A 54,929-nucleotide genomic window follows, 5' to 3' on the forward strand; every position below is an offset into this window, starting at 1 on the left:
AGCGCTGACACGCCTCGATTGTAGGCCTGCCGTCCACCCAGGTAACCAGAACCTCGGTGTCCTTCTCAGGAACCAGGATGAACCCCAGGTCCTTGTCGCCCTCCCTGTTGAGAACCCGCAACGGCATGGGAACGTGCTGCAAGAGCGTCTCGGACTCCTTCTCAGGCTGCACGTCACACCAGAACCCGTGTATGCGATCGGGCAACGCCCAGCCTGCAGGTGTCGTCTGCTGGCACGCCTCCACAGTGCCTATGATTGCATCGTCAATGCCCTTATCTGAAAGCTCGGCAAAAAGTTTCCTTACGTCATTCATTATTACTCCTTAGGTAGAAGTTCATCCGGCGGCTTGCGAACCTCAACCGTCGTCCGGAAGCCCCCTTGGGGCGAGTAGTTAAAGGTCACCGCCTTGGCTTCGTAGTAACCGTTACGGCTAGGATGCTCGGCCGACTCAAGCCAGAATCTGTGGGAGTGTGAAAGCTTGGGATTACCGAACGTAGTGAAGCTGCCCTCATACTGGGCGGCGTTGAGTTCGTGGAACTTTCTCTTCGCCAATTCCTTGGCTCGATCCTCGGCCTCCTTCTTGCCCTGATCAAATGAATAGATCCGCGTGAAGCTGAACTCCTGTCCCTCCTTCACCTTCTCGGTTTTATACTCTTTTTCTGTCTCCGGATACTCCCCCTTCACGGATTTATTCTGCTGCTCGCGGTCCACCAGATTGCAGATGGCCTTGCTGTAAGGTTTGTCGGTGCGGTATTTGAGACTGCCAGCCGAGATAATGTTACCCCATGAGGGTGAGAATTTACTGCCCGCCTCGTAGTTTGAGCGCTCACGGCCGGAGCCTATGCGATAAAGAAGCACTTTAGAGATGGGAGGGCCTGAGATAGGAAGGTAGCGGCGCAGGTAGGGCCAATCAGGGCCGAAGTATACCCTCTCGGTACCCGGTATGCAGAAGTGAACCCACTGAATCTCCTCCGAAAGCTTGGCCATGGCCTGGGCAACGGTCTGGTTCTTGAACTCCATGGAACGAGGCCTGGCGTCAAGGTCGGTCTCGGCAGCAGGCATACAATAATCCGTAAGCCCGGCCCGGGACAGCACATCCTGAGCTATCTCGCTGTAGTAGAGACGCTTGCCTCCCTTACAGTAGGTCTCGGTGAAGTATTTGCGTTTCGCCTTCGTAAAGGCGTCCTCAGCCTTGATCACAAGCGGCAGGTCAGGTGAGATCCAATCGATAACCCCCACAAAAACCGTCGCCTTCTCCGCATTCTCACCGATATAGCCAAAGCCTATCTCTATCTGAGATCCTTCTTTGCCGGGTTTAAGAAATTCAAGATCCTCGATCTTCTTGGTGGCAGGTACGTGTACCTCCGCACTGTCGCAGGGCTTCTCGGACGAAAGATTGACGGTAATCTGGGATATAGCTTGAACATAGCGCACCTCGTCCGATGAAGAGATGATCTTTACTTCAAACGTTGGAAGCAGCACCGCCATCACTACCCCCGATAGAAGATTGAGCGCCAGCGTTCAGCCATACGCATCTCGGGCTTACGTGCACGCGCAAAGTAGAGGATCCTGTCCCCGGCCTGTGCTGCGTGATCCGCATCCCAGCGGTTGTAGGCATAAAGATCAAAGCAAAGCGTTGGGTCGCCGTAGCGATCGGCAGCCAAAAGAACCATGGGATCGTAGGAGGGGTTGAGGGCAACCTGGGCCAGGAACCCCGGAACCTTCCCTTGCTGCTCGGAGACCTCAAGGTAAGGTATAAAGACCTCAAGCCCGGGTGCCGTATACTCTGGATCGTCGCCGAAGCGATCAAGGTTAGCATGATAGATCACCCACCAAAGCGAGGCATCCCCGTAGTAAAGCTCGGCAAGAAGCCAGATATCCTCACCCTGATTGAGGGGGTGGAAGAAACCTCTTTCAGAATTATGCTCCACTACTCTCCTCCTGCGTTTCATAGTCCTTCTTGAGGGGGAAGAGATTGACATCTCGGTCCATCTCGGCCACAGCGCTGAGCGTAACCTGATAGCGGTGATTCCTTGTAGGCTTTATGTCTATTGACTGCAGCACCACGTACTGAATCTCCAGCGCCCATAGAAGGGATTGTTGAGGGTCCATCTGGCCTTGCTCATTGCGATACACCGTGGCACTTTCGATGAGCGTGACCTCCCCCTTGTGTGTGTGAACAAGATTGGCCAGTTCATCGATAACCTGGTGGGCACTTACGAAATCGCCCTCTATGGGAGGCAGTGCGTAGTCCCCTGCCTCGAACGAGATCGAAAGGTTGTAACCTGAGAACCCCATGTCCTCCTTGACCGTATCCACAAGGCCGTCGACCTCGGTCACCACCACCTTGCAACGCCCGTTGACCGTTATCTGGCAGGGGAATGGGATGGTTACCCTATTCCCTGCTTTGGGCGCCTCAAGTACCAGGTAATCCGTGCGGGTGTAGAACATCCCGGAGCGGAAGCTGTTGAATCGAACCGCCGTAGCCGAACCCTGGCTTTCTGGACTATCCTTAGGCATTCATACCTCCTAAACCTTACTTGCTTCGCGGGAAAGTTGTCCAAGAAAAGTTGTCAATAACTTTTCGCATTCCTTTTCACTCAACTCTTCCTCTATAATCTCGACCGCCTCAGCATCCACATCAAATCTAGGCTCCGAAGAAGCGTACCACTCCCTGCCATAACTGTCGGGGCCAACTCGGCTTGCTCCTCTCTCTGGATAACCTGCTTGTACTTCTGGCCGCTGATAAGGCTCTTCTGAGGGTTGAATCTCCTCCATGGCATAAAGCAGAACCTTATCCTGGAGCACCTTGACAGGCGCATCCTCTTTGTTTGAGGGTCCATTATTTACATATGAAAGGATATATTCAACCGGTGGCATCTTCTCTTCTGGCGAAAGCTCAGCTTTCTGCCACTCGTAACCTGTTCCCAAGCCTTTCTTTATCTTAAGATTCTCTTCAGCCTGCGCGATATCTAAATCTTTAGGGATCTGCAGTTCCTTAGGGAAATCGAGTTCCGTGCTTAATTTCTTATCCTTACCTTTCAGCATCCCTGGCATAACCTTAGCCAGAGCCTCAAACAGAACATCCTGTTCCTTGCTGTAGTTGGCTAAAAGAGCGGTGTGATCCGTCGTCTGCGTGGAAGCGGTATTGGTATTCTGAGCATAACCCATAAACTCACCTACTGTGCCTGGGAATACTGACGGAGGAAATCAATAAATACATTTCCCAGTCTTTCCGGACTTATCTTCTGGGTATGAATCTGCACCGAGCCCTGCTCAAACCGGTACACAACCTGCGGTTGGGGTTGAGGTTCTGAAAGCCCACCCAAAAGATTGCCTGCAGTCCCTCCTGCGGCGAAGAGAGACCCTAATGGTGAAGCAGTTAGCATCATCTGAGGAACTTGAAAAAGTCGTTCCGCAAGTTTACCAACCCTACTTCCTGGAGCTGATGGTCTTTGGGATGGTAAGAGATTCTTGAACGGAGCCAACAGGAACGCCCCGAGGTCCAACGCCGGACTGAAGCCTCCCCTACCATTTCCCTGACCAGCTACCAGCTGTTTGAGCCCGCCCAAGAAATACCCTCCAGATGCCATCGCACCGTCCCCACCCGCAGGGGTCATATTAGCGAGTTCCGCTTGGGCTTTCTCTTCCTGAGGGAATGCCCCGTACATGGCCAAAGATAACATACCCGCTACCATTGATGACTTAGTTCCTCCAGGTCCGACTGGGGAAGGCAACGCAGAAGGCCACCCACCCAAACTGGGTAAACTCACCGAAGGAAACGAGGGCAAGCTGAGGCTTGAAGATGTGGTTGTGTCACCACCACCCGATGGCATTCCAAGAAAACCCGCACCATAGCCAGTTGTAGGGATGAATGGAGCGCTAGAAACCTCGCCTCCACCTCTAGTATAATCGGCTCCTCTCGTATATGAGGCTGCCGCGACTCCCTGGGTTACACCGTAACCAGATGCAGCTAAAACACCTGCGTCAACAGGTTCCTCTGGAAGAGCTCCTCCTAATCCCAATTCTTCACTTTCTGAAAGCATCTTCTGGTAATACATATTTAACCACTCATTCCCAGGATCCCCCCCGGTGAAAAAATTAATCCATTCCTTTAATCCTGCAATCAAAGGATGGTAAGTAACCTTTTTCAACCGAATGAAATCCTCATCAGGTGCGATTAATTTAAACTGGCCGGGTGTTAAATTCAGCACCTTTGCCCAGGCGTAAATGGCTCTGTCGTCAGGGACAAGTCGCCAATGTGACTGATCAACATATTCACTAAGTACACTTTTAAGCTCCCTATGCTTTTTTTCATCAGTAAATATGTCCGGGAAAACATATTTTTTTGCCAACTCGTATGCCATTATGAGGGGGTTAGGTTGGTCAAATAAAATCGCCATCAGCCCACTTATGTATCCTTTTATTTTCCCACCCGTAGCCCACCAATCCATTGTGTCGAAAGCTAAGTCACCTGTTCCCCCAGCGCGATGGTCAGCATCTCCCAATCCTTTTGATCTATTTTCATTTGCTAACTCCGAATAGGAAAGCTCTGCCAAATCTTTAATGAACGGTAAAAATCTCTCAATCTGGTAATTTCTTATTTCAAGGGCTGAAGGGTCAAGCACGAGCCCTCTAAATACCTTTTGTGCCTCTGCATAACTTTCGTATCCGCCATAAAAACTTCTTACTGACTCGTCTCCCTCAAGATCATACCAAGATAGAGTACCTTCCAACTCCTTCTCAACGGCTTTTATTTCTCTATCTGCCCATTCATTCATCGCTGAACAAGTTACGGCAATTCCTGCACCAGCAAGAGCAACGCTTATCAGGGTTGCAGTCAAACTCACTGGTATTGCCAAAGATGTCACTATAGAAGCTATCGATAAGGAAATCGACATGATTTTCTTTGCTTGTTCATCATCCTTAACCCCTTTCTTTAAAATGGCATATACTTCTGCATCTTTTTTGATAACTTCCCACCATTTACCCGTATAAATGCTTGCCTGGGGTTGGGGGACTTGTTCTTTAATCGCCTCTATTCGTCTATCTTCGATTTCCCTCAGTCCGTCGCGATAAATCTTCCCAAGCTGATACAGGTACTCCACTTCTTCAATAATCAAATCTGTTAGCTCTTTAATTATTCCATCTCGTCTAAGCTTGTCTAATGCCTCTTGGTATTCTGCTTCAGTTTCACGGGGAACGTTGTAATATTCGAAATATACCCACTCAGGAGCCACAACATGCATACGTGACTCTTCTTTTGTGCCGTATCCGATCAAGTTACCCTGCGAATCCTCGGTAATCCAAATGTCGTTGAAGTAATCTGAAACCAACATAGCGTTTTGAATAACGGACCGAGCACTAACTGGATCACTCATGGGGGCGGCAAAGCATACTGCGTATAAGTATTGTTGCTCATCCAACGTAACCAAAAAAGCACGGTGGAATCTTCGCTCTCTTGAACTCAACAGCTTCTTTATTTTTCTCAATTCCTCGTTCAGTTTTCTTGCTCTCTTCAGAAGTTCATTTATTTCATCACTTGGATTCTTACCCACGTTAACCTCCAAACAGGTTAGCGATAGCGGCGGCGAGGCGCCTGGAGGAGCGTTCCTCGAGCCACAGCGCCTCACCGTATCGAAGCCAGAATTCGCGCTCGTTCTCAGGGACCGAGCCGAAGTAGTGTCTAATCATTGCCTCCGCATGCAGCACCACGTTACGGTCTAGTTGCCTGCGGCGGGCTTGGGAAAATTTTCAAGCTTCACCTCCAGGCCGGTGCCGGCCACCCGCATCAGGTTTACCGCGATCTGAGGCACCAGCGCAGGCTTGGCGTCAATGAGTTTCTTGATCGCTTGCTTTTCCAGTGCGCACGTCATAACCAGGTTGCGCGACGCCTCGTATAAAGACTCCGAACCGGTATCGTAGTAGAACTTTATCTCTGCATGCCCCGGCACCCTGAAGCCGTAGGTCTCTTCACCGATACGGATGGTGATTGGTGCTTCTTCCTGCTTGGCCATTTTTCTCTCCTTTTGCGTTTTAGGGGGCGGCCGCGAGGGCCGCCCCAAAGTTTTTACTTTGCTATCACCTTACCGGCAACTGCCGTGTACTTGCGCACGATCTTCTTCGTGCCCTCGTCTAATGATTCGCTGATGTCGGTTACGTCCACGTCGTGGATCTCGATGCTCTTTATCACGTTCCACACCTGGGTGATGAGTCCGGCTGCGTCCGCCTTCTTGTCGGCGTAGGCGACGGTGATGAGGAAGGGCGCGTATTCAAGGGCGTCCTTGCTCTCATCATGGGCCGTGGCCTCGAAGCGGGCGGCACTCTCAAGGGTCATGGTGAAGTCAACCGTGTAGGAACGGTGGCCGTAGCCGATCCCGTGAGGGGCCGAACCAGCAGCGTACTGAAGCTCCTTTTCCTTCTTGGATGACCAGTTGATCGAGGTGATCCCGGTATAGGGCTCACCGCCCAGCTGGATGGCCACGTCGGTCCAGTCGTGGATCTTACCGTTGATAAGGATGCTATCTGCCATCTCTCACCTCCTTAGCCTTGCTCGACTTTTGTTCTAAGCTGGAAGGTGGCCTCGAGCTTCTTCTTGGTAGGCGTGGGTACTATCTCCACCTTACAGTGCATGATACCGTTGGACCAGATGTTTGCATCAGGACGCAGGGTCAGCACATAGTCCATGATGGGTTTGTCGGTGTCTTCCTCGGTGATCTTCATCGCCTCCAGGGGACGGGAAAGGTCGGCCTTGTAAGCGGCCATATCCTTCTCGGTGATGCCTGGCGAGTTAACGTAGGGCATGTTCGCCACGCCTACCATACGCACGGACTCGTCCATTATTCTGCGGTTGCGAATGCAGTAGTAATCCGAGGTGGGAGAAGCCCTTGTCCAGTCGTCGGTAAATCGGATGCCGTAGCCGATGAAGTGGCGGAAGCTCAGATACCGCGCGTCGTTGAGCCGGGCAACGTTCGAGGGTCCCATCTCGGCGTTGGTGATATACTCATAGTCTGCGGTGGGGACGGTCGGTGCGACGAGGAAGTAATAATGCCCGGTTGCGTATTCGATAGTGCCAGTCGCAGTCCCGGTAGCCTGATCATAGAGTACACCGTCTCCCCCGTCTACGTGAATAACCACCGGTTCGTCAGTGGTAGTTATCTTCACCGACCAGGGCACGACAGGAGCCTTGGCAAGGAATCCATCCTGAAGGATAGAGTCTTCGCCGGTTATCGCAAAGATCGGCTTCGAAGGATAGATAGCGAGCGAGTTGGCGATGCTCATGTAGCGCACCCAGCCGATGGAGTGGTGGAGGTCCGCCTTGGAGACGAGCCCTGCGGCAGAACCGCCGGCCATACGGAGTTGCAGGCTGCCGCGCACGTCGGTCAGCGACGCCTGAGCCGCGTTCACGACGAGCCGGGCCGAGTTCTTGGCTCCGGCGCAGGCAACGAGTAGATCGATCCAATCGTCAACCTCTTCGAGCGCGTCGGCATCCTTCAAAGGCAGCATGGACGGGGCGTTGCAGATGAAGAAGATGGGGCGCTGTTCGTCCGTCCACAGGTTCTCGGCGATGGTAATGAGCGCTGTCCAGAAGCTGGTGATGTTCGTCTGGTCGCGGGTATTCCATATCTGGGCGGACAGGTTGGAGACGTAGACATATTCGAACCCCATTCCCGACGTAGGATCCTTCCATGCGGCGGCCTTTTCGCACGCGGTGATTATCTCGTTCTCCGTAGCGCGCGGCTCGTAGCACCACCAGCGGTACTCGTCGCCGGCAACGAAGCTATCGGCAGGGATAGTGTCTTCGGTAAACTCGATGTACGTGCCATTGTCCATCTCGATCATGGACTTTTTCGTCGGTTCTGCGGTAGTGATGGCAAAGGCTTTTTCCGCGCTCCAGGTAAGGCCGTTGTTTGCCGAGACCTGATAGGTGGCGGTAGTAAGGGAGCCGCCCTTGACGATGCGGAGCCGATACCGGCGGTTGTAGCCGACCTGCGTGTGCGGAGAAGCGTAGCCGGTAGCCACTACGGCCTTGCCCCCGCCGCCGCCTTCGCCGGTCGGCTTGCCGTAAATCTTGTGCTCCGGCACGGTGATATCGGTTTCAACTTTGGCCGCGGTCGCGCGAACGATGCCTATCTGGCTTGCACCGGCGCAGAACGCATCGTAGGCGTGTTCGGTAAGCGTGCCGTAGCCGTACTCATCCAGAACGTCGCCTGCATCGCCCGTGAACTTAGTGTCCGTTGTGCCTTGCTCTGACGTTCCTATGAGGCAGAACAGTCCGGCCAGCGAGGGGGGCAAAACGCCAAGCCCGCCTTCCTTGATCGTAGGATAGTAGCCGGGTAAATCTTTTATAGGCATCTGTTACTCCTTGTTGAGAAGGTGTTTGTTGATTGCGGCCTGAAGTTCAGCCTCGGTGATCTTCGTCTGCTCGTCCCAGCCCATGGCGTTTTTGAGCACCGCTACGCGCGGGCGCGTCAGCTTTCGCTCCTGCGCCCACCGGCTGAGAGGCTGTTTCTTTTCTTTAGCCACTTCTTCCTCCTTGGCCTCTCTCTGAGGCTCTTGGGTTGGTTGTGGGGGTTCCTCAACGCCCCCGGAGGATTCAAAACGTGCAAGCATGCCTTTGAACTCCTCCCGGGTAAGAACGGTGTCTTGGCTCACCCCAAACAGCTCGCAAAACGCCGGCAGCTCTTTTTCCGAAAGCTTGTAGCGCCTTGCGAATTCCGCCACGCTGTAGCGATCTTCTTCTGCCATAGCTTTTCCTCCTTTCGTTGTTCTATTCATCCTCTCCCCTCGTTCTTAAGGGATGTCCGGTTCATCGTATTCCATCCTCGTGATCAAGGGCGAGACCTCGGCCATGAACACCTTGCCCGAGTAATGAACCACCAGATCGATCCGATAAAGGGTCTGTTCGTTCTCGATGTAGGAGGTAACGCTCATTCCGTTCATCTCCTCGGTGACCTCCTCGTAGTGGCCGTCGTAGAGCTCGGCTGCAAGCTTCTTGCGGGCAAACATGAGCATAAGCTGATCGAGGTACCCGCCCGAACCGATAATCTCCTCTTCGTTGACTGTCTCGATCTCGGCGGTTATGGGTACAGTGGCGTTGCGAATCTGCTGGTTGGTCACCCTGTAGGCCTCGGTCTCCCATGAGTAGGTGTCGCCCTGGACAACGTTTTCGTTGAGCTGGAAGACAAATGTCGAGTCGTTGCCCACCTCTATCTTACCGTCGGAAGGGATTGAACCGGAGGAGACTACCTCCTCTTCACCCCACTCCGAGCCTGTCCACGGGGTCTTGCTAAGCTCATATTTGCCGCCGGAGCCAACCTCGCCTGACTCGGTGATCTCTATCACGTAGGAGTTGTTTCCGGAGTGGTTGCCGTCGATGCTCACCTTATCTTTTCCCATGCCCGTTCCGGTATGGACGATACCGTCTGCTCCGTTCCTGTAGATCACCTCAGGCCCGCCGTAGCCTTGAGCGTTGTAGAGCGCGACCTGTCCCACGTGCAGGACCGCGGTTGGTCCCTGGCTGAGGGTGGCGACCCTTGGATCAAGGCGCTCGCGACCCACGACCCGGGAGCCCTGTGCAAAGACCATCGCCTGATAAGGATTCTGGAGTGCGGTCAGGCCTTCTTCAACTCGATCATAGCACCAGGAGACTGCAAGCCCGCGCATAATCGGGCCATAAGGAAGACTCATAAGACACCCCACAAGGTCGCTCCGCGCTCTTGCGGGGACCCCGGATGCGATCCGGCTATCTGACCCGAGCGGAAGATGTTCCCTGGATGTATCATCCTGGCAGCCTTACTCGTTGCTTTAGCCGTCCAGCCACCTCCCCCTTGATGGGGGAGGGTAGGGTGGGGGTGATCCCCCTCCCCTTTATCCCCTCCCACCAGGGGAGGGGAACTCAGACCTGCCAGATGCAAACCTTTCGTCTCTGGGAGACGGCCGGGCATCCTCAAAAAGCCATAGCGATTTTGACTCTCGTGGCGTTCCATAAGGTCAATCCTCTTTATTCACGGAAAACCGCGGCTTTGGCGCCTTATAGCGGATGCGTTCGCGGGCGCGCTCCTCGGCTCCTGCAAGCTCTATCTTGCCCGAGGCAAGGTCGGTAAGGGTGCGGTCGGCAAGCTCGCGCTTGTCCTTGGCGATTCCTTCCTGTTCAACGCGGGCGTAGAGCCGGTAGACGGTCATCTGAAGTGAGGCCTCCTTCACCAGATTTCGGGCACCCTCGGATTGAATTGCGGTAAAATCCAAGGGCACGATGTAGCGCTTTGCAAGCTGTGCATCAACGTAGGCCTCGGCCCAGAGTATCGCGGTCTCGATCTTTGTATCGTCTATGACCTTCTCGGTGATCGAGTGTGAGACATCATCGTCGGTGAGTCTAGCCAGAACGTCTGTGGGAACAGCGGCTTTTACTTCGTCTACTGTGAGATATCTCATTTTATCCCCCACGAGAATCTTTCAGCTTCTCGACGAGCCCGCGCTTGACGAACTCCCGCGCGATCTTAGCCGAGAGCAAAGCCTCTTCGCCTGGAAGATACCAGCGTCCCCCCATCTTCACCGGTCGCAGGAACTGAACCTTATAGGTACGTACAGCGCGGGACGTTCGAGAAGTCTTGGCAGTCATTATTCAGGTGCGATTACTGACTCGCAGTAAACGATACACTCGGGCCAGTGGGGAACGGGCAGGGGACGGGACTCGGCAAGAAGCCAGAGCATTGATGGATCGGCCTCGGTCCAGCTCTTGGCGAAGAAGGGCTGGGCCACGGCAACTGCGTTGTCCAGGTCGTAGACCAACGCGTAGTGCATGCGGAACGGACCCTCTGAGGCCACCATGATGAAGGATTTCGGATCGATGAAGTTCTGGCTTGCGCCCGCAGAGTCGGTGTAGGTGGCGTCGTACTCGTAGATGTCCACACCCACCAAACGACCGATGTAGTTGGAGCGCCCCACCGATATCTCGCCCACGTTGAAGTGGCGGTAGTTGAGAATCTCGCGCACCTTGGAGTGACCCAACAGGGCGTCAATCGCGTCGGTGCCGGCGATGGCCACGTCAGCCGAGTAGCCGGTGTCGGATGAGATGAGCCGCTTCCAGGTGAGGATGTCCTGCACAGGATCGGAGGTGGTCTCGTCCCAGTAGTTGCCCGTGGTAAGGGCAGGCTTGTGGCTCTCCGGCAACAGGTAGTCTATCTTGAACTCGATGTTCTCCTGGGAAACGATCAACTCGCCCTGAAGGGCCTGGGAGGCCATCCACTCGGTGGTGCGGACGATCATGTTCTTAAGGTCTGAAAGTTCAACACCGATGCGCTGGTTCTTGTATTCGTCGATCCCGCCCTCTCCGAGGTAGAGTGCTGCTCCGGGTGAGCGAACCGAGAGTAGATCGTTTGCGGCCAGCACCTTCTTGGGGCGAAGGCGCGGCGCTCTCACAGACTGCATCTTGCGTGCGAGTTCTGCTACGACGATGCCGCCCTCAACCGGTGAGACGAACGGAGCCAGGCGTTTCCCGCCGATCACCACGTCAACGTCTATCTCCTCGGCCAAAGCCTGAACCTTGGTCTTGAACACCTTGTCAGTAAGGAACGATGGTGCAGCAGGGATCTCGTTGATGGCGGTGGTTAAAGCACGCCAGTGAAATAGATCAGCCATTTCCTACCTCCTAGAGACTGAATTTGAAGTAGATGCCGCGCTCTTGACAGTCGCGGGCAATCTCTTGCTTCTGGGTATCTGATGTGCCTGTGGGCCAGACGACACCTTCGGGGTTGAAAACGCCGTGTACGTAGGTTATGGTATTGACATCTTCAGATGTGGCGTCTATGTCGCGTGCAAGGATGGCGCGGCAGATGTGGGTCCCGTCGGTGGAGCAGTAGTCGGCATCGATGGTAGAGTGGAGTTCGGGTGCATCGTCGAACTCGATTTCGATCTCGCCAGTCTCATAGTTGATAGAACCGCGGCCGTCCGTGCCTACCAAGTTACCGTGCCCATCGTCGCGCAGAACCTTGGCGGGGTCTTCATTAGTGTAGATGCGAACAGTCCTTTCGATGACCTTGGTGTAGGAAAGGAACTTCCTCCACTCCTTCTGGCTGCCATCGGCGTCGGTCTCGATATCCTCGCCGGTGTGCGCGGTAAGAGAGCCGATGTAGGTTGCAAGGATATCTTTCTCACTCTTCGGTGCAGTCTTGAACGTCACGCTATACTCTCCCGATGCATATTTGATGGTGCCGGCGCCGGGAGTAGGAGTGGCGTCGGATTTGAGCGTGCCGTCGCCCTGATCGGTAAACGTCTCGTATTCGGTGTCGGAGATCAAGGCCCTGATTACCAGCGATCCAGGTTTGACACCAGGGTTGGGAAGCGTACCGCTGAAGGTGTATTGCGAACCGGTGCCGTCACCGATGTCCTGATCCTCGTAGGTGGTTCCAGGGGTTATGGGCGCGTATTTGCCGTTGGAGAGCCTGCGACCTAGGAGCGTTCCGCGGGAAAGCTCCCCGCAGCCGCTTGCAATCGTCACCGGCAGCTCAACACGGGGATGGTCGCCCGACAGGAGCTTGTCCTGGGACAAAGGTGTTTCTGTTACTCCGTAGCTTTCAGGCATCTAGAACCTCCTTTAACACCCCACGAGAAAACTTTGTTTTCTCGCGGGGACCCCGGGATAGAATCCGGGGGTTGTGTTTTTATAACGATGCTTCTTCCTCATCATCACACCTCGCCTTACTTGAGGGCCTTGGCTATCTTATGCCCCAACGCCTCAAAGGAGTTATCCACACGAGCCTGGGGAGAAGCAAACTCGGAGAGCGGAACAAGCGCGGGCAAGGACTCGATGAGACCGATGAAGAAATCCAGCGGAGAGATCGGCTCAAAGCCTTCTTGCGAAAGACTCTTCTCCTGTGATAGCCCGGCTATGAAGCCCACCAGCGCCTTGTGTCCCCATGCAGGCAGCAGCCGCCCCTGGTGCGCCAGGCGATCCACCAGCCGCTGGGCTTCAGCAAGCCGTTCGTCTTTTACCCCACTCGAATACTTCGTATCCGAGCGGGGACCCCGATCGACCTGGCTTTCGCTTTGAGGTTCCGCTTCACTCTTTGCATCTTCTGCCTCTTCAGTACCCGCATCGGTAGTCGCGGTCTGTGATTCCTGGCTGGCCTTCTCTATTTGAGCCAGGCGTTTCTTTAGAGCGCCCAGGCGATCCTCAACCGCGCTCCGCGTCTCCTCGTCTAGATCGGTCAGGGCTTCGCTGGCAGCCTTGAGTGCTGCAGGGACCACGCACGGCTCGCCATCCACAAGATCGACCACAAGCATCGGGTAGGCCTCGAAGGACTCCGAATCGGCTGAGGTGTCGATCCAGAGGGAGTAAGCCGCAAGCGCTGCCCAACCGAAAGCCTCCTCGAGACGCTTCGCTGCCACCTGCGCGTCCCAGGGATAATCCGTGGGGGCAAAGCTAAGCTCCTCAAGCGGCGTTAGTTGTGTTTTTTTAGGAGTCATCCACTGACCTCCTTCCTCTTTAACATGATCATATTGTGATGGGGTTTGTGAAGAACACAATAGAAACCTGACGAATTAATACCCCATTCGAACGGAACCGTTCGAATGGGGGCCCCAAATAAAAGCTCCTTTTCGCTCGAAGCGAAAAGATCGCAGAAGAACCTATCGGTTGCCTCGTTCTTATCTTTATTGCGATCTTTTGCCCGAAGGGCAAAAGGAGCATAAATTTTCGGGGTCCCCAAGCAAACGTGAAGCGTTTGCTTGGGGTGCATATGCTTGACTTCCGGCAAAGTTCGCATATCTTAACAAGAGCGTTAGGAGAAACCGATGAAGAGGAATATTTGGCTGCTGCTTGCAGGAATTGTGGCTTTGGGACTCGCAACCTGTAGCGAAGACCCAGAGCCTGTGCTTAAGGAACTGACCCAGAAATACTGGCAGGCGGTGCTTGAAGGCCACATACAAGAAGCATACGGGATGCTTTCTGATAGCTCACGGGTCAGCGTTACTCTCCAGGAGTTCAGCGAGGCGATGAGGTTCGTAGCGCTTGACGGCGAAGGAGTTGACGAGTTCAGAGAGGCCTTTGCCTCAAAAGCAAAACTAACCATCCTCGGGATAGAGGCAAAGCGCAAGGAAGCCACGGTCCACGTCATACTACTCGTGCCGGCTTTAGCAACGTTCCAGACAGACCTACAGGCGCAGTTGGCCTCCGGCGAGATTGAAGTTGATGATGAAGAAGCCTGGATTCTAGCACAGATGACAACAGCGCTTGAGGAGAACCGCCTCCCTACCCAGGAGTTACGGCTCAAGATGAGGTGGGTTCTTGTAGATAACCGGTGGCGATTAGTATTCGGAGAGGGTTGACGAACGAGCACCTGGCTGTATCCTTCGGGTCATGAAGCATATCCCCCGTGTAGTTGGTGCGCTTTTGATTCTTGGAACGCTGCTTGTCTCGGGTTGCGCCAAGAAGGACAAGCAAAGCGCTGAGGTTATGGTCACCGACTACTGGCAGGCTGTATTCTCAGGGAAGGCAAAAAGGGCCTACTCTATGCTTGCCCGAGAGAGCCGCCGCAGGATAAGTTTGGGGGAGTATGCGGCGGGGATCGCCTTTGGGATCGACCACTCACCGGTCAAGGACAGCTTCTGGGAAGCCTACACCACTCTCTGCGATGTAAGCGTGGGAACGGTTAAAATCACCGCTGACACGGCCTGGGTTGACGTTCTGCTCACCCTGCCTGGGTTGCCGATGCTTGTTGAAAAGCTTACGCCCAAAGCCGACTCCCTATTTGAGCCTTCCGACTCGCTTGCCCGAAAACACTGGCTGCTGCGAAAACTCGCATCCGCCCTGAAAGATCATCGCTACATGACGCTTCTGATGCATCTTTCCCTGAAACTTCAATATGAGTGCGGCGGGTGGCGTCTTGTATATGAATACAAACCGGAGGAGAAATGAAGCGTAATTTATTGTTGCTTGTGGGCGCGGCACTTATTGCGGTTGTGCTTGCCGGATGTCCGCGGGAGGACGAGGCCCCAATCGTGCGCCAACGGGCAGAGCGATACTGGTATTACCTATTCAAAGGCCAGATCCGCTCCGCATACAACATGCTGGATAAAAAAAGTCGGGGGACGCTTACTTACGGGGAGTACGCACGAAAGGTAGGGTTCGGCCCATCCAACCTCCTCGAGGTTCAGGAGTACTGGAAGGCTTACTACCCCAACACCCGGATAGAGGCAGGCAACGTCTCTGTTAAGCGCAAGAAAGCGATCGTCTCCCTTATCCTTACGCTCCCGGACCCGTCGTGGTTCCAGGACGAGGCATACGCCGAGGCCAAGCGCCTGGGGCTTGAAGGGCACGAATACGCCATCTTCATGATCCGCGCCCAAACCGAGGCCCTGAAAAAGGCTGAGATTTCTGTTGTGAAGATACAGGAAAACACCCAGCTTGTGAAGGAAGACGCCGAGTGGCACATTGTCTTCCGTGAGGAAGATTAATCAATTGGTGTTATCCTTTTAGATAATTCTCTCGCCTTCTTTCAGAAACGCTCCTAATAGATCTTACGCAATATAGCGGCTTATCTTTTGATCCGGTTTGGCATGAAAATTGCTTAAATAAAATTGAATAACAAGGAGGAATCATGACAAAACAACGTGCTAATGCATCCTTTGCAGGGATAGCGTTGTTCCTTTTTGCAACCACCCTTGCGGCCCAGGTCACCGAAGAATGGGTAGCCCGTTACGATGGTCCGGCAAGCGGCCGGGATGAAGCCCGTGCCATGGTAATAGACGATTCAGGCAACGTCTACGTTACAGGCTACAGCGACGGTTCAGGAACCTTAGATGACTATGCGACCGTCAAGTACAACTCATCTGGTACAGTGCAATGGGTAGCACGGTATGACGGTCCGGCAAGCTATGGGGATGATGCCAAGGCCATAGCAATAGACGCTGCAGGCAACGTCTACGTTACAGGCGACAGCTGGGGTTCAAGAACCACCTATGCGACCGTCAAGTATAATTCCTCAGGTGTAGAAGAATGGGCAGCCCGGTACGACGAACCGGAAAGCTATGGAGATTATGCCACTGCCATAGCGGTTGACGATGCAGGTAACGTATACGTTACAGGCTACAGCTACGGTTTAGACTTCTTTGGCTATGACTATGTGACCGTAAAGTATAGCCCTAATGGAGAAGAGCAGTGGGTTGCCCGGTACGACGGTCCGGTAAGCGGCCGGAATATAGCCAATGCAATAGCAGTAGACGGTGCAGGCAACGTCTACGTTACAGGTTGGAGCGACGGTTCAGGAACCCACCCGGACTATGCTACCATAAAGTACAGCCCCTCAGGCGCCGAGCTGTGGGTTGCCCGGTACGACGGACCCGCAAGCGACGTGGATGCCGCCTGGGCCATGGCAATAGACGATAAAGGCAATATCTACGTTACAGGTGAGAGCGACGGTTCAGGAACCGGTAAAGACTATACGACCGTAAAGTACGACTCATCAGGGGTCGAGCAATGGGTTGCACGGTACGATGGTCTGGTAAGCAGCATAGATGAAGCCTATGCCATAGCCCTGAACGGCTCAGGCAACGTATACGTTACAGGTTATAGCTACGGTTCAGGAACCGACTTTGACTATGCGACCGTAAAGTACGACTCATCAGGGGTCGAGCAATGGGTTGCACGCTACAGTGTATCTGCAGACTTCGCTGATGAACTCAGACCCACCATCGCAGTGGGCGGTTCAGGCAACGTGTATATAACAGCCACGAGCCAGTTTGAAGACACCGAGTATGACTATGTGACAATCAAGTATAATTCAGCTGGCGAGGAACAGTGGATTGTTCGATACAATGGTCCGGGGAACGACGATGATGCGGCCGTTGCAATAGCGGTAGACAATTCAGACAATGTCTATGTCACAGGCTATAGCATGGGTGAAGGTACTAGCTACGACTACGCGACTATCAAGTACAGCCAGGGGCCGGGTGTGGCTGAGGCTTCTCCTGACGTGCCCGGCCATCGACTGGAAGTTGCCCAACTTACACCCGAGCCTGTAATCACCTACACCTTGCCTTCTTCCAGTTCAATCTCCCTAAAGGTCTACGACGTTACCGGCAAGCTGGTAAGGACGCTGGTCTCAGGAAATCAAGAGGCAGGCACTCATACCGCTTGCTGGGATGCGAGGAATGACTCAAACCAGCAGGTGTCCGCAGGGCTTTACTTTGTCTTGCTTGAGACTGCAGACTACCGCGCAACCGGAAAATTGGTGGTGGTGAGGTAGGGATACAAATCTATAACAATAAGGAGGAGACATGATCAAACAACGTGCTAACACATCCCTTGCAGGGTTAGCGATGCTCCTTTTTGCAATCACCCTTGCGGCCCAAGTCACCGAAGAATGGGTTGCCCGGTACGACGGTCCGGAAAGTCGCATGGATAGAGCCAATGCCATAGCAGTAGACGATGCAGGCAACGTCTACGTTACAGGCCGGAGCGGCGGTGACTATGCGACTGTAAAGTACAGCTCCGCAGGGGTCCAGCAATGGGTAGCCAGGTACGACGATCCGGCAAGCGGATGGGATGAAGCCTATGCCATAGCGGTTGACGGTGCAGGCAACGTCTACGTTACAGGAACCGACTGGGACTATGCGACCTTCAAGTATAATTCCTCCGGTTTAGAAGAATGGGTAGCCCGGTACGACGGTCCGGGAAGCGGTATTGATCTTGCCTATGCCCTAACGGTTGACGATGCAGGCAACGTCTACGTTACAGGCCACAGCGACGGTTCAGGAACCGCCATAGACTATGCGACCGTCAAGTATAATTCCTCCGGTGTAGAAGAATGGGTAGCCCGGTACGACGGTCCGCCAAGCAGCATAGATGAAGCCTGTGCCATAGCCCTGGACGGCTCAGGCAACGTCTACGTTACAGGCCACAGCTACGGTTCAGGAACCGACGATGACTATGCGACCGTAAAGTACAGCTCCTCAGGCGTCCAGCAATGGGCAGCCCGGTACAACGGACCGGCAAGCGACGTGGATAGAGCCAATGCCATAGGAATAGACGATGCAGGCAACGTCTATGTTACAGGCTCGAGCTACGCTTCAGGAAACTTGGTTGACTATGCGACCGTAAAGTACAGCCAGGGGCCAGGCGTGGCTGAGGCTTCTCCTGATGTGCCCGGCCATCGACTGGAAGTTGCTCAACTTACACCCGAACCTGTAATCACCTACACCTTGCCTTCTTCCAGTCCAATTTCCCTAAAGGTCTACGACGTCACCGGCCAGCTGGTAAGGACGCTGGTCTCCGACAGTCAAGATGCAGGCACCCATACTGTAACCTGGGACGGCACCGACGACGCAGGCCGCAAGCTTTCGGCAGGGCTTTACTTCATACGTATAACTACCCCCCGGTTCAGCCGCTTCGCAAAGGTCGTTATGATACGATGAAATGCTCCTTTTCGCTAAAAGCGAAAAGATCGCAACGGATCCTGTTCTTCTCGAAAGGTAGTCCGTAAAATGGGATCAAGAGGCACTCGGTTCCACATTGACAACGACAACTAACGTGTAGGGTGCTTGATTTTTTCGCCAATCCGATTATAGTATCGGCAAGCAAATCAGAGGAGGATTGAATGAAACGGATCCTTTTGTGGGCTAGTGCCGTGTTTTTGCTTACGGTTGCCTGTTTTAACGAGAAGGAAGCAATCCGTGAGGCAACGACCCGGTTCTGGCAGGCCGTAATCGACGGTAAAACCGAATCCGCCTACCGGATGCTTTCCAAAAGAAGCCACTTTAACATTCCGAAGGCTGTTTTCGAGGAAAGCGCAAGCTTCGGCATGAAACCCACGTTAAGAACCCGGGAACTGCGAAAGGCCTGGAGCGCGGAGTCTAGCTTCCGCATCGAGGAGCTGGAACAACGCGGCGCCGAAGCTTTGACGCTTGTAAGCTTTCGAGTACCTGACCTGAATGAACTGGACGAGCGTCTCTCCAAGGAAGCCAGACGCAAAAACATATACAGAAAATACAAAGGTAACGAAGATAAACTCGACGCATGGTTCGCAAAACGGATGGCACAGGAGATCCGCGCGCATCGCTTCTCCCGTGTCAGCATAGAAAACCGCACCTGGCTGGTTCGGGAGGAAGGCCAGTGGAAGATCAACTTCGGGTATGAATATTGATGCAGGATCGCTCAAGACCCTCTTCTTGCTCGCTGTTTTAGCTGGTGTAAGCTGTGGGAGGGCTGACTCGGTCGGTGATTATCCACCGCCCGATGAAACCAATCTGGTTGCGCTTGGCTCGTGGGCGCAAAGCGGCCCGCTGCAATTCAGGGTGATGAAGGTCGCGGAAGCAAAGGTGCTCGAGACCCAAACAAAGAGAGAAAAGGCGCCGAGAGGCACCCGCTTCGTTCTCATCACACTCGAGGTGATGCCTGCAGAAAAAGGCAAGGGAAGCGTTGACTATCCGGCAAGTATAAGGTTACTGGATGCCAAAGGCCAGGGCTACCGACCGAACAGCAACCGCTTCCTTGAGGCGAACGGGCAACCACTGCCGGTGGAGATCGAGATAGATGCCGGGACGTTTGTGGAACGGGTAGTGCCGTTCCTTGTAAACGAGAAGTTTACTCCCCTGGCCCTTCGCTGCACCGGCTCAGAGGACGCCGAGTCCTGCTACTTCGCGCTGAGAAAAGAAGAGTAGACACAAAGTTTCCTTACCAGCGGAAACATAAAAAGCCCCGCAAGGGGCTTGAAGGTTTAATTCTTGATTACCGGAAGACTTGAAATACAGGAAGTACCAAGGGCGGAAGACCCATCCGTACTGTTGAGTTCTGAACAAACTCTCGGAAGTAAGGCCAGGTATTGAGGGGAAGATTGACCTTCTCGAATATCTCAAACAGTTCGTCGGTCATTGGTTTCTCAGAGCGGTACTCCACTATAAAAGAACACTCTATTCGGGCGTAGTGTTTTCCTGACTCCCCCTTCACTACACCAAGCTTATACGTATGCCTGACCGTAAACCCCTTCTCGGTGGGTTTGTATTCTGCCGATCTTTCAAGGGAGAGGGGCAAATCCTCCCCAGGTGACGGGGGGAATTTGGCAACGAAGGCAGCTTTCCCAGTATGAAGACGGACAGTTTCCAGTTGCAAGGTTTTAATGAGTTCGTTGTAAGCCTTGCGGATTTTTGCCTCGGAATCCTTTCCCGCTTGAGTATTGCTCATTTATGCCGCCATCGCGTAGGATGGCACTAGCTCTTTTCCGCGGATTGGTTGTATTTCAAGCCGATATTGGACTTCGCAAGCCCGCGTTCTTTCTCCAGGCTCGGGAATGCGTATCCCCCTTTGGAAGGCTGTCTTAATCCATCCACGACGAGCGTCATCGATTAATTCTAACGCTTCTTCTCGAGTATCTCCTTGTGTCATACATCCAGGCAGGTCTTCTATTTCTGCAAACCAACAATCTTCTTCCTCTATGAGTGTGACGGTATACCTATGCTTAAGATAATCCTCTAGGGTTTTGCTTCTCATCTTTGACCTCCACGTAGTTCAGGACAAAAGCGCATAACGTTTCTTCGAACTTTATTAAAATAGTTCTTCCCCACTTTTCGCCCTTTCTCCGTGGGAATTGCTTTTATTTCATTCGGGGCCTTATCTATCATATAATGGAAATGACCTCCGACGACATTCACTTTTTTGTAACCGCAATCCTCTAAAATGTGTATTATGGTCTCAAAACGCATATCCGCAGGTTCAGGCTTGCGGAAAAGCAATTGGACCCTTTTTTGCTTACGAGTCATGCTTATATAGTTAAGTAGAACCGTGGATATTAAAGGGATTGCACGGGATCTCATGATAGCCCCACGATTCACCACTCATCAGGCGAAATTATAGGACAATCCGCCGCGGTGTCAAGCCCCTCTCTTTTGTATGATATCATTTTTCTCCTTTCGGTATGTCCCATTATCCCTTGAATCATGACGATGTCCATAGAAACCTGAAGGATTCATTGCACCTAGCCCCTTGAATCGAAAAAGAAGAGCAAAGACTATGGATAGCTAGGGGCAGGGCTATGTACCGAGTGCCGAGCGGTTCATCGAACTGAACGGCGGCAGCCTGCCCACAGAAATCGCCGCCGGCTGGTTCGTGGAGCGGCTCGTCCCCTTCCTTGTGCCTAAGGATTTTGTCCCCCTGGCCCTTCGCTGCACCGGCTCAGAGGACGCCGACCCCTGCTTCATCGCGCTGAGAAGGAAGTAAAGTTTAATCTGATCCAAATTGCTTCTCTGCTTGCCAGGAAACGAAGTCTAGGTTAGTCTCACGAGGAAAAGATTCCATTTCAGTCGAGAGAAACTCATCTAATTTATTCGACTGATAAATATCCAAGTCAGTTTCTTCATGGATGCCTCTCCGAACAAGTAACTTCATAAGAACTAACCGGAAGATGTAAATTGCAATTTCCATATGGCGACCAGCATACGGATTTGTCGTCCAATCAAGGTCCTCCGGATGAATTTCCTTGCCATGAGCTACTTTGTTTCGCAGTCTATAGAATTGCCTCATCCAATATACCTTCCACGACTTACCAGTGTCAGGTTCTTGGATTTGTTGATTTTTGGCAAAGAGCTCCTCAATTTTTTGGCTGAGTTCTTCAGTTTTATTGCGCTTTCGGATATCTAGGAGAATTTCGAAAGCCGTCGCCAAAATAACGACTTCAGCAAGTATGGAACCCAAAGGATAATCGGTGTAGGCACTGTTAAACTGCGCTAATGCTCTGAAAATACGACGGGTGAAGGTGTTGAGTGGGGATTTCAGAAGTTTACCTAAGGAAGAAAGAAGTGAGTCATCTCCTTTTACTTCATCATCCGTACATTCTCTCGGTTTTATAACCGGAATAGGTGGAAATTCTCCAATCAATCGACTCCCATACCTTGTTCTCAGCTGCCGAGCTGTAACCTCGGTTCCTAATTGAATCCCGTGCCAATTAAAATCGGTATAGTTATTATAAGATCGGATATAACTAATAGTGGGCTTTTGGGATTCGATGGAAGTCCGAACTATATCCGTCTGGAAAAGCGTAGATAAACATAATGAGTCCACCGCCATTCTGAAGCACTCGAAATCTTCTTCCTTAAACCAGAGGCCTCTCTTTAAATATCTCTTACGATGACTAGCGATGCAAAGCGACTTGCAGGGATCAAGTGACCACTTCTTACTTTTGAAGCTATATCCAGTCTCTCTAAAATGAGCATGAAGAGTATCCTCTATCTTCCCAATCAGGGGTTTATTCACATATTTGTTTCTATCCTTTGGCCAGCGCCAGAAGGTAAACGGCCCGACTTCGATCTCTTCTGCCAATCTAAGCCAAGGCAAAACTGCAAGGAATTTAGGTTGATCTTTCGCCATTTTCTCCTCCTGGTTTTAATCACCCTCCCCTTAATCCCCTCCCGTCAAGGGAGGGGTAATACTAGGCCCTAGACACACCTCCCCCTTGACGGGGGAGGGTAGGGTGGGGGTGAAGATTCATTCCAACATTTTTTGCACCGCCACCACGCGGCCGATGATGCGGTCGTCCTCGCCCAGAACGTGAGGCGGGTAGTCATGATTAGCAGGAACAAGGATGTGAACGATCTTTTCTCCATGCTGAGTGATCTTGAGCTCCTTGATGGTCGTCTCGCCATCTACAAGAACTACCACAATAGCGCGGTTAGGAGGCGATGGGTCCGGGCATACGATAACCCTGTCGCCGTCTGCAAGCCGCGGCTGCATCGAGTCGCCGTGAACTATAAGCGCGAAGGTCTGAGGGTGCCTTGCGGTAGGCGCAGGCACTGGCAGATACTCAAGGATCACCTCAGCCGTGTAGTGAGGGAACCCGGCAGGCACCTGACCAAGCACCGGAATCCAGCGAACAGGTAAACGGTCGGATTCGGGTACCTCAGGGACTTGCTCCATCTCACCCTCACCGGTCACAAGCCAGTGAAGCGAAACCTCAAGCTCTCGTGCGATCCTCACCAGGAGTTCCACGTCAATCCCGCGCTCGCCGCGCTCATACCGCACAAGCGAGTTGCGGTGGATCCCCAAACGAGCGCTCAGCTCCTCCTGGTTAAGCTCCCTCGCTCGCCGTGCAGCACGGATGCGCTGACCTACCATCTTGTCCGAGGTTTGTTCTCCAAGCATCTTATCCCCAATCGGCTGTGGAAAGGCTCATAAGACACCCAATTGGTTACAATTTAGCCCTAAACACCTTGACATGTCACCCGTTTGGGTTATAATTAGACCGATGACTGAAACCATTTGGGTGATTTTACTCATAAAACTCCCTATGTCAAGGGGGTAATGGGGTAATAATGAAGAAAGAAGCGATCAAGAACCTCTGTTGCTGGCGGGACGCGGACCGGGTGCTGGCCCGGATCGCCAGGCTCCAGGGGCGTCTGAGGCGGATGAGAGCAAGGGCTGATGAACGAATCTCGGCGATCGAAGAGAGGGTGGGGGAAGAAAGCGTTGAGCTCCTGTCCGAGATTGCCGACATCAGGCAGGAGCTAGAGTGTTTCTTCAGAGAGAACGCAGATGGTTTAAGGTCGCGTACCCTGCCTAGAGGCCGGATAGGGCTGAGGTTCATGACGAGGCTTGAGATCTCAAGGCCCAAGACAACACTGCGAAGGCTTGCACAAAGGGGGCTTGGCGACTGCATCCGTGTAAGGCAGGAGATCGATCGTCAGGCATTGCGAAGGCTGGATGCCGAGACGCTAAGGAGCGTAGGGGTCAAGCGAGTCTCGCGCGAGACCTTCTACGCCGTTCCAAAGGAGAATGGAGGATGAAGGAACGCAGCGTGGCAGAGGTAGCGGCTCAAATCGAGGCCAAACGACGCGAGCGCGATCGGATCATCTCCCGGCAGAGCTTCTACTGCACGAGGCGCAAGCGGCTGATGTCCCCGGCTCGCTGCCATGACTGCTTTGCCGTCCTTCCATATCTGGAGCGCCTCACACGCTGGAACGAAAACAGGATGCGCTGCGTAAAGGCTCATCGCGCCTCCCACCTGCAGAAGGAGAAGGGCGAGAGAGATGTATCCTCCCCCTTGATGGGGGAGGATAAAGGAGGGGGTGAAAAGCCCTTTCCGCCTGTATTAGAAAGCTATTCTATCGACGAGTATATGAGCCGTGGTCTGCTTGAGTTCCTGCTTGACCTGGACGTGCTGGCCCAGCGATTCGAGATATGGTGGGTAAACCTCGCCGACGCGGCGCGCGAGCGGGTGCACCGAAGTGCAGAGACGCATGAGATGATCCTGTGGCTTGCGGAAAGACTGCAGGGGTTCCAAAGGACGGTGCTCCTTATGGGGCGGCGGCCTGAGGAACAGAGTAAAGATCAAAAAAAGGAGGAACAATGTGGGGTGAAGAACTAACAGTTAACCTGTTTGGAGTGACGCTTTTGGGCAGCGTGATCGTTGCCGCTATCGTTGCCAAGCTAAAGGTTTGGCTTAAGACCCAGGGCTGGGTAAACACCGCTTTAGCCCTTGGGGTTGGCGTGGCCCTCGGAGCGCTTCTGTATCTTATCCAACTTTTACTTGCCCAGGCGGGTATGGTTGAACAGGTTATTCCCCTGATTGCGGCGCTCGTGCAAGGGCTTTTCTCAGGCGGGATAGCCGCAGGCCTGTGGAAAGCAGCACGCACCCTGGGACGAAAGAGATAACCATGCCAAAGGGACAGACGCCGATCACGGTAAAGATATCAACCATCGCCTCTGTGGTGCTTCTGCTTGGGGCCACAGGGGCGGCGGCCTTCATTGCAGGATACAGCCTTGCCTTCTCTAAAGTCGCCGATGTTTATGCCGAGACGAGCGTTCTTTCGGCGCAAGCCGCAGAGCTTGAGGCCCAGATCCTGCATCTAAAAAACTACGCCGTGCTCATAGACGCGATCGCCATACAGGGCAAGGCCGCGTCCGAACTCCAGGATCTACCTTACCCCTCATCGAGGCAAGAACCACAAGATTCAAAGGAAAGCGAGGCCTCATCCCAAGAGGGAGCCTCGCTTGAGTAGTCATGCATCTTTTGGGTATCCGAGAGGCGGCTGCGATCCTGCACTGCCACCCCTATTCGATATACGCGGCGATCTACGAGGGACGCCTGAAAGCCGTCAAGCTGCGCGGCACTGTCCGCATCAGCGCCGAGGAGGTTGAAAGAATGCTTATCCGGAAGGAAAAGCTTGAGCGCAAGCTCTCGATCTCAGAAGCGGCGAAGATACTGGCATGCTCGCAGTCCACCGTGCTGCGCTTGATACACGAGCGTAAACTGAAGGCGGAGCTCATAAGGGGCCGCTACCGCATAAACCCGGAAGACCTGGAGACCTATGTACTTTCGCTACCGAACATATGACACCCCACGCGAAAACTCCGTTTTCCCGCGGGGACCCCTAAATCCTCACTTTCTCCTGTGGAGAAAGGATCGGAAACAAAATTGGAGGTGAAGATGAAAAGTCTTAAACCGATCGAGAAGGAATTCAGCGCGGCAGGCGGTTCCATGTTATGGCTTACCAACGTCCTGAACCGTATGCCGGTATCAACACCCTCCTTTCTCGAACGCCACGAGGGACGCGGATTGTGGGACGTGTTTGAAGAGATGATGGCGGATCCACATATCCAGAGCTCCTTCCGCTCGCGCCGTGCAGGCGTGGCCGGACGAAGCTGGGAGGTGGTGGCGGCGGACGACTCACGAAAGGCACAAAAGATCGCTGAGTTCGTTCGCAAAACCCTGGCCGCCATCCCCAACTTCGAGCACGCGCTCGCGCATCTTCTCAAGGCCATACCCTACGGGCACAGCGTTGCCGAGATCATGTGGCGCATAGATGCCGACGCTGTAAGGGTGGACGCACTCAGAACCCGTCGCCCTGAACGGTTCCTGCTTGAGAAAAACGCAGAGCTCAAGCTGCTCGATTCCCAGACCGGCCAGACCAAGGATCTGCCAGACCGAAAGTTCATCTGCCATCGAAACGAGCCTCAGGACGACGTGCCCTACGCAAACCCGCTGCTCTTATCCCTTTACTGGCCGTGGTACTTCAAGAAGCACGCCTCCGCGTTCTGGATGGTTCTGGCAGAGAAGTTCGGTATCCCGAGTGTTATCGGTCGCTATCCCGCGCACTTCACCGACGCAGACGTGCGAAACCTGGTCACCGCGCTTGTGAACCTTCAGCAGGACTCAGTCGCGGCCGTCCCCCAGGAGACGAAGGTGGAGCTGGAAAGCATCCAGGTGGGCGAGAAGGGTTCCTTCTTCCGCGAGCTCCTAGACTTCATGAACGCGGAGATTTCAAAAACCGTGCTGGGTGGGACGTTGACTCAGGAAGTTGGCAAGGTGGGGTCTTATGCAGCAGCAAAGACCCATCAGGAGGTTCGCCAGGAGATAATCGCAGCGGACGCAAGGTTACTCCACACGACCCTGAACTCGACACTCATCCGCTGGCTTACCGATTTCAACTACGGCCCGAACGTTGCAGCGCCGCATTTCGTTGTCGACTACCTGCCGCCGCGCGGCACAGCGGAGTTCGCACAGACATTAAAGACATTATCGGAGATGGGCTATCGGGTCCCCGAGCGCTTCATCGCCGAGACCTTCGGCCTGCCCGAGGAGGAGGCATCAACAGAGAAGCAAGGGGAGTAAAGTTAGGTAAGTACCCTGTCAGCCTCAAAGGCAGGGTACTTACACTGTCCATGGTCAATACATCGTTACCAGGTAGAAGGGGGTTGAGGTCGTCGAGGAGTAGTACCGGGAAGAGAATAAAGTTGTCATTAAGTTGATTGTAACCGAGGGAACGGAGTTTATCAAGAGGAGAGAGACTTCCCATACCCTTACCGAAGTGCGGTCGTTTTACGTTGTAGATATACTGCCACGCCTGAGCTGATCTTAACATGTCATCAGCATTGTTCCAACTGAGTATGCAAGGTAGATAAAACTCCTCATCATCGGTAAGGTGACTTCTTTCTACACGACCGTTATACCCCTTACGTCCCAGGGGTATCCTTGCCAGCACAGCGTTCCAGGGGCTGTAGAGGGTTTCTTGGAGTCTCTCCAGCGTCCTTTGGCTCTTTCCACCGAACTCTTTCTCCCTCCTTTTCTCCTTCGGAGAAAAGATCGGGGTCCCCAAGCGGTTGCAAAGCAACCGCTTGGGGTGATAGGGCGTCTTGCGAGGCGAGATATGAGGACGACGGGAACGATCCATGAGTCCTTTTTCTCCCTCTGCTTCGTAACGCCTGATCCACTTACGCACCACCTGACGTGAAGTTCCCATCTGGTGAGCTGTTGCCGAAATGCTTGCACATCGCGGGTAAGTCTCTATAATCATACGTCTTGCCTGGATGGGGTTCATATTGTGTAACCTCTGGTAAGATACTTGCATAGGCGGTGGATCTCCTTGGTTAATTCCTTTTTTGTAAGTCTACAGGAGATCCCCGCTTTTTCTAATACCCTCTTCACCCTCTCACCCACCTGGTAACTATCTATTGGCGCACAGACTAAACGAGCTTGACAAACATCCTACAAGCCGTAATATAACACGTAATGGTTCGCACGAAACGAACCTGGGTATTGGTTTTTCCGGTAAGGAGGAAAGTCTATGCCGACGGGCAAAGTTAAATGGTTCGACAACAAGAAGGGCTACGGCTTTATTGAGCTGGATGACGGGGCGGGTGACATCTTTGTTCACTACTCCGACATCCTGGAGGAAGGGTTCAAGTCGCTCTCCGAAGGAGATGCAGTTGAGTTCGAGATCTCCGAGTCCGACCAGGCCCGCAAAGCGATTAAAGTCAAGAAGATTTAGTTCCAGCAGCGATCCGGGCCGGGCTCCTGTCCATGTCTACATAGCCCTGGGAAGTAACTGGGGCAGGAGAGAGGGGTTTTTAACCAAGGCCCGCATGCTTCTCGAAGCGCAAGGAGTAAGAATCCTTAACGCGTCATCTATCTATCGCACCTTCCCTGAGGGCTTTCGCTTCCAGCCCTCATTCCTTAATCAGGTATTGGCAGCCGAAACTTCCCTTTCTCCCCTTGAGTTACTTGAAGCCAGCAAGCAAATCGAACTCAGATTGAATCGCATACGGCCATTCCCAAACGCGCCCAGAACGATTGACATTGACCTGCTTTTCTATAATAATGTGGTGATGGATACCCCGACGCTCACCCTGCCGCACCCAAGAGTTGCGGAACGCGCCTTTGTACTCGTGCCCCTTGCAGAGATAGCGCCTCGGATGCGGCATCCTGTTCTTGGTCTGAGCGTTACCCAGATGCTTTCTAAGGTGGACACCAGCTGGGTCAGGCGATGGCGGTGAGGAAGAACCTTGTGTGTGTCGAGGGAGTGATCGGTGTGGGCAAGACAACCCTTGCCTTAAAGCTTGCTCAGGAGTGGGGGGCGGTGACGTTGCTTGAGGAAGCCCTGGAGAATCCTTATCTTGAGAGATTCTACGAGGACCCGGAGACGTTTGCGTTCCCGGCCCAGCTGCACTTTCTCTCCTCCCGTTTCAAGGAACTATCCAAACTCAAGCAGACCAGCCTGTTCGAACGGGTGGCGGTAGCCGACTACACCTTCCAGAAGGACTGGGTTTTCGCATCCATAAATCTATCCGACTCGGACTTCAAGGTATACGAGAAGATGTATGCCGAGATGCTTCCCCAGGTTCCGTTGCCTGATCTGGTGATTCTGTTGCAGGCAAGGGTTGAGAGTTTGATGCGCAGGATCGCCAGGCGCAGTCGGTCCATGGAGCGCGGTATCGCCCGCGAGTATATCGAGAGCCTTGCCGAGGCTTACAACGGCTTCTTCCTTACCTATTATCAGGGGCCGCTCCTGGTGGTGAACACCGACAACCTTGATCTGGACCAGAATCAGGCTCATTTTCAGAGACTGCTTTCAGAGATAGACGCCACCGGTCAGGGCAGGCGATTTTTGGGATCGGCATGAATACCCCACGTATCTTTACCCCACACGTCTGTTACACCCGACGGGGGTGCAGGCACAGCCGTGCGGGGGCCCCATATAACCTCTCCAAGAAGGAGTAAGAGGAAGATATGAGTCATACTCCTTCGAAAGATGCGAAAATCAAGCCCTTCACCGTTCCCCGTATCCGCAGACTGAAAGGTAAGGAGCGCATCGCGGCCATCACCTGCTACGATGCCAGCTTTGCACGATTGATAGACCAGACCCCCATCCAACTCGTGCTGGTTGGCGACTCTGCGGCCAACGTCATCTACGGTCTGGATACCACCCTGCCTATCTCTATAGATGAGATGCTCATGCACACCCGTGCGGTGGCCGCGGGATTAACCAAGGCGCTTCTTGTCGGGGATATGCCCTTTTTATCCTACCAACCATCTCCTGAAATTGCCATCACCAACGCGGGCCGGTTCCTTCAGGCAGGTGCCAAGGCGGTCAAGGTAGAGGGCGGCGGCCCTCACATCAGAGAAATCATCACAAAGCTCGTGGAGATCGGCATCCCGGTGATGGGCCATCTTGGGCTTACCCCTCAATCCGTTCACCGTTTTGGAGGTTTCAAGCTGCAGGGTAAGAAGGCATCCGACGCGGAACGTATGCTGGCCGAGGCAAAGCTTTTGGAGGAGGCGGGCTGCTTCTCCTTGGTTCTTGAAAAGACACCATCAAAGCTTGCAGCAAAGATCACCTCCAGTGTCTCTATCCCCACTATCGGCATAGGCGCCGGTCCCTCATGTGACGGTCAGATACTTGTTCTTTACGATCTTCTGGGCCTTGACCCAGCATTCAAGCCTCGCTTCGTGCGCCGCTACGCCGAGCTTGCAGGCATAATCCTCGACGCGCTGGCACGCTACGCCTCCGATGTGATGGCCGGTAACTTCCCATCGGATAAGGAAAGCTTCAGCTGACATTCCTCTACTCTACAATCCCAAGGAGTACCGTTATCTGCAACGTGAGTTAACAGTTGACATCCGGGTTCCTCAGGCCTATAGTTATATAGGATTATGAAGATGAAGAAGTTGTGCTTGACCGCCTTTGTGGTCTTTATGTCTATCTCTATCCCATCGAGCGTTCTTTATGCCCGCAAACCTTCGAGGGTGGAGGAGCAGCTGCGGGTCGCGGAGGCAAACGAGTTGCAGCTCCTTATAAGCATGGACGGAGAGATGCTTTTCGGCAGGATCACGAAGATCGTTGCCGATTACGTCCACTTTGAGACAGACGGGGATACGACAATTATCTTCATACCTCAGATCAAGGAGGTCAGGGAGGTCACCTCCGACAACATAAAGAACGGCAGGTACTGGTTTCCCAACCCCAACGCCACGAGGCTGTATCTATGTCCCACCGCTCGTTTGTTACGCAAGGGGCAGGGCTACGTTGCAGCTTACTATATCCTTGCACCTTTAGTTGCATACGCGGTGACGGATAACTTTACCATTGCGGGAGGAGCTTCGTTTCTTACCGCGGTTAATTTCGGCGGAGCCTACTTATTACCTAAAGTGGGTGTAGCTCTTGGAGAATACGTCTCGTTATCCGCAGGAGCTGTGGCTGCACAGGGGTTTGGCCAGGAGGGTTTCAATCCGACCCTTCTTTTGGGTTATGGTGTCGGCACCTTTGGGAGGCCCGATGTCAGCATTAGCGTTGGTGCTGGTTACGGTGTTTCCCGGCTATATACGCAAGGGCCCGAGGAGAAAACAATGTTCTACTCTACACCTGGATTCATGTTGGGCGGCGAGTTAAGGGTGACGCGAAAGATAGCATTAGTCACCGAGAACTACTTCATTAGGGAGTGGGGGAACTACAGGCCGGTTATCTCCTACGGGATGCGCTTCTTTGGCGAGACCTTCAGCCTGGAGGGTGCTTTCATCTACACCAAGGATTTAATTGACGAGTTTCTGGGATTTCCATTCGCCAGCATCGTCTACAACTTTTAGACACCCCACGAAGTCACTACGTGACTCCGCGGGGACCCCGGGATAAATACTCCTTTTGACCAGAGGTCAAAAGATCGCAGGGAAAAACGTAGGGGCCGACTTGGGCGCCTTCGGCGTCCGCTTCGCGTAAGTCGGCCCGCTTACTATCTTATGAGAACAACCTTCTGTGTTTTGGATGACGCATCCCCCTCCACCCGTGCGAAATACACTCCTGCTGGGAGATGGGAGGAGGGCTGGGAGGGCGTCCAGATGCCCTTGCCTTCGATGGTCTCGGTAAGCACGCGGCGGCCATCCGCGGAGTAGAGGGTAAGCTGCGCCTCGCCCGTAACACTCCCGGACACGTCGTAGAAGAGCCGGTTGAGGGATGCCTCAAGCTGGATGGGGGATTCGGTCTGGATGGGAGATTCAACTACCCCTATACCCATGTCCCAGTCGGTGATTAAGGCCCAGGCCTCACAGAGGCTATCGGGCGTGGAACGGGGATATACCCATACGATTCGGTCGTCGCACACCCCTACTGCAGGTACAAAATAAGTGCCCAATAGGGTATCTATTCCGAAAGGTGCCGTATACTCGAAAAGATTAGTCCGCCGCCACGGCTCGTTGTTGCGAATCTCGCCAAGCATACCCGCAGGATGGCCCCATATCCAGTCTGGATTGTGCTGACGCCAAGTTCTAAAGTGCGTTTCAGCAAACCGCCCGTCTGAAGAGAAGGCAACCGAGAACTGCTTTCCCCAGCGAACGTCCCACGCGAATACTATAGTATCCACCGCCACCAAGCGTGGTGGATAGGACGCCAACCCGCGATGGCCGAACACTCGACCCATAAGTCCGCCGTACAACCAGAATGTCACAAAACGGTCATTATCAACCCAAAAGGGGATGGCCCACCTGAAGTTTCTCCACTCATCCAACTGATGCCCCCATGGTCTCCAGGACAGGATAGGTTCATCTGCGGCATTAAACACCTGAAACCGCCGATACACCGAGTCCCGGTCACCCCAAATCTCATTAAGCCAGGTTACTGCCACGTCGCCTGCATCGTTCAGCGCCACCCTGGGATAGTAGGAGAATACACACTCCGCATCACAAGTCAAGAAGGGCCGGTCTTCAGGATAACCATCCAAATCAAAACGCTCCACCCACACGTAGTTCAAAATAGGGGGAGGGGGGGCAGGCTTTATCTCACACCAGGTTACTACGAACTCCTCGTTATTGTTGAGGCTCAGGTCAAATGGGCTTGGTCTCTGCGTGTGCTTACCTAAGAGTATGCTGGCAACCAAGTTGTGCGCAGAGTCAACAGGGCTGCCGTCAGGGGCAAAGCGCTGAAAACGAACATACCAGGCATACCAAGACTCATCCTCCCTCCAGATCGGCTTATCCGCCCAAAGCAGGATAGTGTTGCCCGTGGTGTCCATCTCAAGACAGGGGTGGCGAACCCACGAGGTGTCCGCAAGCTTTGCGATCTTATAAGCCTCGGTCATTGGATTTCCATCACGATCAAAGAAGCGGATAAAAAGCTCCAGCTCTAAATCGTCAGGATTGAAGGGATCGCCGGAGGTTATGTTGTCTACCCAGGCCACGGCAAAGTGGCCATCAGGAGCCATGGCTGCACAAGCATATGTCTGATGATGGTCAGGCTGGCGTTCTGCTATCCGAAACGGCTCCACAAGAACACCGCCGCACAGGGCTAAAGCCAAAAGACTTATATTAAGCATTACTACCTCCTTTTGTCTCAGTATAAGCCGGTTCTGCGGCAATGTCAAGGCCAGGAAAGCAGGAGGGGCAAAGCCCCTCCTGCATAGGTTAGGTTACTTAGTCCTCGTAGTAGGTCCGCTTGCCGGAACAGGTGCCGTCTCCAGTAACGAGAACAGGCCAACCGCTCCAGGTTACCATCCAGGTTCCTTCATAGGTAGGATCGGGCTCAGTGTTGTAATTGAATGTAGCTTCCCAGGTGCCGCCGAAGTCGAATATCTTCACCAATTGACCGTGCTCGTTGTATTGAGAGCCATCGCCGTACCAGTAACCTTCGCCTTCTTTTGTACCGCTTGTGCCGTACTCCTTTCCGCCGGTGGTGAGTGTGTCGATGTAGACAAAGATGCTGTCGCCAGGACGAGCAACACACACGAAAGCGACAGCAGGTATCTTGACCCAAATACCAAACGTATCCCGGTGTGGAGGGGAGATGGTGTAGGTGGAGTCATCAACCTCGAGGACGCTCCACACAATCGTATAGGTCTTGCCATTGTAGTCTAGTTCTCCTGAGTTGAACCAGCCGTCCCATGATTCGTAAGAATAATCATCACCGTAAGCGTTTGTAGCGGCCACGAGCATCACCGCAACCGCGGCGATGATAAGGAGAGTCTTTTTAGACATTGTGTCCTCCTTTGTTTAGGTTTGTTTTTAGATATTCGGGGATTCCTGTATTCCCCCAATACCCTCCTCATAAGTCTATTGTAAAAAAAGGGGACTTTGTCAAGTGATTTCAAGTTACTTTAAATCTTTTACTAAAAAGTAGTATTAAATCTTGCGAGCTAGAAATGATCTGGCCATCGCCTGCCGCACAGACTGTGTTTTGTTGACAATCGGGGAATTATTCAGTAAGCTCCGGCGATGTGGCGGATGGTTTCTCTAATCCTTGCTCTGGGATGTTTTTTGGCTCTCTCCGCCTTCTCCTATGAGGGGCCGGTGCAGGTCGTGCGCTTCAGTGACGATGAACCGAACGGGCTTGGTTTCATTCGGGAGGGAGCAGGACACGGGCCTTTGAGGCTTCTTGCCTGTGATAGTCTCCTCTATCTCTTGGCTCGACTAGATCACTGTGCCTATACCTTCGATCGTCGAGGCAGGCTCATTGATTCTCTGCGTCTTGATTTCTGCCCGGCGGATATGGCCTGCGACGACGAAGGTCGTCTTCACATCCTCCAGTATAGGGTGCAGCCCCAGTTCATAGCTGTCTACGAAAGGGGTAGGGAGGTCCAGCGTCGCGAGTTCGATCTCCCGGGGAATCGGCTCATGACCGAGATATGTTTTTCCCCCACCGCCGAGCGGTTGCTGCTTGCAGGCGGTTACACCTACCGGCTTGTGCCCGGGCAGGAACGGGACATACTCTTTGCCGCGGGTGAGAGACCGGGTCGTTTTCATCTCACAGATACCCACATAAGGCGCATCCAGGATACCTGGGAGGTCGAGTTTACAGCAAAGACCTCCTCTGGGGTGGTAGGGCCGGTTCGTCTTGAACCTCTGGAGCGGGAGCTTTTCCAGTTCCACACCGACGATCGAGCGGGCCGAATATACATCGTCGGCACCTCTATCCAGACCGATGAGGAGGGGAAAAGCTACATCGCCCGAAGAATGCTCGTGCTGAAGGATGGCAAGCCTCTTGCAGAGCTGCGCGGCATTGAGCCTGGGCACTCGTCCTACGACTACGCCAACCGCGACATAGCAGTTGCACCTAATGGCGACCTTTACCTCTGGATGACCCACTTCTCGGAAGGCTACTCCGAGATACTTTACTTCAAAGCCCGCCCAATAACCTCTCTCAGGAACTAAAAGCTCCCCTGAGGGAGGTTGGTGTTACGGGTGTTACGGGTTGACAATCCTTGAACTGAGCTTATTCTCATAATGATGAAGAATATTCTTCCCCTGATCCTTTTTGCATCATCCCTTTTGGCTCTGTCCTACGAAGAGCCGGAGGTTGTGGTGGAGCTGGCAAAAGGCTCTGGCAATTACGAGGTTGGGCTTGCGGAAGAGGATGTAGCGATAGGCCCTTACCGGTTGGTGGCCTTAGACTCTACCATGTATCTCCTTGACCAGCTCAACAAACGCGTACTTTGCTATGATACATCCGGCTCGTTTGTCCGCGAGATAAAGACGGCATTCCGTCCTTTTGACATGGCAGTAGACCGTTCCGGACGTATCTATCTTTTAGAGAACCGCACCCAACCCGCGCAGGTGGCGATCCTCAAGGACGGCAAGGAGATTGAGCGAATCAAGATCAAGTATGATGCCAAGCACCCCCTCACTGCCCTGGTTGCTCATCCTGGAGACAGCTTGTTGTTCTTATCGGGGAGCGACCTTTTACAGCCGGTTCCGGAATCTGCCGGTATCCTTGGTTATATCCCTGAGCGCAAGACCTTCAAGCTTAAGCGGGTTGAGCTGGAATCCCTCCAGGTTTTAGAAGCCAGTGGGTTAAGACCTCTGGGCATCGTGACCCGGTTTGAAGGCCGCACCACCGAGATCCTTTTATGTTACGGCGACGGTCGGCTATGGGTAGGCACCGAGACCTATATCCAGGACAAATCCGGTTCGTTCAGCATGCGCGAGGTGATAGTTCTCGATGAATCCGCAGAAGATGAAGTTTATCTGCCCATCCCCTCAAGCTACTACTTCTACGATACAGGCTGGCGCAACGTTTCGGTGGATTCGCAGGGCAATATCTACGTGTTCACCTCAACCTCCGAGGGCAAGGCTTCTATACTGAGATGGCGCGTGTCTCCTTAGTCCTGTCCCTTCTAGTCTCCGCACTTTGGGCAGCTCGACCGGATAGTATTAATTATGTAGGGCCAGAAGAGGTGGTGAGATTCGCTGTTGGGTCTGGACCGTATGAGATAGCGATTGAAGGGGAGGATACTCTCAAAGGTCCTTGCCGGTTAATTGCTACGGATACACGGTTGTATCTATTGGATCAGTTAAACAACCGGGTGCTTTGTTACGATACGGCAGGCATATTCGTTGACCAGTTTAAGACTCCTTGTGATGCGGTCGATATGGCGCTCGACAGTTATTCTCGTTTCTATTTTCTTGATAATCACAATCAACCAGCGACAGTGGTTGTTACCGAGGCAGGTGAAGAAATCACTCGGTTCCAAGTAAAATATGATGAAAAGAAGATCGTTAATGGGTTAGTTATTCATCCGGGGGATAGCTTGGTTTTTATCGTAAATCAGAGTGGGTTTTGGAGATTGACGGATGCTTTGGATTCTAAAGGGAGGAAAAATCGAGAGATTTTTTGTTTTGAACGAGCAAGATACCCTGTTACATATGCAGATTTACGTATGGATTTTGACGGTGAAGAATGTTCAGGTTTTACTTTGAACCGAGAAATAGGAAGAAAAAGTTCTAATTGCCTATCGTTTCTTAACGATGTTACTACCGTACGTATCCTCTCCTGGAGCCACGCAGAAACTAGATACCATGAGACAGGTTCACAGGTTGTGAGTAATAGTATATTGATTTTTGCAGGTAATAAGGGGTGCAAAATTATAAAAAATCCTCCGGGAAGTTACTATGAAACAGTACACTGGCGCAACGTCTCAATAGACTGTCAGGGTAATGTTTATGTCTTTGATCTTAATTCAGAAAGAAAGGCTTGCATCTTAAGATGGCGACCCTCCCCGTAACACTCCTTCGTTTGATTCTGCTCGTTCTGGGCGGGTTGACTTCGATAAAGGCAGTTACCCGCAAGGAGATACTGGCTAGGGCTAAAAGCTTTGCCGAACTCACCTGGTTTGCGGACTCGGCAAACACCGTGGCCTGGGAGAAGATGTATGAGCGCTACGGGTGCGAGGAGCATCTAATTCGGTGTCTCCACACGGTTGCGTAGCAAGCGTGTGGGGTGATAAGTTGACAACCTCAACATAGAGCGTAGAATCTGTTTACACATCACGGAGGAATATTTGGATCTATTCAAGAAATGCGAGGACTACTATCCCATAGTAGCGCGTGTGAAGAATGAGGGTTACTACCCATACTTCATTCCTATAGATTCTCAGCCCGACCACAACGTAGTTATTGACGGCAAACGTATGATAATGCTCGGCTCAAACAACTATCTGGGGCTTACCGCTGATCCCCGGGTCAAGGAGGCGGCGATCCGCGCCACCGAGAAGTACGGCACCGGATGCACCGGCTCGCGGTTCCTCAACGGAACCCTGGACATACACATCGAGCTTGAAGAAAAGCTCGCCAAGTTTGTTCATAAAGAAGACTGCATCTGCTTCTCCACCGGCTACCAGACCAATCTGGGCTCCATCTCCGCCCTGGTTCAGAAGGGGGATTACGTTGTCACCGACAAGCTTGATCACGCCTCCATCATAGACGGGGCATTCCTCTCCCGTGGCGCGATGAAGCGGTTTGTGCACAACGACATGGATTCGTTACAGCAGGTCCTGGCCTCTCTTCCAGCTGATGCGGGCAAGCTGGTTGTTGTTGACGGGTTGTTCTCAATGCAGGGAGACATCGCCCCTCTGCCTGAGCTGGTGCCTTTATGCAAGCGCTACGGTGCTCGGATTATGGTGGATGAGGCGCACTCGGCAGGGGTGATGGGTCCAACTGGCGCGGGAGTTACCGAGCACTTCTCTCTCTCAGAGGAAGTAGACCTTGTTATGGGGACATTCTCCAAATCGTTTGCCTCGCTTGGCGGCTTTATCGCCGGCGAGAGGAAGGTTATCACCTTCATCCGACACAACGCTCGTTCGCTTATCTTCTCTGCTTCAATGACTCCGGCATCGGTGGCCTCGGCATTGGCCGCGCTCGAGATCATAATAGCAGAACCACAGCGCCGCGAGCAGCTCTGGCGCAACACCCGAATGATGCTTGATGGCCTGCCCAAACTGGGATTTGATATCGGCACATCCGAGTCTCCGGTTATCCCCCTTCATATAGGCGACGACATGAAAACCCTTTTCTTCTGGAAGGAACTCCACCATGCGGGCGTATTTGTTAACCCGGTTCTGCCGCCTGGGGTGCCGCCCGCCCGCTGTCTTATCCGCACAAGCTGCATGGCCACTCACACCGAGAAGGAGCTGCACCGTGCGCTTGAGATATTCCAAAAGGTGGGCGTAGAGACAGGAGTGCTATGATTAGGATACGACGTGTTCGCGGCAAAAGAGATCTGCGTAGATTCATAAAGATGGCCTGGTCGCTCTACAAAGGCAACCAGCACTGGGTACCGCCTCTGATCTCCGATATGGAACAGATGCTTACCCCTGGCCGTAACCCTTTCTGGGAGAACGCCGAGCGCCAGCTTTTCCTCGCTCTGAAAGATGAGAAGATAGTGGGTCGGATCGCCGCCATCGTATCCTTCAATCACAACAAGCTTTATAACGAGAAAACCGGCTTCTTCGGGTTCTACGAGTCTGCGGATGACCAGGATGTCGCCCATGCCCTGTATGAGGCGGCCGAAGAGTGGCTGGCTGCCCTGCAGATGACGCACATGCGTGGGCCCATGAACCCCAACATCAACGAGGAGATAGGGTTCGTTGTGGATGGGTTCGATGAGGACCCGTTCGTGATGATGCCCTACACCCTGCCCTACTATCCCAAACTGGCCGAGAAAGAAGGTCTTGCCAAGATCAAGGACGTCTACTCCTACTGGGCACCGACCGCTGCCGGGATGCCTGAAAAGGTGGAACGGATTGTAAAAACGATCAAGAAGCGCTATAAGATAACCGTTCGGCCTGCCGATATGAAGAATATTGAGGCTGAAACCGCGCTTATAAAAGAGGTATACGACGAGGCGTGGAGCCAGAACTGGGGCGCGGTTCTCTTTACAGACGCAGAGTTCGATTTGATAGTCAAAAAGCTCAAGCCCGTTGTTATTCCGGACTTCGTGCCAATAGTTGAGCTTGACGGCAAGGTGGTGGCGATGGCCGTTGCCACACCCGACGCTAACCAGATACTGCGCTACGCCAACGGCAGGCTGTTCCCGTTCGGGTTCATCAAGGTGTTACTTAACCAGCACAAGGTAAATCGGGTTAGGATCATGATCCTCGGGGTCCTGTCTGCCTACCGCCGCTACGGTTTTGACGCGCTTCTGTACTACGAGCTGTTCAAGGCGGCTGAGAGACACGGGTTCGTTGGCGGCGAGTTCAGCTGGATTTTAGAGGACAACGTGAAGATGATTAACCTCATCGAGAGCTGGGGCGGCAAGATAACCAAAACCTACCGGGTATACCAGAAGCCGATCAAACCGGTGGATCGCTCAAAGCGTAAATGGGATTACCTATTTTGATACCCCGATTATAAATGCTCCTTTTCTCCTCCGGAGAAAAGATCGCAGTAAATAAGGGGTATATGGACTCTGAGGAGAGATATTTTTCGGGGTGTTTTATCCCCCCCCTTTATCCCCCTCCACTAGCAGGTAGGGGCACGGCATGCCGTGCCCCTACAATTTTTATCGTGGGGGAGCGAGTAGGGGCGACGCATGCGTCGCTCCTACAATCTATTGCGTCTTGATGATCTTACCGACCTGGTGCCTTCCCTCTTGTGGTTTGTAGATACCAAAATAGACCCCTGCTGGAAACCCGGAGAAGTCAACGTCAACGTGGCCGTAAACCTCTATTGGCGCTTGAACCCTTCTACCGGTGCTCGCTTCATAAATTGTTAAAGTCCCTCTTTGTGGGAAGGTGGCTTGGTAGAGGTTTGAGCTTTTTAGGATAACATTACTTAGCTCTGCAGGTCTTTGGGTTGGAGTTTCTTCTTGAACTCCTGTGATTATTTGTCTTGTTGCGTGGAGGTAGACTTCATCTACTTCTAAAACATTTGCAGTGATTGTCTTGGGGATATTTTCAATGTAAAACCTTAGGCTTTTAACCTTCTTCTTTCCGAACCCCAAACTTCCCACAAACTCCCTTAAATCCTCTTTAAATTTTTGCTCATACCATACCTGTTGTTGAAAGATTCCCGCAACATTCCTAACCCCTCTGTGTTCAGAGCTTTCCAAATCTTCTCCGTAAGCGTAAGTTAATGTATCTCCATCCTCTGTTGTAAGATCCACTCTTAAATTCCAATAGTCAGAACCAAAATTGGGATAAACATAAGGGTTTGCAGCAAACAATAAAGAGTCTAACTCTTCTAGTTTTATCGTGTCTTCTGTAAATAAATCGATTCCTATTTGGGCAACTGCCATACTTCCCCGATCATCGTCTGCCTTTATCCGAGCCTGAAAATCTCCCCTAAATGGTCTTACTTGTTCATAACCGGAGTAGTGTAATCTAATTTCGCTATAATTCCCGCTAATAATTTCCCCCACCCAATCCATCTCACTTTCAGAAAATTCAAAGCCAGAGTTTGTGTCTCCGATTAGCTCAAAATATTCGTAGGTTGTGTCGTCTGGCATCATAACCTGCCCTGCCTGAACTGGCTCTTGCTGGTTGCTAGGATTATAATCATTTGCAAGGGCTTTTGGGGCTGTTAATGCTAAGCCTCCTACTATTGCTCCCACCACCAAAACCGTTGATTTCAAACTTCTGCTTCTCAAGATTCCCTCCATGCAAAATACTACGCGTTGCATTGGGTTTGTCAACCCCGCTTTGAGGGTGGGAGGGCGCGCTCTCCAGACCGCTAATTCCTTTGGTGTGCATCAACTATGTTATGCGGCAACGACACGGTCGTTGCACTCCATATAAATCTAATCAGCGTAAATCTGCGTCATCTGCGGATAAAAATGGTGAGACCGCCCTCCAAGGGAAGCGGAAAATGAAAAGCTTTTTTAACCGCATACGTCCGCGCCGCGTACGCCAGGGGACCCCGATCATTCACTTATGAAATGACCACCTTTTGTCCAACTTTTGTCCACCTTTTGGCCACCTTTTGTCCACCTTTTGTCCACCTTCTGGTTAGGTTTCACAACCAATAACACCCCTCGCGCCTGTAAGCTTTTATGCCTGAAAAAGGGCAGGCTAGATGTTCAGCCGGTCGGAGTAGGCACCCAGGATGGGTACACGCCAGAGATCGCCGTTTGCCGCTCTGATTGCAGCTACAATCGAGATAGCTATATAAACCAGATAAAGGAATCCCTCTACTACCCAGAACGCAGTTCCGATGGGTTTAATCCATCCCAGGATTAATTGCAATATCCGGAATGCAAGCACGGTCAACGCAGCTGCTGCGAAGATCACAAGGGCCTGACGACCATGGTGCTTGACCAAGGTGCTGTCCCCTGAAAGGAAAAGTGGGATAAAGAACAGAGGCGGTATGTAGCCTATCGCGGCCAGCACATTCTTATTCTCACTCATACTGTATTAATTCTATCACAAAGTCCGTCGATGTCAACCTTATAACACCCCGTACCCCTTCGGGGCATCTCCATAACTTTCTGGGGCTAACGCCCCTTAATCAAGGACATAACACCCCGTACCCCTTCTCCTTTTGCTCTCCGGGCAGAAGATCACAGGGAGTGAAAATTTATTCCGCATGGTGTGTTACGGGTTGACATTGTCCGTGCTATGGTTATCTTTAGGTAATCATGAGCCGCGAACTTGACCGAAAGTTGCTTGCCCGTCTGGACGATATGGCCCCCGCGCTGGTCCGTAGTTTCCGCATTCTCGATCCACGCGGGCCTGCAGGGCTGGATATCACATTGAATCAATACTTTGTGCTTTCACTTTTGGCCCGCAAGGAGAGCTTTGGTATGGGTGAGCTGGCGCGACAGATGGGAACATCCTCAGGCAACATGACCGCGATGGTCGACAGGCTCCTACGCTCCGGCTTGGTAGACAGACAACGTTCGGAGAAAGACAGGAGAGTAGTAACCGTAAAGCTCTCCCATACGGGCCGGGAGCTGGCCGGGCGTGTGCAGCGCGTAACCAAGGCGGGGATGCGCCGCATCATGCGTCGGATACCGGACGAGCAGAAGGTGGCCTTTTTCGATACCCTTTCTGCGATCGTTGCCGTCCTTGCAGAAGGTCGTCGGCCTCGCAGACGCTTAAGGCCTATCCGGAAGACATTAAAGAAGGCAAAACGTCAGGGACAGTGATCCCAAAGGTTGACAGAAAGATAGTTACCTGGATTGATAAAGTGTAAGGAGGCGATAGTATGAAGCGAGTGGTTACAGCTTTCGGGATTCTCGCCATCCTGGTTTACGCTCAGGGGTTCGAGGAGGTAGATATAGCCGAGCTGGGGATCGATGAGTTGGCAGGGTCTGTTTCTTTCCTGGATTACAACGGTGACGGGCGTATTGATTTCTGGGCCGGATACGCCTACTTAAACGACGGCGAGGGAAACTTCACAAAGCTTGAGACAAGTAAGTGGGGAGGCGGGGAGATCGTATGCTGGGGTGATTACAACAATGACGGCTACCCGGACGCGTTAACCTGCCGCACCGTATGGATCGATACCACCCCACGCAAGGATACCTGCTTTATCCTACTTTATGAGAACTCAGGACCGCCCGACTATGTGCTCGTAGACGTCTCAGAAGATGTTGGGCTCGGTTTTCCCATCCTTGATCGCGACCTCAACGATCCGGCCTGGCTTGACTACGATGCAGACGGACTTCTTGATTTCTACTACTCAAGTTACGAGTTCGTTCCTTTGAATTCCGAGGAAGACTACCCCTACTGGTCAGGACACGAGGATTACCTCTTCCACAACACAGGTTCAGGGTTTGAGGACGCCTCAGAAGCGGCGGGTATTCGTGAAGGAGGCACCGATACCCTGTGTGCGCGAGGGGTAAGCGTTGGAGATTACGACTCGGACGGGGATGTGGACATCTTCGTCTCGGTTTACCGGCTTCAACCCAACATCCTGTGGCGAAACAACGGAAACGGGACCTTCACAAACGTCGCTGAAGAGGCGGGTGTGATGGGTATCTTCAGCGAGGATTATTACGGACATAACATAGGTGCCGCATGGGGAGACTACAACAACGACGGATACCTGGATCTCTTCACCCCCATTACCCATCACCCTACGTACCCGGGCGACTACACCAGCCACCTTTGGGCGAACGACGGCCCGCCCGAGTGGGGTTTCACCGATCACTTTGCGGAGTCCGGAATGAACAACTCGGAGATAGGTTCGGCACCTGTCTGGACTGATTATGATAATGACGGCGATCTTGATCTCTACTGGCTCAACCTCTACGGTTCGCCTGGCAAACAGGGCTGGCTTTACCGCAACGATGGGGACAATCAATTCACCGACGTTACCCTCAAGGTGGGCATAAAGACATGGGGCAGCAAGAGTTACGTGCTGTGGGTTGACATCAACCAGGACGGGAAGATGGATGTCTACGCGCCTTACAGCTATTCGGGTGAAACTCACAAGGTCTTCTTTATCAACACCGCTGAGCGCGGCCACTGGCTGCAGCTTGACTTCGAGGGCCGGGAGAGCAACCGCTCCGGTATCGGGACTCGGGTCTGGGCCTATTGCGGCGATTTGATGGTGATCCGCGAGGCTGCCCCATCCAACGGCAACGGCTACGGCTCGATGTTTATTGCACGCCAGCACCTGGGTCTTGCAGATCACGAGATGATCGACTCGCTCATCATCCGCTGGCCACGAGGACGTATCGACCGCATACGCAGCCTTGCCGCGGATCACTTGATCGGCATGGTCGAAGGCCCGCCATCTGCTCCTGCTCGGTTGACCTACTCGTGGCTGGGAGGGGATAGCTATTATTTCGCCTGGATACCTTCTCCTGAAAGGGATGTTGCCGGCTACCGGCTCTGGCAGCGCTTTGGTTCCGCTGATCCATGGCATATTATTGCAGACGCTATCCCTGCCTGTTCAACCCGCTATACGGTTATGCTTGAGCCTCCCCTGGCAGAGGTTTCCATCACCGCCTACGACTACTGCGAGGAGGACGCGGAAAGCCCACACTCTCCGGTAGCGACAGGTGTCGAAGAGGATCCGTTCGCTCCTTCAGGGTTGAACTTTGAGGTTGGTTCGTTTTCAAGGATCATCCCGTGCAGGTTCTCACTTCCCACTATATCGGATGTGAGCCTTGAGATATACGATCCTGCCGGTCGGAGGGTGCGTGTTCTGGCATCCGGACAGTACCACGCCGGAACCCATGAGCTGCGCTGGCCAGGGACGGATGAAGAGGGCAGGGCGTTAGGATCGGGCGTATACTTCGTGCGGTTGGTTGTTGATGGAGAAAAGGCGATAGCTCGAAAGACAATACTACGTTGATAACACCCCGGAGTCACCCACACTCACCCTGTTGCGATTCTGGTAGGTGGTTGACATATAAGTGACAGCTGCTATCCTTAGACAATGAAGTGGCCGATAATCGCGCTTCTGGTGATGACCGGGCTCTTGTGGATCACGATCTTTATGCTCCTGGTTATCTGGATACTGCTACGTATGGGCAGAATACTTGACGAGCTCTTCTCGTATCTTGATGCCCCCGGGTTGGTGCGGGCCCAGAAGAGGAGTTTGTGGTTTCTTCTCCCCCTTGGAGCTATGCTTGCTGCAGGGGTCGTTCTCATCGTTCTCGATAACGCACTTTTCTGGTTGCTTTTGGGTGTGCTTTTGATAAGTGCTTCTATCTCGGGTGCGGCCGCTTTGCTCCTACTGGCCGAAGTCTGCGGCCGTGCCGGGGCAAAATCCAGCGCGAAATGATGGCATACATCCTTCCCTTTTTAATCGCGCTTGGCACGGTGGCCATATTCAGCCTTTTTGCCTTTCTTGCCACACTTTACCGCGAGTATCGCTGGTCCAGGCTCCTCATGTGGGTGGGGCTATTGTTTCTTCTCGGCGGCTGTTATCTTTTCGGGGTAAACGTTATCCGCCTGCCCCAGCTCTGGATAATCATAGCCTCCCTATTCTTCGCCGTATTTTTCGGTATCTCGGCAGGCTACTTTATCCGACGAAGCCGTCGGTTACACAAGTGATCTTTTTTGTCCGGAAAAGCGTGGGAGGAGATTCCTTCAAGCCTGCAACCAAAGACTATATAGAAATTCGGCGCAATAGCGATTCATTTGTGGAATTCTGGGGTTTCGTTTGGGTGCTTCTATGAGTATTTCGGCAGAGTTAACCTCGACACCTATAAGCCCGAGACGATGACGATAGAGTAAGGACTTGTCAACGAGTCGAGCCTTGCCATTCCAAACGGCGATGTAAGTATAATCGGCGAAAAAGGTATACCGCCTAGCCTGAAGAATAGCATCTCGCCATCGAGCTTGCTTCGCTTCAACCGCTACTATGTGATCAGCAGGAGACGGTAAGGAATACAGAAGGCGTGCCGACTTACCTCTGTTATGTTCAACAAGCCCAAGATTCACAAGTCGTGGCAGGATGCTTTTCTGCAAAGTGCTTTCAGCTACTCCTACTTTTCGAAGAAGTTGTTCATAGGATACATTTACATCGAGTCTAAGTGCCATTAATGTTTCTACGAGTCGATAGTTGTCAATGGTAACACCCTTAAGCCCATTTTCCTTACGGAAGAAGTGATTCTCATCCGAAAGATACGCCCCTACGAGATCTGCTCTTCCATAACCAGCGCTGAATTCTTCAGCAATCATACTCAACCCTAACCCATCTTCCATAAATGTTTTAATGGGTCTAATCATATGGGCTTCCAAACGTTTCACATTCACTCCTGTTTGGTTACCACCTATATTATAAACACTTCTAGCCAAGTTTCAAGATGTCTGTAATGGTAAGGATTAACGTCAATACCATATTTCTTTAAATTACGCCATGCCTTGATAGCCGACTTCACTCTTTCACAAAACCATTGAATCCTTTCCAAGTTGCTACTTAAAGAATTGATTTCTGATATTTCTTCTGTGCGTTTTTGTAAAAAATGAGGTTTTGAGGCTCTGTCAAGACTTGATGGTGAGATAGAACAATAAGGACAGTTGCATTGATATTCAGGCTTGTTGTTTAATATATCCTCAGCCATTTTGACAGATAAGCAGGACATTAATTCCGGGATGTAATATTTGGGTGACATATCATAACCAATTGCACGATCTAATAAAAGTCCTTTCTCCGAAAAACTTGTCAGGGATGCAATACCATTGGTTATTCCATCTACTCCAGCGGCAAGCATTCCCAGGCCAAGCGAACCAACACGACAGGCAAAAACAGGTTTTCCCAAACGCTGAAAGAGTTTGAGTAAGTTTAAGTAAGAATAGAGTTGTAGACGATTATCGGTCTTCTCGTTGATAGCATCAACGTAAAATAGGAATCCATTCGCTTTCGCTCGAGAATAACGGGTCAGTAAAGTTTGACGATTTGTGTCATTGGTATACGCTTCAATATTTAGAGCAAGTCCTGCATAAACCTTTTTCCTTGAGGCTGTTCGCTGAGCGTAAGCAAGAGATTCTTCTATCAATTTGATGTCAATATCCATCCACTCAGATCCCAGATTTCTACAAAAGTGGAACGGGGCTACAAGATCTGCACACCCCCATTTTAACTGAAAGTCGAGGCAAGTTTTAACATATGCTTGTTGATCTCGCAATGATTGCAAAGACGTCGCTGTTAGTACGCTGTTCTTGTCAAAGACATAAGGCAGAGCTACAAGGCCTTTTGTCTTGGCGAAAGAAGAATATGGTAACCGGCTTGTTCCTGGATCGAAGATAAATGGTATGTTGTTGTCTTGGAATTCCGAAAGAGTTTTTCTATGACTGGGCAGAAAATTTGCGGGGTACACCAATCCATCTATTTTTCCGCCTTTACGAACAAAATCAACAGTCACAGATTTCTCATTTTGCATTAATCTGAAGAAACACCTTTTGGGGTATTCTTTTTTTCGTTCCCGTGCTAAGATTCTAGAACTTTTAGGTAGAGTCATTGGTGTAGCTCTAATTGCCTCAATCAACTCATCATGGTCAAGCATTCTTTCGTAGGGTTGCTTTTCAAGAAGAGTCAGAATAAGGTTCTCAAACTCAGATGAAAGTTTAGGATTATGGCGGGTAGGTGGTGTTGGGGGATTGTTAACTACTTTACCAAATAACTCTAACTCCGTCCGTGCCTCGAATGGAAAAGCTCCCTGTGTAACCAAGTGATAAATCATTACACCTAACGAATAAAAGTCAGCACGTTGATCAACATCTCCTCCTCTTAGAATCTCTGGGGCAATATAACAATGTGTTCCGATTGCTTGACCGGGTATACTTGTTAAGGTTGTATAGTCAAGCATTTTCACAAGACCAAAATCAAGTAACTTGACTTGACCTTCTGCTGTTAGAAATATGTTGGCAGGTTTCAGGTCGCGGTGAATGATATTTTGAGCATGGACTGTTTTAAGGCCATCGATGACTTGACAAAGGATATTTTTAAGTAAGACTTCTTCAAACTCGTAATTAGCCTCCTGAAATGCCTTATGCAAGTCTGTTCCGTCTAGGTACTCCATGGCTACATAATAGCGAGTGGTATTGCCGAACTTTGCTGTTCCCGAATCAATAAATCGGACTACATTTGGGCCCACAGCTTTTTGCAAAGCTCTGACTTCTCGTTGGAAGCGTCTCAGATCAAAACCGAACAGGATAGCTTCTTCTTTGATCAGCTTAATTGCGACTCTTTCGTTGCCCTTGAAAGCTTCGTAGGTTTCCCCAAACATTCCCTTACCCAGCATCCGGCCTAACCTATAATCGCGAAAGTCGTCTCCACTGACTCCTCCTTAATATATCATAAGTATATTCTTTTGGGTGAAGATGTCAACCCCCCTGAGCCGGTTTTTTCTGTGTTGCGGAATTTACTCTAACCCCGCCGCATGGCGCTGTGGAGCTCGCGCTCAGCACGAAGGCTCAGGGTCCCCAGGAGGATAAGTGTCCCGATACTCAAAACTGCCCCGGGCAGAAAGAGGATCAATACCGGCATGAGCGTGTTCTGATAGAGCAGGAGGGCCAAAAGGATCAGTATCACCCAGGCTACTATCTGGACTATGCCCGCGGCAAAACGACGGCCCGGGCGGAAGAGAACCGCGCTTGAGACAACGGAGATGGCGGCACACGCTCCAAGGAGGATGCCGGTTGTAAGAAATGCCTGTGTGAAGAGAAAGGCTAAAAGCAGGATAAGCCCGGCCCAGATCAACGTGTTCACCAGGAAGTAGAGGTTATGCCAGTGCTTCTTGGCCGAGAATCTCTTCATTGCTTAAATGATGAAGCGAGGAGACTTAAGTCCCCTCGCCTCCATCTTCTTTAACTCCGGTTTAATCGACAATGACGATCTTCCTGGAAAGGGTCTTTGTTTGCCTCTCAAGGCGCACGAAGTAGATGCCCGCAGAAACGAGTTGCCCTTTTTCGTCGCGGCCGTCCCATGCGAGGCGGTGTCTTCCGGCCCTTTGCATCCCTTCATCCAGGACCTTCACCGTTCGGCCCGTAACGTCGTAGACTGCAAGGGTAATCCGTTCATTCGCAGGCAGGCTATAGTCTATCCTGAAGCCCTGGGACGCAGGTGAGACCTCAAACTCAAGTTCATACCTATCTGTTCGTTCCTGGATGGCCACAGGCCCGAGATGGGCAAAAAGTGTGTCATTTTCAGGCACCACGTCTTCTGCAAACTCGGTAATGACCCATAAGGTTTCGCCCGGGCAGCAGTACATCCCGCCGAAGATCAGTATAGCCGAGTCACCCGGAGCAACGTCTTCGGCCATCAGGATTTTGTCGAATCTATTTACTCCAAGGCTGTCGAGCAGGCAGTGAACCGGGAACGTCTCGGCGGCGGTGCCCAGGTTGCGGACCTGCACGATTAAAGTCCTTGTGTCGCAACGGGTTACGTCTTCCGGCAGGGGTGAGATTATGTTCTCCGGTGCCACATCACCTTCGCTTGGATAGCTGATTGTGACCTCCTCAAGCCTGGGGGCCTGCAGGAAGTCGGTGGTGAAGATCCCCCGGTAGCGGATATACCGTGATGCCAGGCTGTCCGGCAGGGTATCCCCGTCAGCTACCTGGAGCCATTCGCTCCACGAGGGGGCGGGATCAGGAACGTTGCCTGTTTGAACCTCAAGGATGAAGCCCGATCCGAAGGGTACAACTGCGGTATAGAAAACGGAGCCCCACTCTACAGTATCTCCTGCATCGTAGATCGAGGATACGTAGATCTCATCCCCGCTTCGGTCGTAGGGGTTGCCGGCGTCCGTTGTGGTGCTTATGTGAGCGCCGTGGGTGAGGAGGCTGTCGTAGGCTGTGAAGTCTGGCCCCAGATAGATGTAGGAGTAGGTGTCGAATGTGCTATCCTCTAGCCAGTTGCAGAAGCAGATGTCAAGAGTTCTATTCCCGTCAAAGTCGCCTATTACGTTTCCCATCGCGCTGTGGGTCATAAGAATTCGGGTTGTAGCGTAGTCAGGGCCGCAATAGATTGACCCTGGGAGAGCCAGGTTTGAGAAAACAATGTCCAGCTCGTCATCTCGGTTGAGATCGGCTACCGAGACGCCGCGGGATTCTGCGGTGAGGAGTCCAAGAACTGTCGTGTAGTCAGGACCGTAGGCGATGTAGGAGCTATCTCCCCAGGCGGAGAAGACGAGGTCCAATGTTTCGTCACCGTCGAGGTCGACCACTGTCACGTCGGTCAGCGAGTCGATGTCTGCGATTGTTTCGTTGGATGTAAAGTCCGGGCCGTAGTAGATGATGGCTTGAAGCCCGGCGAGGACGATGTCCGGATCCCCGTCCTTGTTCATATCGGCTATGGCGTTGCCGAAGTTCCAGCCGCAGGCCAGGCTGTCGCGTTGAGCAGTACCCTGATAATAGATGTAGGCGTAGCCGCCCACAAGGTTCGAGAAGACGAGGTCAAGATATCCGTCCTTATCCAGGTCCGCTGCACTGACCGCCATCCCGCAGCGGGTAGGGAAGCTGTCTACGTCAGTCCAGGGGGCAGGCCCGTAGTACAGGTGTGAGTAGAGGTCGCCTGCGCCAGTTGAGTCGTCGAAGGCCGAAAGAACTACGTCAAGATTGCCGTCGTTGTCATAATCCACAATCAGGTTGCCTGAGCCGTTGTAGCTGAAGATGGAATCTGCAAATGTGAGCTTGTCGTAGTGATAAGCATGGTATGCCGGTCCTGGGTCCAGCGTATCCCTGCTGCGGTTGTTGGAGATCAAAAGATCCAGACTCCCGTCCTTATCTATATCCCGGTAATGTATCATCTGGACCGCACCGTCTCCGGCTATGCCTGTGTCGGCAGCGTAAAGTGTGGCGTTATAGAAGCCATCTACGAAGTCCTCCTGGGTGGTTTCTACCCACCAGTTGGCTGCGGCCAAGGGCAGGACTGCAATCAGAATAAGGCCTGGGATGAGAATAGAAAAAACCTTCATTCTACCTCCTTTTTATTCATAAAGCTTCTCTCGATGTTGCTTGCTGAAGTATGCTAAGCAAAGTTTTGGGATTGTCAAGTGGTGAGTTCCTTCCTGAGCCTTATCGCAAGTTCTCGGGCCTCTTTAGGCTTGCAGATGGTTAATTTAGCCTCCTCAACAAGATCCCCTACATGGGGATTGAGGAGCTCGGGCACCGCATCCTCTGCAATGATCACGTTGGGCAGGGCGAAGTGTTTGACTCGTGCAAGCATTCGTATGAGTGCTACCTCCAACCTGGGCAGCGAATAGAATACAACCTGAGGTATTCCCAGGAGTGCGGTTTCAAGACAGGCCGTGCCGGATGCCACCACTGCAAGGTCAGCACTTGCCAGCGCTCGGTAACGCGTGCTGCCTCCTGTTGCTTTGTCGTAGCCTTCCAAAAGGAAGGAAGCGTCTTTTGCTTCACCCTCTGTAAGGAAGAGCCATATAGCCCTGTCCTTTGGGTAGAGCTGCTTCCAGGCGTCCCTGAATCCTTTGAGCAGCGTCTTGTGTCTTGACTGTTCAGACGGCCTGCTGCCCGCAAGCAGGGCTATACTCCTCCTCGAGGCCCTTGAGGTTTTTCTTTTCACATCGAAGTAGGGGGTAAGATGTTCGACCAACGGATTGCCTGTAAAGCGTGCCGGTAGTCCGAGGGAGCCCAGGAAAGCGGCCTCCCTTGGATACAGGCAAAGAAGGGAGTGGTAGCCTTTACGCAGGAGTGTCGCCCGAAACCGGCCCCATGCCCACAGCTGGGGCGGGGCGAAGAACACCCGACGCATCCCCTTCAGATCCCTAAGCCTCAATCCGAGTATCGTGTTCGGCTCGGACCAGGCCACCGCGAGGAACACATCCGGTTTCACCCTGCGCACCTCCCGTTCTATACGCTTCATCCTTACCAGAGCCTCCCCCGCGCCTTCTATCCCTGCTGCAAATCCCACAGGGGCATCGCTTTCTTGGAGTGCAGCCGGCCAGATGATCTGGGTCCCTGCTTTCTTGAGTTCTTGGCTTATAAGCCCGGCGTAGAGCGCCCCGGAGCGCTCCGCAGTAGATATGTATACTCGTTTTCTCACTAATCCGATTTAGACGCCTTAAGCGGCTCGAATGTGGCAAGGATCACCTCAAGCTGGTTCAGCCAGAAGACCTTCTTGGTAGGAGGAGCGGGGTAGAAAAGCATGGCGTCTATCATCCAGAAGCGGCCGCCCTCGTTGAACGAGAAGCCAATCATCGGCCCACCCACTATCATAGAATCGTTCTGCCAGACCCCTTCGATGCGTATCGCCTCGCTGGCGCGGAAGTAGGACGCCCCTGCAGTTGTGAATGTTGAGTCCAGATAGTCTCCCTCGTAGAAGCGGGCGGTCAGGCTGTCGCGTAAGGAAAGCATCGCTTCGCGTGAAACCTCGGGCCTTTCTTTATCCTCCCAGTAGATGAAGATAGAGCGATCAGGTTCATGAGCGTGAACCCAGATGAAGTTGTGCTCAGCGAAGCGTTCATCCAGCAGCCACTCCTTCGGGACATTGAGCTTGAAGCCGTAAGTCTCTATATCTTCAGAAAGCTCGGCGTCTTCGCCCTTGCCGTAGGTCATTGCCTGCAGGCGTTGTAGCAGTCGGTATTTGAATGTTTCGTGGAGCTTTGAGCGGACCGCCTTCAGTCCCAAGAGCATGTTCAACGTATCACGAGCCATGAAGACCAAAACGCTCTGGTTTTTTGCCCATATATCGTTGATTCGGTACAGCGCGAACGAGTCGTTTGCGGAAAGGTCAGGAAACAAACTGCTTGTCAAGGAGTCTTGCTCGAATCCCACGATCAGTATGCCGTGCTGGGTCAGACGGTTAGCTAACTCCCCTGGTTCCATGTAGCGAACGATGAACTCCTTAGCGGGCTGCGGGGTGAATATCTGTTTTCCCAGAGCAAACGCCAGCTCCTGCTCGATCACCTCTTTATGCTCGGTAAAGACCAGCACGTCTCGCGCCCGGCCTACAGAGGAGGGTTTATAGTTACAGCCTGTCGCCAGGAGCGCAACTGCGGCTGTTGCTGCAAATCTTTTCATCAAGCCACCCCTAAGAGTTCCAAGCTTTGTGCGTGTCTGCGCCGGATGGTTGCCGAGACACGCGGATGTTTTTTAAGCTCTGGATCTTCCTTTAATATCTTGAAAGCATCCTTTTGTGCGGCCATAAGCAGATCCCGGTCTCGCAGTAAGTCTGCAATCCTCAGGTCTGGCAGCCCGTGCTGGCGCCTACCCATGATCTGACCAGGGCCGCGTATCCTTAAATCCTCCTCTGCCAAAAGAAACCCGTCCTCTGTGTTTGCGAAGAAGGTCAGGCGTTGGCTTGCCTCTGGCGAGAGCCCGGAAGGCATCAGCAATACGCAGCGCGAAGGCCTTGAGCCCCTGCCTATCCTTCCGCGAAGCTGGTGAAGCTGGGCAAGGCCGAAGCGCTCGGGATGCATTATTATCATGATGGTAGCCTCTGCAACGTCCACCCCCACCTCGATCACAGTGGTCGAGACAAGCACCTCGACTTCTCCCTTACGGAACCTGGACATGGCTAGCTGACGCTCCTGCGGTTTCATCCTGCCGTGCACCAGGGTCACCCTCTGATCGCCCAGTCTTTCCACCAGCTCGTCAAAGGTCTCCTTGGCCGAGGAGAGCTCAAGCTTCTCCGACTCCTCTATCAACGGACAGACCACGTACGCTCGATCGCCTTCCTTTAATCTCTCCTCCAGCCATCTGTACACGCCTTCTTTTCTGCTCTCGTAGGCAAGCTCCGTCTTTCGCTCCGCTCGCCCTTTGGGTTTCTCCTTTATAACAGATACGTCAAGGTCGCCGTAGTAGGAAAGGGTTAAGGTTCTGGGGATCGGTGTTGCCGACATCACAAGTACGTGAGGCCTCACTTCGCTCTTGGAAGCCAGTGCCGCTCGCTGCATCACCCCGAAGCGGTGCTGCTCGTCCACGACAACCAGGGCCAGGTCTCTAAACTCAACGTTCTCCTCGATCAGCGCGTGTGTGCCGAAGATCATATCCGCCTTGCCTCGGGCGATCATCTCGCGACGCTCCTCCTTCTCTTTGTTCTTCAGGCTCCCGGTGAGCAGGAGCGGTCTTGCTCCAATGGCTGCAAGCGTGTTTCCCCATTTGTTGTAGTGCTGCTCGGCTAAAATCTCGGTGGGTGCCATCATCGCCGCCTGCCTGCCCGCATCGGCAGCCGCAAGCATCGCGTATAAAGCTACGACCGTCTTGCCTGACCCAACGTCGCCCTGCAGCAGGCGGTGCATGGGGTTCTTACCACAGATGTCAGCACCTATCTCGGCTATCACCTTCAGCTGGTCACGGGTCAGCTCGAACGGAAGCGCCTTGAGAAAACCCTTGGTCAACTTACCTTCGGAGAGCAACGGTTCAGCCTTGATTCCCTCCTCAAGGTTCCTTCGCCTCATCGCGATCAGAGCCTCGAAGTAGAACAGCTCCTCGTAGCGCAGCCTTGCAAGCCCCTTCTCGATCTCGGCCATCTCTTTGGGCCGATGCACGTACTGTAAAGCCTGCATGATGCCGGGGAGCTCGTGTCTCTGCATGAGTTCGGGAGGAATCGTTTCCGGCAGCTCATCCAGCTCATCCAACGCGCGGTTTGCGGCCCTGCGCACCTCCCATGCAGCAAGACCCTCGGTCAAAGGATACACCGGAAAGATGGGCCTCTCGAAGAAATCGGGGTTGGCATCCAGCCGTTCGAAGAAGGGGTTCACCATCTGCATCTGGTCGTAAAAGGTAATCTGACCTGAGACTAACAGCTTCTCACCGGGCTTGAACTTGCCTCGCAGGTCAGGCCGGTTGAACCAGACCACGTACATCTGGGCGCTTTCGTCTGCCACAAGTATCTGCACCAGCGGCCCGCGCCTGCTCCTGCGGAAAGAAGCTCCCATAACCTTGACCACGAACGTAGCCTCCTGGCCGATCTGTGCCGACGCTATGGGCACCGGGTTGGAGCGGTCTATATACCGGGTGGGCAGATGGAACAGCAGATCCTCGACCGTCTCGATACCCAATTTCGACAACCGTGCCGCTCTCTTGGGTCCGATCCCTTTGAGGTACTGAACAGGTGTCTCAGGCTTCAGCGTCGTATCCCCCCGATGAGACAGATAGGTGAATCATTCTTATGGTTGGCGATAAGCTTGGCTTCGGTGGCGAATATGATAAACGATTACGACCTTTGCCTTATCATCTACTTGATAAATCACTCTGTAGTCCTTGATCCGAATTCGATAAATCCGTTCTGCACCGCGAAGTTTGCGATGGTGTGGCGGAAAGGGATTATCTCCAAGGGATTCAACCGCTTCTATTATTGGTGGGATATGCTGTGGATCGATGCTCCTTAAGTCCTTTTCCGCTGAGTGCTTCCAGCGGATATTATAGGAGGCCATCCCTTTGCAGCTTCTTTTTAAGTTCCTCAAAGGACAGGGTCGGCTCATCCCTACGTTCGGCAACCACTGCAAGATCATGTAAATCTTCCAGAAGTTCCTCATATTCCTTGAGGGGAATGATTACCGCTGTCCTTTGGCCTTTTTCATCTACTACGTACTTTTCCCGGCCTCGTTCCATATCTTTCCTCCTTCAGGAGACTTGTTTCGCCTTGTCCTTCTTACTATATTTACGTTCCGTGTAGTGTCAAGATGGCTGTTGAGTCACTTAGTCATCCCTCTGAGTGTATACTCCAAGAAGAGATCACTCAGGATTGCCAGTTTTCTTTGAGCTCCCGCCAGGTTTCGGCGAGAGCCTGAGAGATTACCTTAACGTCGGCTAAAACGGGCATGAAGTTGGTGTCGCCTGACCAGCGGGGCACCACGTGAAGGTGCAGGTGATCCTCGATCCCGGCGCCTGCCACCCTGCCGAGGTTGGTTCCTATGTTGAACCCGTCAGGATTGGCCGCCCGGCGAAGTGTGTCTATCGAGCGCTGGGTTAAACGCAAGAGCTCGGCTAAAGCGTCGTCTGAAAGCTCGGCCAGCTCTTTTGTGTGCTTGTAGGGCGTCACCATGAGGTGGCCGTTGTTGTAAGGGAAGCGATTCAAGACCACGAACACGTTTTCACCGCGGGCCAAAAC

General features: G+C 52.7%; 64 protein-coding genes and 1 pseudogene (1 of these 65 running past the window's edge). 27 read left to right on the plus strand and 38 right to left on the minus strand.

Features of this window, described 5'->3' with window-relative positions:
• The 18 genes from CEE36_08325 to CEE36_08410 all read right to left on the minus strand — a co-directional run.
• The coding region (locus CEE36_08325; protein ID TKJ41311.1) for a hypothetical protein at window positions 1-313 on the minus strand (313 nt) is incomplete at its 3' end.
• A 2-nt stretch (window positions 314-315) separates the two neighbouring features.
• Window positions 316-1,488, minus strand: coding sequence for a hypothetical protein (locus CEE36_08330; protein ID TKJ41312.1), 1,173 nt, complete (start codon window positions 1,486-1,488; stop codon window positions 316-318).
• Window positions 1,489-1,490: 2 nt separating this feature from the next.
• The gene (locus CEE36_08335; GenBank protein ID TKJ41313.1) at window positions 1,491-1,931 is read right to left on the minus strand and encodes a hypothetical protein; all 441 of its coding nucleotides are present in this window, start codon (window positions 1,929-1,931) and stop codon (window positions 1,491-1,493) included.
• Window positions 1,921-2,520, minus strand: a complete 600-nt coding sequence (locus tag CEE36_08340; protein TKJ41314.1) for a hypothetical protein — start codon at window positions 2,518-2,520, stop codon at window positions 1,921-1,923. The genes CEE36_08335 and CEE36_08340 overlap by 11 nt, the downstream gene beginning before the upstream one ends.
• Window positions 2,521-2,529: 9 nt before the next feature.
• Entirely contained in the window at window positions 2,530-3,171 is a 642-nt protein-coding gene (locus CEE36_08345; GenBank protein ID TKJ41315.1) for a hypothetical protein, read from the minus strand.
• 8 nt (window positions 3,172-3,179) lie between these two features.
• The gene (locus CEE36_08350; protein TKJ41316.1) at window positions 3,180-5,558 is read right to left on the minus strand and encodes a hypothetical protein; all 2,379 of its coding nucleotides are present in this window, start codon (window positions 5,556-5,558) and stop codon (window positions 3,180-3,182) included.
• A 165-nt stretch (window positions 5,559-5,723) separates the two neighbouring features.
• Window positions 5,724-6,017 carry a hypothetical protein gene (locus CEE36_08355; protein TKJ41317.1) on the minus strand — a complete coding sequence of 98 codons (294 nt, stop codon included), beginning with the start codon at window positions 6,015-6,017 and terminating at the stop codon, window positions 5,724-5,726.
• Window positions 6,018-6,070: 53 nt separating this feature from the next.
• A complete protein-coding gene (locus CEE36_08360) occupies window positions 6,071-6,532 on the minus strand; it encodes a hypothetical protein (protein TKJ41318.1) in 462 nt (153 codons plus the stop codon).
• Between the two features lie 11 nt (window positions 6,533-6,543).
• Entirely contained in the window at window positions 6,544-8,355 is a 1,812-nt protein-coding gene (locus tag CEE36_08365; GenBank protein ID TKJ41319.1) for a hypothetical protein, read from the minus strand.
• 3 nt (window positions 8,356-8,358) lie between these two features.
• A complete protein-coding gene (locus tag CEE36_08370; GenBank protein TKJ41320.1) occupies window positions 8,359-8,748 on the minus strand; it encodes a hypothetical protein in 390 nt (129 codons plus the stop codon).
• 45 nt (window positions 8,749-8,793) lie between these two features.
• Window positions 8,794-9,666: a hypothetical protein gene (locus CEE36_08375; GenBank protein TKJ41321.1), complete on the minus strand. Its 873-nt coding sequence runs from the start codon at window positions 9,664-9,666 to the stop codon at window positions 8,794-8,796.
• A 20-nt stretch (window positions 9,667-9,686) separates the two neighbouring features.
• A complete protein-coding gene (locus CEE36_08380; protein ID TKJ41322.1) occupies window positions 9,687-9,989 on the minus strand; it encodes a hypothetical protein in 303 nt (100 codons plus the stop codon).
• A 4-nt stretch (window positions 9,990-9,993) separates the two neighbouring features.
• Window positions 9,994-10,434, minus strand: a complete 441-nt coding sequence (locus tag CEE36_08385; GenBank protein ID TKJ41323.1) for a hypothetical protein — start codon at window positions 10,432-10,434, stop codon at window positions 9,994-9,996.
• A 1-nt stretch (window position 10,435) separates the two neighbouring features.
• Window positions 10,436-10,621 carry a hypothetical protein gene (locus tag CEE36_08390; protein ID TKJ41324.1) on the minus strand — a complete coding sequence of 62 codons (186 nt, stop codon included), beginning with the start codon at window positions 10,619-10,621 and terminating at the stop codon, window positions 10,436-10,438.
• A complete protein-coding gene (locus tag CEE36_08395; GenBank protein TKJ41325.1) occupies window positions 10,621-11,640 on the minus strand; it encodes a major capsid protein E in 1,020 nt (339 codons plus the stop codon). Before CEE36_08395 ends, CEE36_08390 begins: the two co-directional genes overlap by 1 nt.
• A 10-nt stretch (window positions 11,641-11,650) precedes the next feature.
• Complete coding sequence (locus CEE36_08400) at window positions 11,651-12,583, minus strand: hypothetical protein (protein TKJ41326.1); 933 nt, start codon at window positions 12,581-12,583, stop codon at window positions 11,651-11,653.
• Window positions 12,584-12,699: 116 nt separating this feature from the next.
• Window positions 12,700-13,467 (minus strand): hypothetical protein, encoded by a 768-nt coding sequence (locus CEE36_08405; GenBank protein ID TKJ41327.1) that lies wholly within the window; start codon window positions 13,465-13,467, stop codon window positions 12,700-12,702.
• Window positions 13,464-13,739, minus strand: a complete 276-nt coding sequence (locus CEE36_08410) for a hypothetical protein (GenBank protein TKJ41328.1) — start codon at window positions 13,737-13,739, stop codon at window positions 13,464-13,466. Before CEE36_08410 ends, CEE36_08405 begins: the two co-directional genes overlap by 4 nt.
• A gap of 55 nt (window positions 13,740-13,794) precedes the next feature.
• On the opposite strand from CEE36_08410, the gene CEE36_08415 reads away from it, so the two are divergent.
• From CEE36_08415 to CEE36_08445, 7 genes are all read left to right on the plus strand, one after another.
• The gene (locus CEE36_08415; protein TKJ41329.1) at window positions 13,795-14,328 is read left to right on the plus strand and encodes a hypothetical protein; all 534 of its coding nucleotides are present in this window, start codon (window positions 13,795-13,797) and stop codon (window positions 14,326-14,328) included.
• A gap of 31 nt (window positions 14,329-14,359) precedes the next feature.
• Window positions 14,360-14,917, plus strand: coding sequence for a hypothetical protein (locus CEE36_08420; GenBank protein ID TKJ41330.1), 558 nt, complete (start codon window positions 14,360-14,362; stop codon window positions 14,915-14,917).
• Entirely contained in the window at window positions 14,914-15,456 is a 543-nt protein-coding gene (locus CEE36_08425) for a hypothetical protein (GenBank protein TKJ41331.1), read from the plus strand. Before CEE36_08420 ends, CEE36_08425 begins: the two co-directional genes overlap by 4 nt.
• 143 nt (window positions 15,457-15,599) lie before the next feature.
• On the plus strand, window positions 15,600-17,246 hold the full coding sequence (locus CEE36_08430) for a hypothetical protein (GenBank protein TKJ41332.1): 1,647 nt from the start codon (window positions 15,600-15,602) through the stop codon (window positions 17,244-17,246).
• A gap of 31 nt (window positions 17,247-17,277) precedes the next feature.
• Complete coding sequence (locus CEE36_08435) at window positions 17,278-18,414, plus strand: hypothetical protein (GenBank protein TKJ41333.1); 1,137 nt, start codon at window positions 17,278-17,280, stop codon at window positions 18,412-18,414.
• A 182-nt stretch (window positions 18,415-18,596) separates the two neighbouring features.
• Window positions 18,597-19,142 (plus strand): hypothetical protein, encoded by a 546-nt coding sequence (locus CEE36_08440; GenBank protein ID TKJ41334.1) that lies wholly within the window; start codon window positions 18,597-18,599, stop codon window positions 19,140-19,142.
• Window positions 19,132-19,659, plus strand: a complete 528-nt coding sequence (locus tag CEE36_08445; GenBank protein ID TKJ41335.1) for a hypothetical protein — start codon at window positions 19,132-19,134, stop codon at window positions 19,657-19,659. The genes CEE36_08440 and CEE36_08445 overlap by 11 nt, the downstream gene beginning before the upstream one ends.
• A 67-nt stretch (window positions 19,660-19,726) precedes the next feature.
• On the opposite strand, the gene CEE36_08450 is transcribed toward CEE36_08445, so the two are convergent.
• From CEE36_08450 to CEE36_08470, 5 genes and pseudogenes are all read right to left on the minus strand, one after another.
• Entirely contained in the window at window positions 19,727-20,179 is a 453-nt protein-coding gene (locus CEE36_08450) for a hypothetical protein (protein TKJ41336.1), read from the minus strand.
• Between the two features lie 96 nt (window positions 20,180-20,275).
• A pseudogene (locus CEE36_08455) lies at window positions 20,276-20,485 on the minus strand (hypothetical protein).
• The gene (locus tag CEE36_08460; protein TKJ41337.1) at window positions 20,482-20,808 is read right to left on the minus strand and encodes a hypothetical protein; all 327 of its coding nucleotides are present in this window, start codon (window positions 20,806-20,808) and stop codon (window positions 20,482-20,484) included. The pseudogene CEE36_08455 and the gene CEE36_08460 overlap by 4 nt, the downstream one beginning before the upstream one ends.
• Window positions 20,809-21,214: 406 nt before the next feature.
• Window positions 21,215-22,357: a hypothetical protein gene (locus tag CEE36_08465; GenBank protein TKJ41338.1), complete on the minus strand. Its 1,143-nt coding sequence runs from the start codon at window positions 22,355-22,357 to the stop codon at window positions 21,215-21,217.
• A gap of 117 nt (window positions 22,358-22,474) precedes the next feature.
• Window positions 22,475-23,128, minus strand: a complete 654-nt coding sequence (locus tag CEE36_08470) for a hypothetical protein (protein TKJ41339.1) — start codon at window positions 23,126-23,128, stop codon at window positions 22,475-22,477.
• Between the two features lie 170 nt (window positions 23,129-23,298).
• Between CEE36_08470 and CEE36_08475 the strand changes: the two genes are divergently transcribed.
• The 6 genes from CEE36_08475 to CEE36_08500 all read left to right on the plus strand — a co-directional run bounded on the left by CEE36_08475 (window position 23,299) and on the right by CEE36_08500 (window position 26,597).
• A complete protein-coding gene (locus tag CEE36_08475; protein ID TKJ41340.1) occupies window positions 23,299-23,769 on the plus strand; it encodes a hypothetical protein in 471 nt (156 codons plus the stop codon).
• Window positions 23,766-24,350: a hypothetical protein gene (locus CEE36_08480; GenBank protein TKJ41341.1), complete on the plus strand. Its 585-nt coding sequence runs from the start codon at window positions 23,766-23,768 to the stop codon at window positions 24,348-24,350. Before CEE36_08475 ends, CEE36_08480 begins: the two co-directional genes overlap by 4 nt.
• 26 nt (window positions 24,351-24,376) lie before the next feature.
• Entirely contained in the window at window positions 24,377-24,637 is a 261-nt protein-coding gene (locus tag CEE36_08485; protein ID TKJ41342.1) for a hypothetical protein, read from the plus strand.
• A gap of 2 nt (window positions 24,638-24,639) precedes the next feature.
• Window positions 24,640-24,984 carry a hypothetical protein gene (locus CEE36_08490; protein TKJ41343.1) on the plus strand — a complete coding sequence of 115 codons (345 nt, stop codon included), beginning with the start codon at window positions 24,640-24,642 and terminating at the stop codon, window positions 24,982-24,984.
• Between the two features lie 2 nt (window positions 24,985-24,986).
• A complete protein-coding gene (locus tag CEE36_08495; GenBank protein TKJ41344.1) occupies window positions 24,987-25,319 on the plus strand; it encodes a hypothetical protein in 333 nt (110 codons plus the stop codon).
• Window positions 25,320-25,412: 93 nt separating this feature from the next.
• Window positions 25,413-26,597: a hypothetical protein gene (locus CEE36_08500; protein TKJ41345.1), complete on the plus strand. Its 1,185-nt coding sequence runs from the start codon at window positions 25,413-25,415 to the stop codon at window positions 26,595-26,597.
• Here CEE36_08500 and CEE36_08505 read toward each other — a convergent pair.
• On the minus strand, window positions 26,536-27,333 hold the full coding sequence (locus CEE36_08505) for a hypothetical protein (protein ID TKJ41346.1): 798 nt from the start codon (window positions 27,331-27,333) through the stop codon (window positions 26,536-26,538). The two genes, CEE36_08500 and CEE36_08505, sit on opposite strands and share 62 nt — an antisense overlap.
• A gap of 216 nt (window positions 27,334-27,549) precedes the next feature.
• Here CEE36_08505 and CEE36_08510 point away from each other — a divergent pair, with 216 nt between their 5' ends.
• The 5 genes from CEE36_08510 to CEE36_08530 all read left to right on the plus strand — a co-directional run bounded on the left by CEE36_08510 (window position 27,550) and on the right by CEE36_08530 (window position 30,845).
• The gene (locus CEE36_08510) at window positions 27,550-27,753 is read left to right on the plus strand and encodes a cold-shock protein (GenBank protein ID TKJ41347.1); all 204 of its coding nucleotides are present in this window, start codon (window positions 27,550-27,552) and stop codon (window positions 27,751-27,753) included.
• Complete coding sequence (gene folK / locus CEE36_08515) at window positions 27,686-28,258, plus strand: 2-amino-4-hydroxy-6-hydroxymethyldihydropteridine diphosphokinase (GenBank protein TKJ41348.1); 573 nt, start codon at window positions 27,686-27,688, stop codon at window positions 28,256-28,258. Before CEE36_08510 ends, folK begins: the two co-directional genes overlap by 68 nt.
• On the plus strand, window positions 28,249-28,884 hold the full coding sequence (locus tag CEE36_08520; GenBank protein ID TKJ41349.1) for a deoxynucleoside kinase: 636 nt from the start codon (window positions 28,249-28,251) through the stop codon (window positions 28,882-28,884). The genes folK and CEE36_08520 overlap by 10 nt, the downstream gene beginning before the upstream one ends.
• Before the next feature lie 107 nt (window positions 28,885-28,991).
• Window positions 28,992-29,819: a 3-methyl-2-oxobutanoate hydroxymethyltransferase gene (gene panB, locus CEE36_08525; protein ID TKJ41350.1), complete on the plus strand. Its 828-nt coding sequence runs from the start codon at window positions 28,992-28,994 to the stop codon at window positions 29,817-29,819.
• 96 nt (window positions 29,820-29,915) lie between these two features.
• Complete coding sequence (locus CEE36_08530; protein ID TKJ41351.1) at window positions 29,916-30,845, plus strand: hypothetical protein; 930 nt, start codon at window positions 29,916-29,918, stop codon at window positions 30,843-30,845.
• Window positions 30,846-30,988: 143 nt separating this feature from the next.
• Here CEE36_08530 and CEE36_08535 read toward each other — a convergent pair whose 3' ends face one another.
• Together CEE36_08535 and CEE36_08540 are read right to left on the minus strand one after the other, a co-directional pair.
• Window positions 30,989-32,563 carry a hypothetical protein gene (locus CEE36_08535; protein ID TKJ41352.1) on the minus strand — a complete coding sequence of 525 codons (1,575 nt, stop codon included), beginning with the start codon at window positions 32,561-32,563 and terminating at the stop codon, window positions 30,989-30,991.
• Between the two features lie 97 nt (window positions 32,564-32,660).
• Complete coding sequence (locus CEE36_08540) at window positions 32,661-33,221, minus strand: hypothetical protein (protein TKJ41353.1); 561 nt, start codon at window positions 33,219-33,221, stop codon at window positions 32,661-32,663.
• A gap of 237 nt (window positions 33,222-33,458) precedes the next feature.
• Between CEE36_08540 and CEE36_08545 the strand changes: the two genes are divergently transcribed.
• From CEE36_08545 to CEE36_08565, 5 genes are all read left to right on the plus strand, one after another.
• Window positions 33,459-34,394 (plus strand): hypothetical protein, encoded by a 936-nt coding sequence (locus CEE36_08545; protein TKJ41354.1) that lies wholly within the window; start codon window positions 33,459-33,461, stop codon window positions 34,392-34,394.
• A 75-nt stretch (window positions 34,395-34,469) separates the two neighbouring features.
• Window positions 34,470-35,345: a hypothetical protein gene (locus CEE36_08550; GenBank protein TKJ41355.1), complete on the plus strand. Its 876-nt coding sequence runs from the start codon at window positions 34,470-34,472 to the stop codon at window positions 35,343-35,345.
• Between the two features lie 868 nt (window positions 35,346-36,213).
• The gene (locus CEE36_08555; GenBank protein ID TKJ41356.1) at window positions 36,214-36,447 is read left to right on the plus strand and encodes a hypothetical protein; all 234 of its coding nucleotides are present in this window, start codon (window positions 36,214-36,216) and stop codon (window positions 36,445-36,447) included.
• 202 nt (window positions 36,448-36,649) lie between these two features.
• Window positions 36,650-37,705, plus strand: coding sequence for an 8-amino-7-oxononanoate synthase (locus tag CEE36_08560; GenBank protein ID TKJ41378.1), 1,056 nt, complete (start codon window positions 36,650-36,652; stop codon window positions 37,703-37,705).
• The gene (locus CEE36_08565; protein TKJ41357.1) at window positions 37,702-38,856 is read left to right on the plus strand and encodes an N-acetyltransferase; all 1,155 of its coding nucleotides are present in this window, start codon (window positions 37,702-37,704) and stop codon (window positions 38,854-38,856) included. The genes CEE36_08560 and CEE36_08565 overlap by 4 nt, the downstream gene beginning before the upstream one ends.
• 210 nt (window positions 38,857-39,066) lie before the next feature.
• Here the strand turns inward: CEE36_08565 and CEE36_08570 are convergent, their stop codons facing one another.
• Both CEE36_08570 and CEE36_08575 read right to left on the minus strand, forming a co-directional pair.
• The gene (locus tag CEE36_08570) at window positions 39,067-40,104 is read right to left on the minus strand and encodes a hypothetical protein (GenBank protein TKJ41358.1); all 1,038 of its coding nucleotides are present in this window, start codon (window positions 40,102-40,104) and stop codon (window positions 39,067-39,069) included.
• A gap of 421 nt (window positions 40,105-40,525) precedes the next feature.
• On the minus strand, window positions 40,526-40,861 hold the full coding sequence (locus CEE36_08575) for a hypothetical protein (GenBank protein TKJ41359.1): 336 nt from the start codon (window positions 40,859-40,861) through the stop codon (window positions 40,526-40,528).
• A 230-nt stretch (window positions 40,862-41,091) separates the two neighbouring features.
• On the opposite strand from CEE36_08575, the gene CEE36_08580 reads away from it, so the two are divergent.
• The 4 genes from CEE36_08580 (at window position 41,092) to CEE36_08595 (ending at window position 44,464) form a co-directional block, all read left to right on the plus strand.
• On the plus strand, window positions 41,092-41,601 hold the full coding sequence (locus CEE36_08580) for a hypothetical protein (GenBank protein TKJ41360.1): 510 nt from the start codon (window positions 41,092-41,094) through the stop codon (window positions 41,599-41,601).
• Between the two features lie 59 nt (window positions 41,602-41,660).
• A complete protein-coding gene (locus CEE36_08585; GenBank protein ID TKJ41361.1) occupies window positions 41,661-43,760 on the plus strand; it encodes a hypothetical protein in 2,100 nt (699 codons plus the stop codon).
• A gap of 84 nt (window positions 43,761-43,844) precedes the next feature.
• On the plus strand, window positions 43,845-44,192 hold the full coding sequence (locus CEE36_08590) for a hypothetical protein (protein TKJ41362.1): 348 nt from the start codon (window positions 43,845-43,847) through the stop codon (window positions 44,190-44,192).
• The gene (locus CEE36_08595; GenBank protein TKJ41363.1) at window positions 44,189-44,464 is read left to right on the plus strand and encodes a hypothetical protein; all 276 of its coding nucleotides are present in this window, start codon (window positions 44,189-44,191) and stop codon (window positions 44,462-44,464) included. Before CEE36_08590 ends, CEE36_08595 begins: the two co-directional genes overlap by 4 nt.
• A 36-nt stretch (window positions 44,465-44,500) precedes the next feature.
• Here CEE36_08595 and CEE36_08600 read toward each other — a convergent pair whose 3' ends face one another.
• The 10 genes from CEE36_08600 to CEE36_08645 all read right to left on the minus strand — a co-directional run.
• Window positions 44,501-45,163: a hypothetical protein gene (locus CEE36_08600; GenBank protein TKJ41364.1), complete on the minus strand. Its 663-nt coding sequence runs from the start codon at window positions 45,161-45,163 to the stop codon at window positions 44,501-44,503.
• Window positions 45,164-45,186: 23 nt separating this feature from the next.
• On the minus strand, window positions 45,187-47,157 hold the full coding sequence (locus CEE36_08605) for a hypothetical protein (GenBank protein ID TKJ41365.1): 1,971 nt from the start codon (window positions 47,155-47,157) through the stop codon (window positions 45,187-45,189).
• Between the two features lie 125 nt (window positions 47,158-47,282).
• Window positions 47,283-47,672 carry a hypothetical protein gene (locus CEE36_08610; protein TKJ41366.1) on the minus strand — a complete coding sequence of 130 codons (390 nt, stop codon included), beginning with the start codon at window positions 47,670-47,672 and terminating at the stop codon, window positions 47,283-47,285.
• Window positions 47,673-47,733: 61 nt separating this feature from the next.
• A complete protein-coding gene (locus CEE36_08615; protein ID TKJ41367.1) occupies window positions 47,734-49,830 on the minus strand; it encodes a hypothetical protein in 2,097 nt (698 codons plus the stop codon).
• 74 nt (window positions 49,831-49,904) lie between these two features.
• Entirely contained in the window at window positions 49,905-50,927 is a 1,023-nt protein-coding gene (locus CEE36_08620; GenBank protein TKJ41368.1) for a hypothetical protein, read from the minus strand.
• Complete coding sequence (locus tag CEE36_08625) at window positions 50,918-51,895, minus strand: hypothetical protein (protein TKJ41369.1); 978 nt, start codon at window positions 51,893-51,895, stop codon at window positions 50,918-50,920. The genes CEE36_08620 and CEE36_08625 overlap by 10 nt, the downstream gene beginning before the upstream one ends.
• On the minus strand, window positions 51,895-53,970 hold the full coding sequence (locus tag CEE36_08630; protein TKJ41370.1) for an ATP-dependent DNA helicase RecG: 2,076 nt from the start codon (window positions 53,968-53,970) through the stop codon (window positions 51,895-51,897). Before CEE36_08630 ends, CEE36_08625 begins: the two co-directional genes overlap by 1 nt.
• Before the next feature lie 15 nt (window positions 53,971-53,985).
• Window positions 53,986-54,252, minus strand: coding sequence for a type II toxin-antitoxin system mRNA interferase toxin, RelE/StbE family (locus tag CEE36_08635; GenBank protein TKJ41371.1), 267 nt, complete (start codon window positions 54,250-54,252; stop codon window positions 53,986-53,988).
• Entirely contained in the window at window positions 54,239-54,430 is a 192-nt protein-coding gene (locus CEE36_08640; GenBank protein TKJ41372.1) for a prevent-host-death family protein, read from the minus strand. The genes CEE36_08635 and CEE36_08640 overlap by 14 nt, the downstream gene beginning before the upstream one ends.
• Window positions 54,431-54,557: 127 nt before the next feature.
• Window positions 54,558-54,929 carry the 3' portion of an HIT family hydrolase gene (locus CEE36_08645; protein ID TKJ41373.1) on the minus strand. The gene runs 126 nt beyond the window's last position, so the window shows 372 of its 498 coding nt (coding positions 127-498); its start codon lies beyond the right edge, outside the window; its stop codon occupies window positions 54,558-54,560.

The sequence above is a fragment of the candidate division TA06 bacterium B3_TA06 genome (assembly GCA_005223075.1).
Taxonomy (GTDB): Bacteria; Hydrothermota; Tepidihabitantia; order B3-TA06; family B3-TA06; genus B3-TA06.

What these genes read in the sequence shown, in the direction of transcription:
- CEE36_08585 (TKJ41361.1), top strand. Translation starts at nt 41,661, where the DNA reads ATGAAGCGAGTGGTTACAGCTTTCGGGATTCTCGCCATCCTGGTTTAC.
- CEE36_08340 (TKJ41314.1), bottom strand. Translation starts at nt 2,520, where the DNA reads ATGCCTAAGGATAGTCCAGAAAGCCAGGGTTCGGCTACGGCGGTTCGA.
- CEE36_08410 (TKJ41328.1), bottom strand. Translation starts at nt 13,739, where the DNA reads ATGCACCCCAAGCAAACGCTTCACGTTTGCTTGGGGACCCCGAAAATT.
- CEE36_08405 (TKJ41327.1), bottom strand. Translation starts at nt 13,467, where the DNA reads ATGACTCCTAAAAAAACACAACTAACGCCGCTTGAGGAGCTTAGCTTT.
- CEE36_08370 (TKJ41320.1), bottom strand. Translation starts at nt 8,748, where the DNA reads ATGGCAGAAGAAGATCGCTACAGCGTGGCGGAATTCGCAAGGCGCTAC.
- CEE36_08425 (TKJ41331.1), top strand. Translation starts at nt 14,914, where the DNA reads ATGAAGCGTAATTTATTGTTGCTTGTGGGCGCGGCACTTATTGCGGTT.
- CEE36_08385 (TKJ41323.1), bottom strand. Translation starts at nt 10,434, where the DNA reads ATGAGATATCTCACAGTAGACGAAGTAAAAGCCGCTGTTCCCACAGAC.
- CEE36_08500 (TKJ41345.1), top strand. Translation starts at nt 25,413, where the DNA reads ATGAAAAGTCTTAAACCGATCGAGAAGGAATTCAGCGCGGCAGGCGGT.
- CEE36_08330 (TKJ41312.1), bottom strand. Translation starts at nt 1,488, where the DNA reads ATGGCGGTGCTGCTTCCAACGTTTGAAGTAAAGATCATCTCTTCATCG.
- CEE36_08355 (TKJ41317.1), bottom strand. Translation starts at nt 6,017, where the DNA reads ATGGCCAAGCAGGAAGAAGCACCAATCACCATCCGTATCGGTGAAGAG.
- CEE36_08480 (TKJ41341.1), top strand. Translation starts at nt 23,766, where the DNA reads ATGAAGGAACGCAGCGTGGCAGAGGTAGCGGCTCAAATCGAGGCCAAA.
- CEE36_08435 (TKJ41333.1), top strand. Translation starts at nt 17,278, where the DNA reads ATGATCAAACAACGTGCTAACACATCCCTTGCAGGGTTAGCGATGCTC.
- CEE36_08590 (TKJ41362.1), top strand. Translation starts at nt 43,845, where the DNA reads ATGAAGTGGCCGATAATCGCGCTTCTGGTGATGACCGGGCTCTTGTGG.
- CEE36_08535 (TKJ41352.1), bottom strand. Translation starts at nt 32,563, where the DNA reads ATGCTTAATATAAGTCTTTTGGCTTTAGCCCTGTGCGGCGGTGTTCTT.
- CEE36_08470 (TKJ41339.1), bottom strand. Translation starts at nt 23,128, where the DNA reads ATGCTTGGAGAACAAACCTCGGACAAGATGGTAGGTCAGCGCATCCGT.
- CEE36_08345 (TKJ41315.1), bottom strand. Translation starts at nt 3,171, where the DNA reads ATGGGTTATGCTCAGAATACCAATACCGCTTCCACGCAGACGACGGAT.
- CEE36_08490 (TKJ41343.1), top strand. Translation starts at nt 24,640, where the DNA reads ATGCCAAAGGGACAGACGCCGATCACGGTAAAGATATCAACCATCGCC.
- CEE36_08475 (TKJ41340.1), top strand. Translation starts at nt 23,299, where the DNA reads ATGAAGAAAGAAGCGATCAAGAACCTCTGTTGCTGGCGGGACGCGGAC.
- CEE36_08465 (TKJ41338.1), bottom strand. Translation starts at nt 22,357, where the DNA reads ATGGCGAAAGATCAACCTAAATTCCTTGCAGTTTTGCCTTGGCTTAGA.
- CEE36_08380 (TKJ41322.1), bottom strand. Translation starts at nt 9,989, where the DNA reads ATGGAACGCCACGAGAGTCAAAATCGCTATGGCTTTTTGAGGATGCCC.
- CEE36_08365 (TKJ41319.1), bottom strand. Translation starts at nt 8,355, where the DNA reads ATGCCTATAAAAGATTTACCCGGCTACTATCCTACGATCAAGGAAGGC.
- CEE36_08625 (TKJ41369.1), bottom strand. Translation starts at nt 51,895, where the DNA reads ATGAAAAGATTTGCAGCAACAGCCGCAGTTGCGCTCCTGGCGACAGGC.
- CEE36_08575 (TKJ41359.1), bottom strand. Translation starts at nt 40,861, where the DNA reads ATGAGTGAGAATAAGAATGTGCTGGCCGCGATAGGCTACATACCGCCT.
- CEE36_08610 (TKJ41366.1), bottom strand. Translation starts at nt 47,672, where the DNA reads ATGAAGAGATTCTCGGCCAAGAAGCACTGGCATAACCTCTACTTCCTG.
- CEE36_08640 (TKJ41372.1), bottom strand. Translation starts at nt 54,430, where the DNA reads ATGGAACGAGGCCGGGAAAAGTACGTAGTAGATGAAAAAGGCCAAAGG.
- CEE36_08450 (TKJ41336.1), bottom strand. Translation starts at nt 20,179, where the DNA reads ATGAGCAATACTCAAGCGGGAAAGGATTCCGAGGCAAAAATCCGCAAG.
- CEE36_08505 (TKJ41346.1), bottom strand. Translation starts at nt 27,333, where the DNA reads ATGCAAGTATCTTACCAGAGGTTACACAATATGAACCCCATCCAGGCA.
- CEE36_08430 (TKJ41332.1), top strand. Translation starts at nt 15,600, where the DNA reads ATGACAAAACAACGTGCTAATGCATCCTTTGCAGGGATAGCGTTGTTC.
- CEE36_08460 (TKJ41337.1), bottom strand. Translation starts at nt 20,808, where the DNA reads ATGAGATCCCGTGCAATCCCTTTAATATCCACGGTTCTACTTAACTAT.
- CEE36_08540 (TKJ41353.1), bottom strand. Translation starts at nt 33,221, where the DNA reads ATGTCTAAAAAGACTCTCCTTATCATCGCCGCGGTTGCGGTGATGCTC.
- CEE36_08635 (TKJ41371.1), bottom strand. Translation starts at nt 54,252, where the DNA reads ATGGCCTCCTATAATATCCGCTGGAAGCACTCAGCGGAAAAGGACTTA.
- CEE36_08530 (TKJ41351.1), top strand. Translation starts at nt 29,916, where the DNA reads ATGAAGATGAAGAAGTTGTGCTTGACCGCCTTTGTGGTCTTTATGTCT.
- CEE36_08375 (TKJ41321.1), bottom strand. Translation starts at nt 9,666, where the DNA reads ATGCGCGGGCTTGCAGTCTCCTGGTGCTATGATCGAGTTGAAGAAGGC.
- CEE36_08595 (TKJ41363.1), top strand. Translation starts at nt 44,189, where the DNA reads ATGATGGCATACATCCTTCCCTTTTTAATCGCGCTTGGCACGGTGGCC.
- CEE36_08560 (TKJ41378.1), top strand. Translation starts at nt 36,650, where the DNA reads ATGATAATGCTCGGCTCAAACAACTATCTGGGGCTTACCGCTGATCCC.
- CEE36_08445 (TKJ41335.1), top strand. Translation starts at nt 19,132, where the DNA reads ATGAATATTGATGCAGGATCGCTCAAGACCCTCTTCTTGCTCGCTGTT.
- CEE36_08580 (TKJ41360.1), top strand. Translation starts at nt 41,092, where the DNA reads ATGAGCCGCGAACTTGACCGAAAGTTGCTTGCCCGTCTGGACGATATG.
- CEE36_08360 (TKJ41318.1), bottom strand. Translation starts at nt 6,532, where the DNA reads ATGGCAGATAGCATCCTTATCAACGGTAAGATCCACGACTGGACCGAC.
- CEE36_08520 (TKJ41349.1), top strand. Translation starts at nt 28,249, where the DNA reads ATGGCGGTGAGGAAGAACCTTGTGTGTGTCGAGGGAGTGATCGGTGTG.
- CEE36_08605 (TKJ41365.1), bottom strand. Translation starts at nt 47,157, where the DNA reads ATGCTGGGTAAGGGAATGTTTGGGGAAACCTACGAAGCTTTCAAGGGC.
- CEE36_08420 (TKJ41330.1), top strand. Translation starts at nt 14,360, where the DNA reads ATGAAGCATATCCCCCGTGTAGTTGGTGCGCTTTTGATTCTTGGAACG.
- folK (TKJ41348.1), top strand. Translation starts at nt 27,686, where the DNA reads ATGCAGTTGAGTTCGAGATCTCCGAGTCCGACCAGGCCCGCAAAGCGA.
- CEE36_08495 (TKJ41344.1), top strand. Translation starts at nt 24,987, where the DNA reads ATGCATCTTTTGGGTATCCGAGAGGCGGCTGCGATCCTGCACTGCCAC.
- CEE36_08390 (TKJ41324.1), bottom strand. Translation starts at nt 10,621, where the DNA reads ATGACTGCCAAGACTTCTCGAACGTCCCGCGCTGTACGTACCTATAAG.
- CEE36_08400 (TKJ41326.1), bottom strand. Translation starts at nt 12,583, where the DNA reads ATGCCTGAAAGCTACGGAGTAACAGAAACACCTTTGTCCCAGGACAAG.
- CEE36_08545 (TKJ41354.1), top strand. Translation starts at nt 33,459, where the DNA reads ATGTGGCGGATGGTTTCTCTAATCCTTGCTCTGGGATGTTTTTTGGCT.
- CEE36_08415 (TKJ41329.1), top strand. Translation starts at nt 13,795, where the DNA reads ATGAAGAGGAATATTTGGCTGCTGCTTGCAGGAATTGTGGCTTTGGGA.
- CEE36_08395 (TKJ41325.1), bottom strand. Translation starts at nt 11,640, where the DNA reads ATGGCTGATCTATTTCACTGGCGTGCTTTAACCACCGCCATCAACGAG.
- panB (TKJ41350.1), top strand. Translation starts at nt 28,992, where the DNA reads ATGAGTCATACTCCTTCGAAAGATGCGAAAATCAAGCCCTTCACCGTT.
- CEE36_08550 (TKJ41355.1), top strand. Translation starts at nt 34,470, where the DNA reads ATGAAGAATATTCTTCCCCTGATCCTTTTTGCATCATCCCTTTTGGCT.
- CEE36_08510 (TKJ41347.1), top strand. Translation starts at nt 27,550, where the DNA reads ATGCCGACGGGCAAAGTTAAATGGTTCGACAACAAGAAGGGCTACGGC.
- CEE36_08615 (TKJ41367.1), bottom strand. Translation starts at nt 49,830, where the DNA reads ATGAAGGTTTTTTCTATTCTCATCCCAGGCCTTATTCTGATTGCAGTC.
- CEE36_08565 (TKJ41357.1), top strand. Translation starts at nt 37,702, where the DNA reads ATGATTAGGATACGACGTGTTCGCGGCAAAAGAGATCTGCGTAGATTC.
- CEE36_08440 (TKJ41334.1), top strand. Translation starts at nt 18,597, where the DNA reads ATGAAACGGATCCTTTTGTGGGCTAGTGCCGTGTTTTTGCTTACGGTT.